The organism is Chitinophaga caseinilytica, assembly GCF_038396765.1.
GTDB classification, from domain to species: domain Bacteria; phylum Bacteroidota; class Bacteroidia; order Chitinophagales; family Chitinophagaceae; genus Chitinophaga; species Chitinophaga caseinilytica.
Genome location: NZ_CP150096.1, coordinates 2,933,751 through 2,991,421 on the forward strand (window position 1 = coordinate 2,933,751; position 57,671 = coordinate 2,991,421).

Genomic DNA, 57,671 nt, shown 5'->3' on the forward strand with positions numbered 1-57,671 from the left:
ATTTGCCTTCCATGGGAAAAATCTCCCCGGTCAACATCCCTTTGTAGCCATACATCACCCCGTAGACATTCAAATGATGATAGATGCCCGTCCTTACTACGGCCCGGATGGCTGCGTTCATTCCCGGAGCGTCGCCCCCGGAAGTAAGAACTGCGATGTTGTTCACTTTTTTCATGTGTGATCTTCTATGTTGTCCTGGCCACCCGAATTGCTATTCTCGTGCCGCCTGATAAATTTTTTTTACGCCTACTAAATCGTTTTTCCAATCACCCATCCAAATTTTTACACCACTGGCTCATGCGTAATGGTTATTTCATAGTATTTTGCCAGACGTGGGTCCCGATAAAGGGCGCACGAAATTAACATTTTTTAATAGTTTCCTATCAGATATTCGATGAAATAACTAAATTTTTAATTTCCATCAAACAAACACGAAGGAATTTTATAAAAATATACGTATGACAAATTTAAACCATAAGCATGTTGCCATGAGTATGATGATGTTGATGGGAGCAGGGACCGCCCTGGCGCAGCACCAACCGCTCAAATATCCCGAAACCCGCAAAGTAGACACGACCGACAATTACCACGGCACCACCATCGCCGATCCTTATCGCTGGCTGGAAGACGATCATGCAGACGATACCAAGGCCTGGGTAGACGCGGAAAATACCGTAACCCAGGATTACCTCGCCTCCATCCCCTTCCGCGGCCAGATCAAACAGCGCCTCGAAGCCCTCTGGAATTACCCCCGCTTCGGCGCCCCCTTCCATGAAGGCAAATATTATTATTTCTATAAGAACGACGGCCTCCAGAACCAGGCCGTGCTCTACCGCCAGGAAGGGCTGAACGGTACGCCCGAAGTGTTCATCGACCCCAATAAACTGTCTGACAAAGGCACCGCCGCCCTCGGCGCCCTCACTTTCTCGAAAGACGGCAAATACGCCGCCTACCTCATCGCCAAAGCAGGGTCCGACTGGCAGGAAGCTTTCGTGATGGACGTGGCCAGCAAACAACTGCTGTCCGACAAGCTCGACTGGATCAAGTTTTCCGGCCTGTCCTGGAAAGGCGACGGCTTCTATTACAGCCGTTACGACGCGCCCGACGAGCAAAGCAAACTTTCCAAGAAGAACGAATTCCATAAGGTGTACTATCATAAGGTAGGCACCACGCAAGACCAGGACCAACTGGTTTACGTCGATAAAGCACACCCGCTGCGCAACGCAGGCGTGGGCCTCACGGAAGACGAGCGTTTTCTCATCCTCAGCACCTCCGAAGGCACGAGCGGCAACGAAGTTTGGTACCGCGATCTGCAAGACGCTTCGCAGACCGATTTCAAGCTCCTGGTACAAGGGTTCGAATATGAGCCCAGCGTGATCGAGAACGTGGGCGACAAACTGCTGCTGCTCACCAACCACGATGCGCCTAATTACAAACTGGTGCTCGTAGACCCGAAGAACCCCGCTAAAGAAAACTGGAAACTGATCATCCCCGAGCAGCCCGAAGTGCTCCAGGGCGTTGGGACCGCCGGCGGCAAACTGTTCGCCAGTTACCTGAAAGACGCGTCTACCCGCATCGTGCAATACGACCCCTCCGGCAAAAAAGACCGTGAGATCAAACTGCCGGGCATCGGTACGGCCAGCGGATTCGGTGGGAAAAAGGAAGACGGCCAGTTCTTCTACTCCTTCTCCTCTTTCGTAGCGCCGCCGACCATATATAAATATGATATCAAATCCGGCAAATCCGACCTGTTCCGCAAGTCGGAAGTGAAGTTCAACCAGGACGAATACGAAACCAAACAGGTGTTTTTCACCAGTAAAGATGGCACCAAAGTGCCCGTGTTCCTCTCTTACCGCAAAGGCCTGAAAATGAACGGGCAAAATCCTGTGCTGCTCTACGGGTACGGCGGGTTCAACATCCCGATGACGCCCGCGTTCTCCGTGTCCAACCTCTTCTTCATGGAGCAGGGCGGCATTTACGCAGTGGTGAACCTCCGCGGCGGCAGCGAATACGGCGAAGCCTGGCACAAAGCCGGTATGATGGAAAAGAAACAGAACGTGTTCGACGATTTCATCGGCGCGGCAGAATTCCTCGTAAGGGAAAAGTATACCAATCCGTCGAAAATCGCTATCCGTGGCGGTTCTAACGGCGGTCTGCTCGTAGGTGCGGCCATGACGCAGCGCCCAGACCTGTTCAAGGTGGCGCTTCCCGCCGTGGGCGTGATGGACATGCTCCGGTTCCAGAAATTTACCATCGGCTGGGCATGGGTAACGGAATATGGTACCAGCGAAAAAGCGGACCAGTTCCCCTACCTCCTGAAATATTCTCCGCTCCACAACCTGAAAGCGGGCACGGCGTACCCGGCTACGATGGTAACCACGGCCGATCATGACGACCGTGTGGTACCGGCGCACTCTTTCAAGTTTGCGGCCGCGCTGCAGGCAGCCCACAACGGGCCCAACCCGGTGCTGATCCGTATCGAGAAGCAGGCGGGCCACGGCGCAGGGAAACCCACGTCCAAACTTATCGACGAGGCTACCGACATCTGGTCGTTCACCATGTACAACCTGGGGATGAATTTCTCCAACGTGAACACCGGGAAGAAAATGTAACCGATTCACATTCATCAATAAACGCCGCGTAATACTGCATTACGCGGTGTTTTTGTATATTGGAATTATGAAAGTGCTCATAACTGGGAGCAACGGGCTCCTCGGACAATACCTGGTCCAGCGGCTGGCCGGCCATCCGGATTACGAAGTGATCGCCACCGGCCGCGGGGCCAACCGCCTCCGCATGCAAACGGGATACACCTATGAATCGGTGAACCTGGCCAACGAATCGGCGGTAAAAGGCCTGGTAGAACGGCATCGGCCCGACGTGATCGTGCACGCCGGTGCCATGACGCAGGCAGACGATTGTGAGCGCAACAAAGACGCCTGCTGGATGGTGAACGTCACCGCCACGCGCTACCTGTTGCAGGGCGCGGAAAAGGCAGGATCGTATTTCCTGTTCGTATCCACCGACTTCGTGTTCGACGGGCTCAGCGGGCCTTACAGCGAAGATGACCCCGTCAATCCCATCAACTATTACGGCGCCAGCAAAGTAGCGGCGGAAAGGATCGTGAAACAATCCAAAACTCCCTGGGGCATCGCGCGGACGGTGCTGGTGTACGGGCTGGCAGACGATCCCCGGCGCAGCAATATCATCACCTGGGTGAAATCCAACCTCGAGCAGCAGAAAAAACTGAAAGTGGTGAACGACCAGTGGCGCACGCCCACGCTCGTGCAAGACCTGGCGGAAGGCATCCGGCTTATGCTCGATAAGAAGGCGGAAGGCGTTTTCCACCTGTCCGGCAAAGACATGCTCACGCCATTCGATATGGCCACGCAGGTAGCTGGCTACCTGGAACTGGACACACGCCTACTCGAAAAAGTGGACGCATCCACCTTTAAACAACCCGCACCGCGACCGGCCAAAACAGGATTCCTCATCAACAAAGCGGTGCAGGAACTGGGGTACGATCCGCATAGTTTCGAAGAAGGATTGAAAGTGGTGGTGGAACAGATCAGATCGAAATAGAAAATCGCAGATAGAAAAAGGGATGGCAATGCGCCATCCCTTCGTTTTTTTGATCCCGATCCCGCATGCTTCCCGTTGAAGTATCGACATGCTGTGATGGAACATGATGGGGAGGATCCGGAAGATGGACATCGCCCGGCTGTAAATCATCTCTTCGATGTTTTGGAATTATCATCTTCTGAATTGAGCGATGGAAGCGTTACTGCCGCCATCGCATATATACCCCATCATTCAGCGAGATTGGTATGGTGAAAACACAACGAATTTTGAGCTATTGCATGTTTTTGGTCCGGAAGTACAGCTCGAAATGTTGCGCTGCGCCGGGGCCGCACATGATCTGAGGATAGAATGTTCCGGTTAATTTACCCGTGATGTATTCTATGCCGCCTATATTTTCGACCTCCTCGATATAGAGGTCGCCGCTCGATTTCATGTATTCCTCCACTGTTCCATTTTCATCGCATTTGCTGTAAAAAGTTTTACCGATAACATTCACAGGTGCTTTGAAAGTGCAGTAGACAGCGGTTGCCGTGCCACCCTTGTCTGGCGTGAACCATTCATAATGCTTTTTCACGACAGGCTTGGTCACATGATCGACCACGATCGAGAAGCCGAGGTTTTCGCGGATGGTGCCGGAAATATTCATGCCGCCGCCGGGAATGTATTTATGATGCTGATCGATGCAGAATATTTCCGTGCCATTCACGGTTCCGGAGAAGTAAACTTCGTCTACCACTTTGATTTTGCTGAACTGGATAAGCTTTCCGGTGGCGCCGCGGCCAGGAATGACGCCGGGGGGGATGAAGTTATAGATGTCGACGGAAACCGTGACCGTATTCGGAGTCGGCACTTTGGCCGGAGCGCGGTACCAGGCAAACCGGGTATCGGGCGTGAGCGTACCGGCGCCAGATAGTTTCCAGTTGCGGATGTTGCCGGAATTTTGCAGTACCTGCTCCCGGCGGATGGCGATTGGTCTGCTGTCGGCGTGGGCTTTGTATTTGTCGATCGCAGTATAGATCCAGACGGTCGAGGTTTTGGTAACCAGCACGCTGGCCGGGTCTGCACGCAGCCAATAGAGTGCGTAGGGCGCCCAGTCTGAAAAGTGGGTGGTTTCTACGGACAGCGTGCGGGCGGTGGTGTTGAGGTTCGTATTGGGCATGAACTGCCAAACGCCGTCGGCCGACTGGAAAGCCAAATACAAGGCGTCGGCGCTGGTGCTATCGAGATGGCGGTCTGTATACTGGAACGTGAGTTTTACGGGTTTTGTGAATTTGATGTTTTCGGGGAGGAGCCGGTAGGAGGGGCCGGGGCTCCCTGGCAGGGTGTTCGTCACGGCCTGCACGCTGATCTCGGTATTGGCGGCGAGGGCGCCTGCCGGAACTTCTATTTTCAGCGTATTGTCTTTCGAGAAAAGTGTGCCACCTGCGGCGCCGATCGTTTTTTTGACAAGGTCGCCGGCAGGCGTTCCATGGGCATAAACGACCGGTGGCTCGCCGTTATCGGGCTCTTCCTCCTTGGTACCGCTTTTGGTACAGCCGGTCGCCAGGATGGCGAAGCAAAGTAGAATTGATGGTAGAAGCTTCATACATGGGGGTGTTAATGGCTATTGGTAGTTATTTACGTAACTGCTTACGTACTTGCAAAAGTACCTTTCCTCGTCATTTTCCTATAGGCAGGCGGGCCGTAATGGGGATTGCGGGTCCTGAAATGCAGGAATGGAGGAGTGGAATGGGTAGTAGTGTATAGTGGGTAGTGCTCATTTGTAGGGAAATGAAGAGGATGGGATGGTTTGTGGCAGGTATGGAGTGACGATGGCGGTCTGGCAAATGTTACCGTAAAATGAACCCGCAGGCAATGGTGGGAAAATTGAACGGAAGGGAAGGCGACCGGTTGGGCGGAGGGAAACGTGGAGGGGAATCTACTTGAAAAAAGAAGCGCCCCCATCCGGAGGCGCTTCCATATTTCGCAAAAATTCTTTTTTAATAAACGATATGCACTTCTTTCGACTGGAACCGCCTGGCCACGGAGTCCATCGCCGCGGTGGTATCTGCCTTTAATGAGCGGTAGGGAACGGCCAGTTTATAGAGGGTAGAGTCTTCGGAAGAGAAAAGTACCACGTCGCTGTAACCCCAGCTATGCCGCCGTTTAAGGTTGGACTCGGCGTTTGCCTTGACTTTGTAAGTCTGGAACACCACATAATACGAGATGCTGTCGTTCACCAGTACCACAGGTTCTTCCGGCACCGCGGCCACCGAATCCTGCACTGGGGCCGGGGCCACAGCGGCTTTGGGCGCTTCGGGCTGGGGAGCCGGGGCCATGAACTGGTCTTTCAACAGCCAGGCGGCCACGCCGGCGCCGATGAGCACCAGTGGCAATACCACCCACCACCACCGGAAGCGTCCCTGGCTTTCAGGTTCTTCGTACACGGCAGACACATGTTCCACCACCTGGTTGTTCTCCACTTCGGTAGTGCCCTGCAGCACGCGGGGCGCCGATTCCGACCGGATCACCTGTTCCAGCCCGATGGGCTGCCAGGCGTCGGGCATTTCCTGCGGGGTAAACCGGATCTGGCCCAGCGGATCGATCCGGAGGTTGCCGATGCCGGGAAGGTCGAGCGGGTCGCCGGCCTGCAACGATTCGCGGAACTGCTGCAGGTATTTGTCCAGCTTCAGCGCTGCTACCGGCTCCAGCAGGTTTTCCTTACGCGAGATCCAGCGGAGCAGCGAGCCGTCGTCTTCCCAACGGGTGTCGAACTGCACCTGCTGCCGGGGCGGCGTCAGGGTCTGGTCCACCATGCTGAACTGCGCGGGGATGTGCTGGATGGTAAAGGTGCCCACCTGCGGAACGGTGCAGGTTTGCTGCCTGAAAAGGACTTCCGTGATATATTGCTTGAGCATTGCGGCCGGTAACTTTTGAGTGCAAGTTTACGCAATTAAAACTTAACGGTCACGCCGCCGAGCACGTTCAGCCCGTAGGAGGGGTAACCATGCCAGCGTTCGTACTTGGAACTGAACATGTTATTCACGTTGAACCAGAGGTTGAAGTTCTTCGTCACGTTATATTCCGCTCCGGCGTTCAAATCCTGCACCGCCTTGGTTTTGCCCATGGCGTCCAACCCTTCCTTGCGCATCACGTAATAGGTGCTGCTCAGGGTGTAGAGATTGGCGTTCAGGTGGAATTTCTTCCCGAAGGTGTACTGCGCGAACAGGCTGGCGCGGAAAGGCTGCACGTGCCAGGGCTTCAGCTCGGTCTTCTGTTTGTTGAAATCGTACCAGTCGATGCTCACCCGTGCCTGGAACTTCTCTTCCTGGATATAGCCCACTTCCGCATGCAGCTGGAAGGCGCGGAGCTCTTCCTCGTTGCGGGTGTAGAAGCTCTTGCCGTCGGTACTGTCGTTCACTGAACAACTGGCGGTTATACCAGGAGATGGCGCCGAACTTGGTGTTGTAGTTGAAATGGTTGCCCAGCGTGCCTTTGATACCGGTATATTTCTCTTCGATGCGGGTATTGAGCATGTCTGGACCGTAGGAATTGAACCAGGGGTTCTCCGACGCGAGGTTCCGGAAGTTGTTCTTCTGGAAGTAGGAAATCCAGCCGCTGCTGAGAATGAGTTTCTCGCGGATGAGGTGCGATTCGTTCACGATGTCGGGCAGGAGGTGGAACTTGCCGTTCGTCCAGGTAGGGTTGGCGCCGGCATGCAGCACGAACCCGGGCTTGGTGATCTCCACAGCGGGGTGGATGGCGGCGATGTTGTTATTGATCTGTTCGTTGTTATCTTCCTTGAACACGCTCAAATCCACCAATCCTTCGGCTTTCAGCCAGATATCCTCGAATATCTGCTTGCGGATAGGCGCCTTCAGCACAAAGGTGTTCTCCATCCGCTTGTACTTGTCGCCGAACACGGTGAATTCGGCCTGCGGCTGGAACTGGAAGCCCCAATCGTTCTGCGGCCTGTTCTTCAGGCCCACTTTGGCCACCACTTCGTTGAACGCCTGTTTCACGTCGCTTTTGTCGTACTGGTGAACGGCATGGTCGTACCCGTAATAATATACCTGGTTGCGGTTGTACCCCAGGCTGGCGTTCACTTCGAACAGTGGCGTGAAATACGTACCGGAACCGAGGATGTTCATCTGCGACACGTCCTGGTACTGGATATCGCCCTTCGACGAAGTATAATTGAACAGCACGCCGAAGTTGTACTTGTCTTTCCGGCCGCTCCCGAACCCGGCCTGGATGAGCGGGGTGTTGTAGTTGCCGTACCCGAGCTTCACGTAATTGTTCTGGAGCTGGAGCGACGAAGTATCTTTCCCCAGCGCCAGCGGCCGGATGGGCACGGGCTGGTACATGAAATAGAGGTTCAGCGCCGGTACCTGGTATCCGAGGCGCGGGCGGCTCGTGTCCACATTGGGCAGCGAGGCCGTCAGGTTCAGCTTGGCCGCGTTGGGCAGCTTGGGCTGGTATTTCGAGATGATGTCGATCGTTTCCTGCTTCAGCGTGTCTTTCTGTGCAACGGCGCTGAGCGGGAAGGCGAGTGCGAGTGCGATATATATGCGCTTCATGTGATTCCTCATTTAATTTTAGAGCCTGCTTTTTCTTCCGCTTCCGATTTCGCCAGCTTTTCCTTGGCTTCGGCCTTCAGTTCCGGGATGGGACAGTTTTCGGCGATGCTCTGGTAAGTGGCTTTGGCGTTGAAATAATCTTTCTGGCGATGGTATATGTCACCGAGGAGGAGGTAGGCTTTTGCTACCCAAACCTCGTAGGAGGAGGTGATCTTGATGACGTCGAACCCGGCTTTCTCCGCGGCTGCCAGGTCGTTTTTGTCGAAATGGCATTTGGCGATGTTATACCGCGCTTCGGCGCCCACTTCGGATTTGGTAAGCCCCGTCACGATCTTGTACTCGCTGATGGCTTCGTCGAACTGGCCGCGCTGCTGCATCGATTTGCCGAGGTAGAAATGGCCGATGATCTGATCGTCTGTCGAAATGTTCTGTGCGCTCAGCAGCTCTTCCGCCAGCGGTGCCACTTCTTCCCAGGCCCCCAGTTGGTAATTGCTGCGGAGCAATCCGCGGGTAGCGGCCAGGGTATTGTCTTTGGTGGTAGACAGGCTCTTCAGTTGCGCGTAGTATTGCTTCGCCTTGTTGTAATCCTTCACCTGGTAATAATTCAGGTAGGCAGATTGCAGGGCGGAGCGTTCGGCGAACGGACTGTTCCCGCGGCCCAACACAAACTCGTATGCGGGCAATGCGTTGGTGTAATCTTTCGCGTTGTAGAGGCATTCTGCTTTATAGAAGCTGGCCTGCAGGGCGAACTGGCCGTTCGGGTATTTCAGGAGGTAATTGCTGAAGGCGGAAACTGCGCCCGTGTAATCGCCGTTGCTGAAGCGGGTTTCGGCGGCAGCGTAGCTCAGGGAATCTTCCGCGGAGGCGCTGACCGATTTGCCGGCGGCTTTCAAGAGCGCGAGGTAATCATCCGTTTTCCCCTGGCCCACATAAATGGTGCGCAGGTTCTGCAAAGCGGCATTCGCTTCGCTGGAGGCGGGGAATTTCTCCACCACGTCCCGGAAATACTGCATGGCGGTTTTGTCCTGGTCGGTGTTGAAATAGGCAAGCCCCAGTTTCAGCAAGGCTTTCGGGGCATTGGGCCCGTCTGGGTGCTGCTGGAGGATGTTTTTGAGGTGGGGGATGGCGTCGGTGAAACGCTCGTCGCTCAGGTACGTATCCGCGATCTCCATTTCCGCATCGTTATTGAAGCTGGAGCCGGGATATTTGGATGAAAGCTGGCGAAGGGTGTTCAGTTTCTCCGCGTGTTTGCCCTGGATGCCGAGGATGATGCTCTTCTGGTAAGTGGCGTAATCCGCACCAGGCTGGTTCTGGCTGATGGCCTGTTCGTACAGCGCGGTGGCTTTGGGGAAGTCGCGCAGCATGTAGTGGCAGTCGGCCGCGCGGAGCAGCGCGTCGTTGGTGATGCGCCCTGCGTTGGGGCCGCTGGTCCGCTGCGCCGCTTCGAAATAGGGAAGGGCATTGGCGTATTGTTCCTTTTTCAGGAGGCTGTAACCCATGTTGTAGCTGGCGGTTTGCACGTTGGCCTCACCGGAAACGGGCGCGCCGCTGCTGCCGAGGTAAGCCTGGAGCGCGGGGATGGCCTTATCGGTCTGCCCCTGCCGGAGCGCGATTTCCGCTTTCCAGAACTGCGCCAGCCGCGTGATCTGCGGATCGTAATTATGCTGGAGCGAAATGCCGAGGAGACGGTCGGCTTCCGCGAGCTGGCCGTCGTTCACGAGTTGCGTGGCGCGGCCGTACGATACTTTCTGGTAAGCTTTCAGCACGGCCGGGCTTTTTTCCGGGAGTGCATCGAGCAGGGTGATGGCGTCTTTGTAATTATTGGTGTTGGCGAAGAGCTGCACGAGGATCTCGCGGGATTCGCGGGTGTATTCGCCGTTCGGGTATTTGTTGATGTAGTTGGTGAGCTCGGTGATGGCGGCGTCCTGGTATCCCAGCTCGAACGACAGCTTGCCGTAATTGAAGCGGGAGATTTCCTGCTGCTTGGGGTTGGAGCTGTTGCGCGCGCTGAATGCGAAAGCGTTGCGGGCGTTGGGCTTGTCGCCGGTCCGCAGGTAGCAATCGCCCAGCAGGTACATGGAGTTCTGGCCGAGGGAGTCTTTGGAGCTGCTCAGTTGTTTGAAGCCTTTGATGGCTTTTTCGAGATTGGCGGTTTGATAGTAGGCGTAGGAAAGCTGGTATACATCTTCTTTCCGTACTTCTTCCGCGTTCTCGTGATATTCTTCGAGGTAAGGGAGGGCTTTGGCGTATTCTTTCTTTTCAAAATAAGCATGTCCAACGAGCTGTTTCAATTCCGCGTCGTAATACATGTCGCCTTTGCGGATGAGCGGTTCGGCGTATTTGATGAGCTGGTCGCGCTTGCCCTGGAAATAATAGATTTCCGCGATGTAATACGGTACAACGGAGGCGTATTTCGGTTCCTGCTGCACGCGCTGGAAGCTGGTGAGGGCGTCTCCATACTGTTTGTTATAGTAGGAGATGAAGCCGTAATAGTAATTGGCGGGGATGTAGTACTTGCCCTGGATTTCCTTGATGGAAGCGAAGAGGGGCTGGGCTTTCGCGAAATCTTTCAGGTTGAAGTAGCAATAGGCCAGTTCGAATTTGGCGTCGGCTATTTCTTCGTTGGAAAGGTTATCGATGGAAGCTTTTTCGTAGTAGGGGATGGCTTCCTGGAGTTTGTTGCGGTGGAAATAATACCGCGCCAGCTGGAAGCTGATCATTTGTTCGCGGGGCGAGTTGTTGAAGCGGTCGATGAAATCGAGGGCTTTCTTTTCCGCGTCTTCGTTCTGCAGTTTCAGGGCGCACATGGCGTAATAGAAATGTGCGTCCGTATTCACCAGGGAGCGGTTGGTTTCGGAGAAATAGCCGATCCCGTCGATGGTTTTACGGAACAGCTGAAGAGAGAGGGCATATTTACCGTCCCGATAGAGTTGCTGCGCTTCCCGGAAAGTTTTATCCGGTTCCGTATGAATGCGGGTTTGCTGCGCTCCGGCCGGGATGGCGCCGGTAAGCCCTGCGGCCAGCAGGAATACGCGGAGGCCCGGAAAAGCGCAGTTTTGTCTGGTGAATAGCTTCATGCTTTTGATATTATTGTCGACAATTTTTAGAAAAAACGGCACCGGCCGCGAAATATTACAGGAGTGGCAAAATGCACTGCGCTGGAAGGTTCGGGAGGCCGGCTGATGTTGGCAACGTCATGAGGGAAACAAACGGGACAAATATACCGGATCGCGCTTACTTTCCCCCTTGCAGGTTATCTACCGCATGTGGATAAGCTGCTGGATGTGGATAACTATTCCGGATGCGAGTTGCCCGACAGGAGCGAGACTGCTAAATTTGACATTTATTGTTATATACATTAAGATTATCTAAATTTGAGCGAATTCTCTTCGAGGGGAACTCTTATCAAGAATCAAACCAAAAACTATGGCAAAACTGCTATCCACCAAGTACAGCAACGCCGGCATCAGTTTGACGCTGTTGTTGCTCCGTTTGCTCTTCGGCGGGCTGATCATGACGCACGGCTGGCCCAAGCTGGTCAACTTTTCGACGTACGCGCAGAAATTCGCGGACCCTTTCGGCATCGGTAAAACCGCTTCGCTGGGGCTCACCATCTTCGCGGAATTTTTCTGCGGCGCCCTCGTGCTGGTAGGCCTCCTCACCCGATTCGCCACCGTGCCCCTCATCATCTGCTTCGTCGTGATCGTTTTCATGATCCACGGCGGAGACCCCATCGGCAAAAGAGAGCTGGCCATCATGTTCCTCACCGGTTTCACCGCCCTGCTCATCGCCGGGCCCGGAAAATATTCGCTGGACGGCGCGCTGGGCAATTGATCCCGCAAAGCCGGACAAATTTTTATCCGCAAGAGTTCCTGCGCCCCGGCGCATGGAACTCTTTTTTTACCACCGTAAATCCCCTACATTTACAGGGATTTTTAACAACGGAACATGTACAGCACAACGATAGACATACGCGTGAGATACGGAGAAACCGACCAGATGGGCTACCTCTATTACGGCAACTACGCCCTCTATTACGAAGTAGGCCGTACAGACGCCATCCGCCAGCTGGGTTTCACCTACCGCGAGCTCGAAGAACAGGGCGTCATCATGCCCGTAGCCGAGCTCCAGGTCAAATACCTCCGGCCCGCGTATTACGACGATGTCATAACGGTCAAGACTATACTGAAAGAGCTCCCGCCCAACCATAAGATCCAGTTCCATTCCGAGCTTTACAACCAGGCCGGGGAACTGCTGAACGTAGGCACCGTTACACTGGCGTTCATCGACGCGAAGTCGAAAAAACGCATGAACATGCCCGACATCCTCCGGGAAAAACTCGCACCCTATTTCGAAAACAACGCAAACGAACCCCGCTCATGAACAGGATCAGGGCCAGTATCATCACCATCGGCGACGAACTGCTGATCGGGCAAACCGTTGACACCAACTCCGCCTGGATGGGCACGCATCTCAACGATGCCGGCATCTGGGTACAGCGGCGCGTAGCGGTGGGAGACGATCGCCAGGCCATACTTTCCGCGCTGGAAGAGGAATCCGCCAAATCCAAAATCGTACTTATCACAGGTGGATTGGGGCCCACGGCCGACGATATCACCAAACCCGTACTGCTGGAATATTTCGGCGGAAAGATGGTGCAGGATGAAGGAACGTTGCGGCATGTGATGGCTATATTCGAAAGGAACGGACTGCCCGTGCTGGAACGCAACGTAGCGCAGGCCCTCGTGCCCGACAGCTGTACCGTACTGCCCAATGCGCGGGGCACCGCGCCCGGCATGTGGTTCGAGAAAAACGATTGCATTTTCGTGTCCATGCCCGGCGTGCCGCACGAAATGAAAGGGATCATGGAAGACGAAGTGATCCCGCGGTTGCAGGAACGCTTCGAAACACCGGCGCTGCTGCATCATACGCTCATCACTTCCGGCATGGGCGAATCGTTCGTGGCAGAAAGGATCCGCGATTTCGAATCCGCCCTTCCCCCGCATATCAAACTCGCATATTTACCAAGCTACGGTTTGCTCAAACTACGCCTCACCACCGAAGCGCCCGATAAAATAACCGCCGCTGCGGAAATGAAAGACGCCTTCCAGGCACTGAAGAAAGGGGTGGCGGATATTCTCGTAGCCGATCAGGACCTTCCCATGGGCGTGATCCTCGGCAACATCCTCCTCGAAAAAGGCCTCACGGCCGGCACGGCGGAAAGCTGCACCGGTGGTCGCATCGCCAGCCAGATCACCGCCGTTCCCGGCAGCTCGCGGTACTTCAAGGGCAGCGTGGTGAGCTACGCCAACGAAACCAAAATCAACCTGTTACATGTAAACCCCGAAACCCTCCGGCAACACGGCGCCGTCAGCGAACAAACCGTCCGCGAAATGGCGGAAGGCGCGCTCGACGTACTCAAAGTGGATTGCGTGATGGCCGTATCCGGCATCATGGGGCCCGATGGCGGGACAGACGAAAAGCCCGTGGGCAGCGTCTGGATCGCAGTGGGAGGGAAGGGGAACATCCGCACCATGCTGTATAAATTCCGGTACGACAGGCCGCGCAATACGGAGATGACCACCGTGGCGGCTATGAACGAACTGCGAAAATGGCTGGTAGGTTAAATTCCCTTATTTTTGTCATCTACTAAAACAATCACTTATATGGCAATTGTCGAACTGGTGATGCCCAAGATGGGAGAAAGCATCATGGAAGCCACCATTCTTCGCTGGCACAAGAAGCCGGGCGACGCGGTGAAAGTGGACGATACGGTGCTGGAGATCGCTACGGACAAAGTGGACAGTGAAGTGCCCTCCATCGCGGACGGCGTGATCACGGAGATCCTTTATAATGAAAACGATGTGGTGCCCGTAGGCACGGTGATCGCCAGGGTAGAAACCGCTGCAGGTGCAACGGTTGCGCCTTCTCCTGCCGCCGCTGCGCCCGCGCCGGAAGCGCCCCGCCCCGCAGAGCCCCAGTACCAGACGGCTCCGCCCCGCCCGCAGGCCGCTCCCGCCGCTGTTCCCGCATCCGGCGAAGCCCGCTTCTATTCCCCGCTCGTGCTCAACATCGCACAACAGGAAGGCGTTTCGTTCGCTGAACTGGAAAAAATCCCCGGCTCCGGCACGGAAGGCCGCGTTACCAAGAAAGACATCCTCGATTATATCGCCAACCGCGGCAACCACGTTCAGGAACCCGAAGTGATCCGTGAAGCACCCGCCGCTCCGGCACCAGCTTCCCGCGAAATCACCACCGTGGCCGCCACCAATAGCTACGGCGGAAACGTGGAAATCATCGAAATGGACCGCATGCGCAAACTCATCGCGGACCATATGGTACGGAGCAAACACACCAGTCCGCACGTTACCAGCTTCGCAGAATGCGACGTCACGAATATGGTTCGCTGGCGCGACGCGGTGAAGAAAGACTTCGAAAAGCGTGAAGGGGAAAAAATCACTTTCATGCCGCTCTTCGTGGAAGCCGTGGTGAAATGCATCAAGAGATTCCCGCTGGTGAACTGCTCGCTCGATGGCGACAAGATCATCCTGAAGAAAGATATCAACATCGGCATGGCCACTGCATTGCCTTCCGGTAACCTCATCGTTCCCGTGATCCGCGATGCCGACACGCTGAACCTGGTAGGCCTCACCAAACAGGTGAACAGCCTCGCCAATGCCGCGCGCCAGAACCGGCTGAAGCCGGAAAACACGCAAGACGGCACCTTTACCATTACCAACGTGGGCACGTTCGGCAGCCTTACCGGCACGCCGATCATCAACCAGCCCCAGGTGGCCATCCTGGCCGTTGGCGCGATCAAGAAACGCCCGGTGGTGGTGGAAACGGAGCAGGGCGATTCTATCGCCATCCGGCATATGATGTACCTGTCACTGTCTTATGATCACCGGATCGTAGACGGCTCGCTGGGCTCAACTTTCCTCAGCGCCGTTGCTACGGAACTCGAAAACTTCGACCCCTCCAGGGGATTCTGATAAGGAAAAAGATAGCGAAAGCGCGGTGGAACGTTGGTTCTGCCGCGCTTTTTTGTTTTTAGCTTGCCCGGACTTCTTCAAGTATTATGATGATTTGTGCGTGGGCGATAAACAGTCTCCATGTAATCAATATGAAGGTTTATGCCGCGATTTTTCTCGCTTTATTATTGATAGCCAGTTCAAACAATGGACATCCTTTCTGAAATTTTTATGATGATGATTTGTGGTCAATTGAGCAGAGAACAGCTTTTGTAGCGGCAATTTATTTGTAGTCAGCGTAAACGGTTGAAGGATTTTGCTGCGCTTTTTATCGTGATTTTATGATTGAGTTTGCGGGCGAACGCGTGAATGGTTCGACAACGTTTTGACCGCACATTTGCTGTACGATTTGCAGTTTTAATTAAGCCAGGGAGGGGGAGCCGGGTTGTTGCCCGCGCGCTGAAAGCCTTGTTCAGCCAATGTTCTGCCGGGTGGGAGCAGGTGCGTTGCAATAAATTCGTACCGATATTTCCGGCCTGAAAAAGGGACGCAAAAGAAAAGGCTTCCCGTCCGGGAAGCCTTGTATAGGATCGATAAGAAACTAATCAGCCTATTAATAACGACGATCGCGTCCGCCACCGCCGTATCCACCACCGCCACCAGGACGGTTGTTGCGGAAACCACCACCACCATTGGAGGGTTGTTTCGGGCGTGCTTCGTTGACCATCAGTTGTTTGCCTTCTACTTCACTACCGTTCAGACGCTCCATTGCCTGAGTGCCTTCCTCTTGATTCGGCATCTCGACAAAACCAAAACCACGTGAACGACCGGTTTCGTGATCCTTAATGATTTTAGCAGAGGTCACTTGCCCGAATTCGCTAAAGATTTGGTGAAGGTCCTCATCGTTCAACCTGTAGTGGAGGTTGGCTACGTAGATGTTCATGATAAAAAAATTAAAAAATGAAAAATAATACTGAATGAAGATAAGTAATTAACTCAATATTCTGAGCGACGAACCCGGAATTAATTTTCAGGAAAAGGCTTAATGGAGGAGGTGGAAAAAGCAATACTTATATTAGTAAGAAATTGAATTATATACATATTAGTTAAAAAATAGTTATTCTGGAGGGGCCTGGCCGGCCGACCAAAAAAATCCGTAAATTCAGGTAGGACGGATCTAATCGTCAAGGCTATGAAAGTATTGAGCGAAACTTGGTTTGCCGACGGATACATCGATTTCGAGCTGAAAAAATATACCTTGCTGGCTTATTTACAGGAAATCAACCGTTGTTTCGACCAGAACAGATTATACCCCCAATTGGGCGACGTCATCTTCCACTATAACAACCTCGTCGCCTTCAGAGACACCAAACAGTTCCTTCAGCAGCACTTCCCCAAACGCATCACCGCGGTAGACATGCAGCGCCTCCAGATCCTTTACGAACAACTGGTGGCAGACGATGAACTGATGGAAGAACTGGAAAATATCATCCAATTCGCCGTTCCCGAAATCAACACCGTGATCCAGGGCGGAACGGAAATCTACGAATTCGTGGAAGAACAGCTGAACATCGCGCCGGTAGGCATCGTTCCGCTCGACAGCCACGAAGGGTATATGCTGCTGCTGGACGGAGGCGCCGGCCACACCAACGTGTACCAGTACCGGTTAACGATCTTCGAGCGGGCCGATGAAAAATATCGCGGCATCCACACCCAGTTTATCAGCACCTATGCCCGCAGCCTCGCCAACTCGCAGCAAAGCATCAAATCCGACCTCATCCGCCACCGCCGCGAGCTGCCTAACCCTGCCGTATACACGGTGGAAACGGGGATGACGTTCCCGCTGGAAGAAACGTTGCTGCCCGTGGCCAAACGCTTGCTGGTAAAGTATATCACGCAGCACGCTGCATAGCCCGGTCACTTCAGCCCGGGCGTATCCAGGTTGGTAATGCTGTTCGTGAAATTGACTTTCAATTCGTACCCAAGCGGCGTATAATAGTTGCGAAGGATGGCGATGATCTTGTTCATACTTTGCTTCTGGTACATGACGTTTTCTTCGAGCTGCGAACGGTTGGTATCGTACAGTTTTTTCTGGACTTCCGTGTAGGTTTCATCATTCGAAAACGTGAACCAGCCTTTGCGGGACGAGGTTTCCATCTGGTTCATCCGCAGCTCGAAACTCAGCAGTTTGGGCGGCGGCAACTGGATGGTGACGGTTTTCCCGGAAACGGTAAGGCTGAAGTTGGTACTGTCCGTATCCACGCCGTACTTGGCGGTATACGGAACGGACACCCAGGCCGTGTTTTCGGAGAACACCCGTTTGAGGTTATCGCTCCATTCCCCGCTGTTCTCGACATTGCTTTGCTTGAAGGAAGCGTTCCCCTGTACCTCGAGGCTGGCCAGTTCCGCGATCTCCCGGATCAACAGCACGTTGTTGACCGCTTTCTCGTTCACGGTACTGCCTGAACCGGAGCAACGCCCGAGCAGGAAGATGCCGATGATGAAAAGGATGATGACCGCCCAGGTCAGGATTTTTTTCATGCCGTTTTATTTTTCAATTCAGTGTATGGAACGCCGACTCTTTTGCTCATGGCGTTTCCCGGATGTTCCAGCGGCGCATAGCCGTATTGTTCGTACAACCCGTGCGCGTCCTGGGTCATGAGCATCATGCGGCGGAGCTGTTGCAGGCCGGGGTGGGAGCCGATCACTTCCATCAACCATTTCGAAAGCCCCTGTCCGCGGTGGCCGGGCAACACGAACACGTCTGCCAGGTAACCGAAGGTAGCGTAATCGGTGATCACCCTCGCAAAACCTACCTGTTCATTTTGATGGTAAATGCCGAAGCAGAGCGAGTTTTCGATGGAAGCCGCCACCAGGTTTTCGGGAATGTCTTTCGCCCAGTAACTGTCTTCGCTGAGGTAGCGGTGGATAACGGGCAATTGCAGCTGCGCTTTGTCTGTACTGATACGGTAATTTCCTTTCGTGGCTTCCAAGGGTCGTGGCATGGGTTATAATGTTTTTGGTGCACAAAAATAAAACAAAAACGCCGGATGCATCCGCTCCGGCGATTTGTATATTCCGTACAAGTCAAAAACGTTACGCAAACCGTTGTCTGCGCAGAATGCGGTTGTACAATTGAGGTGTGAGCCCGGTCACTTCCATGAACTGGCGCTCGAGCGTATGCCGGCTGGTCTTGAAACGAAGGGCGAGGTCGATCATGGCGACTTTCCCCTTTTGTTCGATTAGGTAATCCACCATTTCATCCACCTGTTTCAAGGAAGACTGCTGGTGTGGGATCAGGCCTTCCAACGCCTGGTCCAGGATATGATGAATTGTATGGATGTCTGTTGCCTGGCGGATGTTCTCCGTTACCTGTGCCCAATTGCCGGGGATGCGCGTCAAATCACGGAAATAGTTCGTCACCGATTCCATGCTGATGCCCATCAAACGATGGCTGGCGTAGGCATTGAGCTGTACGATCACCGCGCTCAGCGGCCCCGTCACCCGCGCGTTCACCACACAGGTAAAAGGCCCCGTCACGGCCGCTGCCGGCAAGTCAAAAGCGGCATGGTCGTTCGGTTTGAAAGCAAGCCCGCCCTGGCGGATAAACACCAGGTACTGTTTGCCGGCCGAAAAAAGTTTGGCTTTCGCGATCTCCGCAGCGGAGCTGATGTTCTCCAGCACAATGTAGCGCTGAACGAAAGGATGGAGGCTGTCTTTAGGACTAAGGATATAGGTGTTCATAGGACTAATTGCGATTTTTCAATCATCCGTAGGTACTTCAACCGATGTAAATATAGATAAATAACAACATGTAAATGTGTTTTAATTCGATATTTTTCTATTATTTATCGAAAAGATTGAAAATCTTCGAGTTAACGAGGCGATAACAAATGAAGGGACTTCTGTAAATGGAGAAAGGGTGACCCCGGCTCGCGGCCCGGGTCACCCTTTCCTTATGAAAACAGGTTTTATTCTACATCAAAACCCCAATCACGGCCCTTATCGGTAGCCGGAACGCCTTTGCTCAGCCATTTGGGAGCGGGCGCGCCTTTGAGATAATGGTCGAAGAACTGCTGCTGCCGCACCTGGATGTCTTTCCGGTTCTGGCGCTGCATGAGGTTATGCGCGTCTCCATTATAATTGAGCATCCACACGGGTTTCCCCAGGCGGCGGAGCCCCGTGAACATCTCGATCCCCTGGTACCAGGGCACGGCCCCGTCTGCATCGTTGTGCATGATCACCAGCGGCGTGGTCACTTTCGGGAGGTGAAACAGGGGCGAATTCTCGATGTACAGCTCGGGCTTGTCCCACAACGTAGCACCGATGCGGCTTTGCGTGTGCTCGTACTGGAATTGCCGGTTCATCCCGCTTTCCCAGCGGATGCCGCCGTAGGCGCTCGTCATATTCGCCACAGGAGCACCGGCCCAGGCCGCCTTGAACAGGGGCGTGGCCGTTACGAGATAGCAAACCTGGTACCCGCCCCAGCTCTGGCCCTGGATGGCCATGTTGGAACGGTCGATCCAGGGATTTTTCGCCAGCGCTTCCGCACCGCTGACGATATAATCATAGGCGCTCTTCCCGGGATGGCCGTTCTCGTAACGGATATCCGGCGCCAGCACCACATAACCGCGGCTCACGAAGAACGTGATGTTCAGGCGCGAAGGCGTGGGCGCCGGCGGCTGGTATCCATACAATCCGTCGGTGAGCTTTTCGTAGAAATAGATCAGCACCGGGTATTTTTTGGAAGGATCGAAGTCTTCGGGTTTGTACACGATGCCTTCGGTTTCCTGTCCGTTGAAAGTCTTCCATTTGAACAGCTCCGCCGTGCCCCAGTTATATTGCTGCTGCTGGGGATTGAGCTGGCTGATGCGTTTGGCGGTCGACAGTTCCTCGCCCGCAAAAACATCGGGGGATTCCTGGTAGGTGGAACGCTGGTACAGCACCATGCTGGCGTTTTTCGCCTTGATCGGGGCTGTAAATGCGTAAGGGCCGCTCACAGCGGGTTTGGGCGCTGCCTTGTCGAGCAGGCGGACCGTCCAGTAGCCACCGTGCTTCGTGGAATCGGCCTGGCTTTCCAGGAGGAGGGTTTGTTTCGGGATGAAGAAACGCTCGTCCATATTGAGTTTCACGTTGCGCAGCACCGTTTTCTTCGCGCGGCCGATGCCTTGCGTTACCATGACAGGGGCTTCCTTGCCGGAGGGGTCTACCTGCCAGATGTCGTACCGGTCATTGATATACACGTATTTATCATTCTCCATCCAGCCGGAAGTGCCGTAGGGCGACGGGAAGTCGGGCACGTCGTTTTCCTCGTCGGTCAGTTTCTCGGGGATCGCCGCGGTGATGATGCGGGTGGATCCGGTGAGGAAATCGTAGGTGGAATATTGACTGTTCATGTTATCGAACCAGATGATGTATTTCCCGGAGGGGGAAATGGCGATCTGTCCGTTCAGGTCTTGTTTGATCGACATCCGGCGGCCGCTGGGGATGTGTACCATCCAGGCGTTTTTGTTCGTTTTGCCCGTCCATTGCATGGCCACGCGGGAGTGGCTGTCGCTGGTGCCGAGCCCGTATTCTGCGTTTCCTTCGTCCCCATATCTGAAATCCTCCATGCTATCGTCTCCCAGCTGCACCATGCGGTTTTCTGCGGGGAAGTAAACGGCCGTGTAATTGCGTTTCAGCTCGCGGTCGAGGTTTTTGAGCTGCATGGGCTGCAGGTAATCGTCGAGGTAATGCCACACGTCCACTTTCGCCACTTCGAAATCCACGATGGTCGTGTCTTTCGGCTTGGGAATGGGGGCGGTGCCGAAGAAGATGCGCTGGCCGTTTCGGGAAAACGCGATGTTGCCGTTCTCGGAAACGCTCCATTTATCGCGCATGCCGCTGCTGGTGCGGGAAATGGCGAGGCGGGCCGTGTCCATTCCCGGGCCGTAGAAAGCCAGTGCATACACGGTCACGGGGGCTTTGGCGCTGTCGCGGCTCACCGTCCAGGCGAGCTGTTCGCCTTTTTCGTCGAATGCGAACTGCGCGAACTGTCCATGCCCTTTGGAGATGAATTTCCTTTCCCGTTTGGCGGGGTTCCAGAGCAGGACGCCGGGTTGGGCAAGACTGTCCTTTTTCCCCGGGTTTACCACGGCCGTTAAAGCATTGCCGGGTTTGGAAACGGTGTAGGAAGAAACATTTTTGATGGTATCGAAAAGGAGGGATTTGCCGGTTTGGACGATGATGAGATCGCCGGTGGATGCGCCGCCGGATTTACCCGGGCCGTCGTCGTCCGCATCCGCGAAATCTGCTGCCGGGGCAGGTTTGGCGGGTGTTTTCTTCGAAGTCGTGTCTTTGGCGGGCTCTACGAGGTAAGCGAGGAGGCCGCTGCCTTTTTCGGGTGTTTTGAAGGATTTGACTTTCGCGGCCTGGAGGATGGTTTTGCCGGTCTCGAGGTCGAACAGTGCGAGGGAATCCTTCGGCATATCGTCGGGTTTCGCTTTTTTGATGCGTGCCTGCCGGGTTTCCTGGAAGCGCGGTTTGATGGAGAACGCTACGTACCGGGAGTCTTCGGTGATGACCGGTGCCGCGCCCCGTTCGATGGCGAATTGCCGGTTGGTTTGCAGGTTGCGGATGTAAAGGGTGGCGTCGCCTTCCTGGGGCGTAACGGTGTAAACGGCCCAGCGCCCGTCGGGGCTCACCATTTTCACGCCGATATTTTGCCAGCTGTCGTACACGCTGTGGTCCAGCGGTTTTTTAGATTGCGCCATCGCGCCGGTGCACCATAGGCCGAGGGATACGAGCCACATTGCAGATCGGGTCATAAGCCAGTTCAGTATTTTTTAGTTCGTAAAGTTGGTTAGGATAACTGCAAAATAAGCCTTTCAGGGAAAGTTTTCCCGTCTTTGAGGATAAGCGGTCAATGCGCGGCCGGCGCCCGCTTTGCCTGGCGCGCCACGCGGAGCATCTGGAGCATCACAGACAGGAGGATCAATCCCAGGCCATAGTAAAACCCGCCGTGGAGCAGCTTGTTTTCGTGGAACAGGATGAAAGCCAGGATGATACTGTACAGCGGCTCCAGGTTGAAGCAGAGGTTCACGGTGAAAGGAGAGATCTTTTTCAGCGCGTTCATAGACAGCGTGTACATCCAGACCGTGCAGAACCACGACAGGGCCAGGAGGTACACGGTATCGGTGAGGCCGGGCACGAAACTTTCCACGGGGAAGGCGTGCAGGTAGAACGGCATAACGGCCGTGAGCGCGAGGAAGCCCACGCCCAGTTCGTAAAACGTGATGTTGGCGGTGTCGTATTTCACGACCAGCTTTTTGTTCAGCACGGTGAACAGTGCCGCGAACATGCTGGAAATGATGCCGAGGACGATGCCCGTCCGGTATTGCGTATCGAAATGGAAGATGAGGAGGATGCCCGCGAGGGTGAGCATGCTGAGGAACATCTCCATCTTGTCGAACCGCCGCCGGCTGATCAGCGGGTCGAAAACAGCGGTGAAAAGACTGGTGAGGGAGAAGCAGACCACGCCGATAGAGACGTTGGCATATTTAATGCTTCCGTAGAAGAAGATCCAGTGAAGGGCCACGATGCAGCCGACCCCACCGATCCGCATCACGTCGCGGAGCGGCAGTTTTTTCAGTTTCCCCTGCCAGCGGAAGAGGACGTACATGGTCACGGCGGTGATCAGCAGCCGGTACCAGACCAGCATTCCCTCGTTGAGGGTGATCAGTTTGCCGAGGATGCCCGTAAACCCTGCGAGGAATACGGAGAGATGTAGCTCTAAAAACGCTTTCTTCACTGCACAAAATTAGCGGCGCTTTCCGAAGAGGCTGTGCCACTGTATCTTCAGCACTCCGAAAATACCTTCTTTCACTATGCCCTTGCTCATCTTGGAGTAGCCTTCTTTCCGGTCGATAAAGGTGATGGGAACTTCGGCGATCCGGAAACCGAGCTTCCATGCGGTAAATTTCATTTCGATCTGGAATGCGTAGCCGACGAACCGGATATCTCCCAGGTCCATGGTTTCCAGCACTTTACGGGTGTAGCACACAAACCCTGCGGTCGCGTCTTTCACGGGCATCCAGGTGATGAGGCGAACGTACACCGAAGCGCCGTACGACAGCACCGCCCGGTTCCAGGGCCAGTTCTCCGTTTTGCCGCCCGGCACGTACCGCGAGCCTACAGACAAGTCTGCCCCGCCTTTGGCGCAGGCCTCGTAGAGCCGGATGAGGTCTTTCGGGTTATGCGAAAAATCGGCGTCCATCTCGAAAATGAACTGGTAACTGCGCTGCAGCGCCCATCTGAAGCCGTGGATATAAGCCGTGCCGAGGCCCTGCTTTCCGCTCCGCTCTTCGATGAACAACTGACCCGGATACTGCTGTTGCAAACCTTTGACGATCGCACCCGTGCCATCCGGCGAGCCGTCGTCAACAATAAGGATATGGAACCCTTGCTGCAACGAAAAGACCGTCTCGATCATGCGCGCGATGTTGTCTTTTTCGTTGTATGTGGGTATGATAACTAATTTTTCCAATTAGCTGAAATGATTTAAGGATGGCGAAAATAGATAATATCCGCCGGTTTTTTACCGGACGAACTAAACTTTTATGGTTTTTTTAGCATCATGTCGTGATAGATCTCGGTCAGCTTCTCCTTCGTGTTGAGGGGGAATTCGGCTTTCATCATCCAGTCGTAGTACTGGGGCTCGGATTTCAGCACATCGCGCACGGCCCGGCCTTTATACTTCCCGAAATTGAATATTTCCGTACCATTTTGCCGCACGATCCTGCGGGCGAAATCCACGTACTCGTCTTCTTTGGTGAATTGCGCCAGGGCGTCCACGTCGGCTTTCAGCTGGGTGGCGTACCGTTCCAGCTGGGCTTCCAGGATCTCGAAGGTGGCTACGGCGTCGGCCTCGGCGCTGTGTGCGTTGGTCAGGTCTTTATCGCAGTAGAATTTGTACGCGGCGCTGAGGGTCCGTTTTTCCATCAGGTGGAAAATCTTCTGAACATCTACGAAACGGCGGTCTTTCACATCGAAAGTAAGCCCCACGCGCAGGAATTCCTCCACCAGCATCGGGATATCGAACCTGTTTGAGTTGTACCCGGCGATATCGCACTGTTCCAGGAACTGGCGGAATTCGTTGGCGGCCTGCTTCCAGGTGGGCGCGTCGGCCACGTCTTCGTCCCTGATCCCGTGAATGGCCGTGCTGGCCGCGGGGATGGGCATTTGGGGGTTGATCCGCTTTACCTTGCGCTGCACGGAGCGGTCCGGCATCACCTTGATGACAGCGATTTCAATGATTCGGTCGGTGGCAACGTTGGTGCCGGTAGTCTCCAGGTCGATCACGGCGAGGGGACGGGTAAGTTGTAAAGCAGACATTATTATGATTGAGGTTTCTGAACCGGTAAATATTTTTTCAGTCCTGCGAGGTCGAGCCCTTCGTAATCTCCGGAGCTCATCATCAGCAGGTTAGCGTTGGGATACTGCCTTCCATCGAGCCATTGCTCGAGGTCGGCGCGGTTGGTGAAGACCTGGAGGTCTTTCCTTCCGAACCCTTCGCGGATCACATCGGGCGCAAGATACGGCATGCGTTTGATCTCGAGGGCATGGCCGCTGTAGAAAACGGCGGCTTCGTCTGCCGGGTCGAGGGCGCCGGCGTATTCTTTCATGAAGCCCGCGCTGAGGCTGCTGTAGGTATGCAGTTCCAGTACGGCGATGAGCTTGCGTTCCGGGTATTGGGCCTTCACGGCCTGGATGGTGGCTTTTACCTTGGAGGGGGCGTGCGCGAAATCGCGGTAAATGGCGGTTTCCTCGCTTTTCCCGACGAGCTCCAGCCGTTTTGCCGCGCCCTTGAACGTGGCGATGGCGGCCAGGAAGTCGATATCCCCGATGCCGAGGGCCCGGCAAACGAGCAGGGCGGCGTGGATGTTGAGGAGGTTATGGCCGCCGAACACCATGAGATCGGTGGAAGCGTTGCCGAACCGTACGCGGGTAATGCCGTTGCGGATCACGTGTTCCGGCATGCCGTAGGGCTCCAGCACGAGGTGCTGGCCCTCTTTTTCCACCAGTTGGCGGAGGGTTTCGTCGGTTTCGTTATAGATCAGCCGTCCGCCGGGCTCCATCGTCCGGATGAAAATGGCGAACTGCTCGAGGTAATTTTCGAAAGTAGGGAAAACGTTGATATGGTCCCAGGCGATGCCGCTCAACACCGCTATCTGCGGGTGGAGGAAATGGAATTTCGGCCGTTTTTCGATGACGGAAGCCGGGTATTCGTCTGCCTCGCAAACGATCAGGGGTGCATCGGTGATATTGACCGACTGTTCGAACCCTTCCAGCCGGGCGCCCACCAGGTAATCGAATTGCAGGCGGCATTGCTGCAGCACGTGCATGACCATGGAGGTGATGGTGGTTTTGCCGTGGCTGCCGCCGATGGCGACGCGGGTTTTGTTGCGGCTTTCCTGGTAAATGTACTCGGGAAAGGAGTAAATCGGGATTTTCAGCTCCTGGGCGCGCAGCAGTTCGGGGTTATCGGCCCGGGCGTGCATGCCGAGGATCACGGCGTTGAGGTCGGCCGTGACGCGGGCGGGATCCCATCCCAACGGATCGGGCAGGATGCCGGCCAGCCGGAGATTGGTGCGGGAGGGCTCGAAAATCTCGTCGTCGCTCCCCGTAACCCTGTACCCTTTGGTCTTCAGCGCAATCGCCAGCTGATGCATCACGCTGCCTCCTATTGCTATAAAATGTACATTTGCCATAATTTCAGGTGCATGTGCCGGGCCGTTCGTCATCCTTTCCATGCCGCCGGCAACACATAGGATTGTTTTTTTTAATATAATGTATATATTTGCAAAATAACGTTACAAAATACACATCACAAAGTTCTACAATCCAGGCCTATGAAATTTCGTTTAATTACTAAAACGCAGACTATGAGTTCAGCACGCCGTATGTTCGGTATATTTTGTGTGATGGCAGTGGTGGCTGCCCTGTTTTCTTCCTGTGCCTCCCAGAAGCTGGGTTGCCCCATGAAAATCACGAAAGTGCAGCAAGAGCAAAGCAAGCATTGCTAGTAAGCCTTATCTTTGTGGGCTATGTGGACAACGTTGGAAAGTGAAGAACAGCTGGCAGCTATCCGGCAACGGTCTTTCGACCACCCCGTGGTAATTTTCAAGCACAGCACGCGCTGCCCTACCAGTGGTATGGTAAAATCGCGGCTGGAAAGGTCCGTATCGCCCGAAGGGTGGGAGTTTTATTACCTGGACCTCATCCGTTACCGCCCCGTCAGCAACCGCATCGCCGAGCTGTTTGGCGTGGAGCACGAATCGCCCCAGGTATTGCTGATCCGCAATGGTGAATGTGTGTACGACGAAAGCCATATGGCCATCCGCATGGAAGAACTGGCTGAGTTGAGCTGAAGAAGATATTTTTTACCTCCATGGTCCTGTTGGAAAGCGTAATTGCTTTTTAACAGGACCTTGTTTTTTGTAGATTTGCTGCATGAAGCATCGTATAGTTGTGGCGGTTACCGGGGCCAGCGGGTCTATTTACGCACGGCAGCTCCTCCAGAAGCTGGCCGTGATGAAAGACCAGGTAGACCAGGTGGCCATCGTGATGACCGACAACGCGAAAACGGTTTGGGAAACCGAGCTGGACGAAAAAGGCTACGAGCAGTTGCCTTTCCCGTTTTACGCGCAGAAAGATTTTTACGCACCGTTCGCCAGCGGCAGCGGGCGTTTCAATACCATGATCATCTGTCCCTGTTCGATGGGTACCCTGGGCCGGATAGCCGGCGGCATCTCCAACGACCTCATCACCCGCGCGGCAGACGTGGTGCTGAAAGAACGCAGAAAACTCATCTGCGTGCTGAGGGATACGCCCTACAACCTGGTGCACATCCGCAACATGCAGACCGTAACCGAAGCCGGCGGGATCATTTGCCCCGCCACGCCTTCGTTCTATTCCAAACCACAGTCCATCGAAGACGTGGCCGCCACCGTGGTAGACCGGGTGATAGACCTGGCCGGCCTGGAGCAAGACACGTTCCGCTGGGGAGAATAACGCATCAAACCATCACATGAAAATAGCCATCATCAACGGCCCCAACCTCAACCTGTTGGGCAAGCGCGAACCGGAGATTTACGGAAAGCTTTCGTTCGACGAATATTTCGAAACCCTGAAAGCCCAATTCCCGAAGGTGGAGCTTTCCTACTTCCAGAGCAATGTGGAAGGGGAAATCGTCAACCAGCTGCAGGCGATCGGGTTCGAATATGACGGGATCATACTCAATGGCGCGGCATACACCCATTATTCCTACGCCATCCGCGACGCCATCGCTGCCATCAGTACGCCGGTGGTGGAGGTGCATATCAGTAACATTTATGCCCGGGAAGAGTTCCGCCACAAGTCGGTGACAGGCGGCCAGGCCGTTGGCGTGATCACCGGTTTGGGCATGAAAGGATATGAACTGGCCCTTCGGTTTTTGCTGGAACGTTAAGTGGGATCCGGCCTGGCGTGATGGCGGGAAGTTGTTGGGAAAGAAAGCCAGGTTTTTGGCGGATGTTGCATCCAAAAGGCCTTCCCCAGGCAGCTAAATGTTGAAAAAAATAGTTGATTTACTGTATTCTAAAGGCTCGCCTGTCAAAAGGGGAGCCTTTTCTTTTGCATTCCAGCGATCCCCTTTTTATCTTTAACGGCATTGAGCAATGGTATTGAACATATGATCGGGGCAGGCGGTATTTACGCCGGGTTGCCAGACCGGGACCTGTGGAATAAAGTGAAGGAGGGCGACCGTGCTGCGCTGGATTACATTTACCGGCAGCATTTCCGCCCGCTTTTCGGGTACGGGATGAAGGTGCATGCGGACGAAACCCTCGTGCAAGACGCCATCCACGACGTATTCGTGAGCATCTGGCAGGGAAGGGGCGGGCTTTCCGCCACGGACTCCATCCGGTTCTACCTGCTTTCCAGCCTCAAACGGCGCATCCTCCGCCACCTCGGCAAACAACTGGTGCTGCCCGACGACGACGGTGCTTTCTACGATGCGCCGTCCGCATCTCCTGAAGACGAACTTATCGGCAAACAGAGCGACCAGCAGCGCCGCGCGCGCCTGGCGGGCGTGATGGCGGAACTGCCCCCGCGCCAGCAGGAAGTTTTGTACCTGCGGTATTACCATGGCCTCGACACCCGCGAAACGGCCGATATCATGTCGCTTTCCGTGAATTCCGCCTACGTATTGCTGTCAAAAGCACTGAAATATTTAAAAGATAACAGTGACAAAATCGTTTTTGCATTGGCCTTTTTCGGGAACGGCGGAATGGGATGGGATAAAATTTTTTGAAAAATAATGGGAAACGGCGCTAAGAATCCGTTCGATCCCTGCTTTACCTGTTAAGTAATTATCATGGCCGACCAGACTTTCACGTTGGAATACTTCTTATCGCAGCCCGGCTTCCGGGAGTGGGTGTTGGAAAAAGACCCCCGCGCCACGGAGCATTGGGAAGACTGGGCACGCCGGCATCCGGAACACGCGGCAACCATTCAGGCCGCGGCAGACTGGCTGCTCATCACGGCCGCACAACAGGCCGCGCCGCCCGCACAACTGCAGGAAGCAACCTGGGAAAGGATCGTGGCGTCGATAGAAGAAGCGCCCCGCCGCCGCCCCATGATGCGCTGGATGCCCTGGGCCGCCGCTGCCGTGGTGATCGGCATCCTGGCCATGATATTGCTGCCGAAGAAGGAAAGCGAAGCGTTCAACACCGTTTCTACGGCGTTCGGCGAAGTGAAAACGATTTCCCTGCCCGACGGGTCGGAGATCCGCCTCAATGTAAATTCCACGGTAAAATATGCCGTTTCCTGGGAAGGCGATTCGGCCCGCGAGGTTTGGCTGGGCGGAGAGGCTTTTTTCGAAGTGAAACATGAATCCGGCAACCGGAAATTCATCGTGCATACAAATGATGTAGACATCCAGGTAGTGGGAACGGCGTTCAACGTCAACACCCGCCGCGTGCAAACACAGGTAGTGCTGCAAAACGGAAAGGTAAACCTGAAGCTCAACCGGAAAGACACTTCCCTCATCGCCATGCGGCCGGGAGATATGGTCACCTGGTCTGCCGAACGGAAGGAACTTTCCAACAACCGGGTAGACCCCGGCCATTACGCCGCCTGGCAGCAGCAGCGCCTCATCTTCCAGGACGCAACCCTGGCCGATGTTTTGCTCGCACTGGAAGAAAATACCGGGATCAAGGTACAGCTGGAAGATAGCGCCATGCTGAAAGAAACATTCACCGGAACCATCCCGACCGATCATATCGACGTGTTTTTCAAAACGCTGTCGCGGTCGTTCGACATTACCATCACGGAAAACGGTAAAAACAGGTACGTGATCCGGAAAGGGGGACAGTAAAAGAAAATTATCAGCAGAACATATAAAACGCCGGGCAACCGGACTACGCCCGCGGCATGCAGCGGCGCGCAGCAGGGATTTTTTTGCCTGATGAGTTATGGACCGAAATCGACATTGGACAAACAACCAACCTAAATCTACATTGCTATGGGACAATTCAACGCCGGCCGATGCCTGACGCTGGCGATGTGCCTGACGGCAGTAGCCGCACAGGCCGCCACCCGACATGCCTTGCCGCAAAGGGAGCCAGCTCCCGCGTACCAGGAGCCCCCGCAGGGAACGGGGAGCCGCAAACAGCCGCTGAAGCGCGTGTTGGCCAACCTGGAGAAACAGCTCCATGTACGCCTTAATTACATGGGCAACACCGTTGGCAGTCAACTCGCCGACCCGCCGCCGCCCCAAAATAACGGCGAACCTGTGAGCGCATACATCAACCGCTACCTCGCCGCTTTCGGCCTCGAAGCGGAACAGGCGCAGGGCAACGATTTCATTATTTACCGGAAAGACAAGCCCGCGCCCGCCGCCACGCCGGCCACCTCCGCACCGCAGCCCACGGCTGCCAGCAGGGCCACCGCGCTGCAGGACCTCAACGCCATCCCGCAGCAACAGGCGTCCGTTCACGGCCTGGTGACCGACGAACAGGGGCTCGCCTTGCCCGGGGTGACCGTGCTCGTCAAAGGCACCACCAACGGCACCAAAACCAATGACGACGGCCGTTACGAGATCCGCAACGTGCCGCCCAACGCCACGCTCGTGTACAGCTTCATCGGCTACAAAGCCCAGGAAGTGAAAGTGGGCAAGCGCACACAGATAGACATGAAACTGCTGACAGACGTGCAGTCCATGAAAGACGTCGTGATCACCGGGTACCAGCGCATCAAGCGCGACAACTACACCGGTTCCGCCGTTACGATCACGGGCGAAGAACTGAAACGTTTCAATCCGCAGAATATCCTGTCCAGCATACAGGCGTACGACCCGTCGTTCCGCATCGCGGAAAATAACCTGGCGGGCTCCAATCCGAACGCGCTGCCGAACATTTCCATCCGCGGCACCACCGCGCTGCCGGCCAATACAGACAATGTGCTCAGCCGCAACCAGCTGGCCAGCGTCACCAATCTGCCGCTCTTCATCCTCGACGGGTATCCGACCAACATACAGGCCATTTTTGACCTCGACATGAATCGTGTGGAAACGATCACGCTCCTCAAAGACGCCGCCGCCACGGCCATTTACGGTTCCCGCGCATCCAACGGCGTAGTGGTGATCTACACCAAAGCGCCGAAGGAAGGGAAGCTCGAGCTCCACTACAATTATGAGCTCAACATCCAGGCGCCCGATCTCACGGCCTATAACGTGCTCGACGCCAAAGACAAACTGGAATACGAACGCCTCGCCGGACTGTACACCAACAACGACGTGGATTCCCCCGACGAACTGGAGAAACAGTACTACCGGAAAAGGAACAACGTGCTGGCAGGCGTAAATACCTACTGGCTGTCGCAACCCATTCAGACGGAGCTGGGCCAGCGCCATTCCGTATCCGTTCAGGGCGGCACTAAAACCGTGAAATACGGGGTGGACGCGCGTTACCAGAACAATGGCGGTGTGATGAAAGGTTCCGGGCGCGACCGGTACAGCCTGTCCAACACGCTGAGCTATAACCTGGGCGACAATAAATTCATGGCCCGCAACATGTTTACCATTACACAGGTGAACCAGCGGAACAGTCCGTACGGCAGCTTCTCGAACTACGTGCGCATGAACCCTTACTACCCGAAAACCGACAGTCTGGGCCGCCTCATCCGCGAGATCGACCTGTGGAACTCGCGCGGGGGAGAAACCAACAGCGTCATCAGTTCCACCGTCCTCAACCCGATGTACGAATCCACCATCGGCAATTTCGACAAGAGCGAATACCTTGAGTTCACGGACATCCTCGCGCTGGAATACAACTTCAATCCCAACTGGCGCGTGCGCTCGGAAATCAGCTTTATCCGCCGCGGATCCTCCATCGATCAGTTCATTTCTCCCTTCAGCAACGAATATTACGACTACAAAGGCGACGACCTGAAGAACAGGGGGCAATACACTTACGCGGCCGACAAGGAATCGCAGTGGGACGGCAACGTGACCCTCAATTACAACAAGCAGATCGGCGGCAATTATTTCACCGCAACGGGCGGTTTCAATATGCAGACGGTCGATTATTGGAGGAAGGAAGCCGTGGGCGAAGGGTTCGTGAACGACCGCTTCAACGATATCAATTTCGCGCGGCGGTACAAAGCGAACGCGCATCCTGAAGGGGAATCGCGCCAGCAAAGGCTTGCGGGCGGATTCGCTACGGTCAACTACGCGTACAAAAACCGCTATCTGCTCGATGCAACGTTCCGTGTGGACGGCTCCAGCAAATTCGGCGCAGATTCGCGCATGGCGCCGTTCTGGTCGATGGGCGTGGGCTGGAACCTCCACCAGGAGGCGTTCCTGCAGGGCCATTCGTTCATCAACCAACTGAAACTGCGTGCCACTACCGGTCTTACGGGTGATGTATCTTTCCCGTCTTACCTGTCCAACACCACTTACCAATATTACGGCGGCGACTGGTATTCTACCGGCGTGGGCGCCACTTTCAAGGAGTACGGCAACAGCGGCCTGAAGTGGCAGCGGACGCAGAATTACGACCTGGGGATGGAAGCCTCGCTGTGGAACGACCGGATTTATTTTGCGCCGCGTTATTACTTCAAACATACCCGCGACCTGCTCGCCGACGTGAACGTCCCCCTCAGCACCGGTTTCCCGAAATACAAGGAGAACCTCGGCGAGATGGTGAACAAGGGTTATGAAGTGTTCCTCCGCATGAACGCTTTCCGCAGCCGCAAATGGTCTGTCAACTTCAACTTCAACCTCGTTCACAACACCAACGAGATTACGAAGATTTCCAACGCGCTGAAGAGCTTCAACGACGAGATCGACAAGCAGCAGCAGGAAAAACCAGAACTGCGCTCCGTGCCGCTGCTTCGGTTCAAGGAAGGGCAGTCGATGAGCACGATCTACGCAGTCCGCTCCCTCGGCATCGATCCGGAAACGGGCAAGGAAATTTACCTCCGCGCCGACGGCACCCGTACCTACGACTACAACGTGAAAGACATCATGCCCGTGGGCGACGAAACGCCCCTGCTCGAAGGCAACTTCGGTACCAGCATCGTGTACGGCGGGTTCATGGTGGAAGTGCGCTTCTGGACCAGGCTCGGCGGGGATATCTACAACCAGACGCTGGTAGACCGCGTGGAGAATGCAGACCCGCGTTACAACGTAGACAGCCGCGTGCTGTCTGAACGCTGGATCAAGCCCGGAGATATCGCGTTTTTCAAAAATATCGCCGACCAGGGCAGCACGCAGACTTCGTCGAGATTCGTGCAGGAAGAGAACCGCCTCGAGCTGAAATCCATATTCCTGTCGTACGATTTCCCGGCAGGTTTTTACAAGAAACTGCGGATGCATTACCTGCGCCTGTCGGCCAACATGAACGACCTGGCGTACTGGTCTACCGTGAAGGCCGAACGCGGGATCGACTACCCGTTTGCCCGGAGCATCACTTTCACCCTTTCTACCAGATTCTAAAAAATGCGCCCAATGAGATATAACATCATACTGATTTGTAGCATGCTGGCGCTCGCATCCTGCAGCAAATGGCTGGACGTGTCGCCCAAGTCGGAAGTGTCGATGGACCTGCTGTTTACCACCCGCGAGGGGTACCAGGACGCGTTGAACGGATTGTACAGCCGCAGCGTGAAGGAAGAACTGTACGGCAGGGAACTGACGGCCGGAACGCTCGACGTGCTGGCGCAGAACTACCTCGTAGACGTGGTAGACCGGATCGGTTTCCGCCAGACGATGCTTTTCAATTACAAGGACAATAACTTCATCAACCGCCAGAAAAGCGTGTGGGCGGGATTGTATAACGTGATCGCCAATGCCAACCTCATCCTGGAGCATATCGATGGCTCCGGCGGTTTGCTGGACGCAGGTGAGCGCGATCTTATCAAAGGGGAAGCGCTGGCGATGCGCGCCTGGTGCCACTTCGACGTGCTGCGCCAGTTCGCGGCCGCGCCCGTGGCGGCTCCTACGGCGCCGGGCATTCCATACGTTACGTCGTTCTCCAAAGGCACGACGCCCGTGTATACGCTCCGCCAGGTGCTGGACTCCGTGATCCGCGACCTGTCGCAGGCGCGGGAGCTCCTCAAAACCGTGGACCCTATCATGAAGCCCGGTTACAAAGTCGGCTATACCACGCCCGATTCCTCCACGGAAGTGTCCGGCCCCATGTTCCTGCAGCATCGCCGCCACCGGTTGAATTATTTTGCCGTGACGGGGACGCTCGCACGGGTGCAGCTCTACGCCGGCAATCATGCCGCGGCGCTGGCGCTGGCGAAGGAAGTGATCGAATCGAATAAATTCCCCTGGACGCGGCAGACCGATTTCCTCAACCCGGACGATCAGCAGAAAGACCGGATTTTGTATAAGGAATTACTCTTCGGGCTTTATGCGCCGAATATGACCAACCCGCTGTTCGACCGCCTGCGCAACGGCGAAACCACGCTCAACACGCCTCCCGGCGAGTTGCGGACGATCTTTGAAGTGGGAGGCCCCGGCGCGGAGGATTTCCGTTACAAACAATGGTTCAGCCAGCAAAGCAGCTCCACGGGCGGATACATGCGCCTGGAGAAATACAGCCGCAATTCCGACAAGAACCTCCACGAGCTCATGATCCCCATGTTACGCCTCAGCGAAATGTATTACATCGCCGCGGAAAGCATTTACGACACCAATCCCGCCAAGGCATGGGATTACCTCAATACCGTGCGGAAGCAGCGCGGGATGGGCGTTCCGCTGAACGATCCGGCGAAGAGCGTTTTCCTCGGCGAGCTCGTGAAAGACGCAAGGAAAGAGTTCTTCGGCGAAGGACAGATCTTCTACATGTACAAACGGCTGAACCGCGCCTGGCCCGGCATGGGCGGCAATACGATACAGCCGTCTCCACAGATTTTCGTCTTCCCCTGGCCAGACGATGAGCTCGCATACGGTAACCGTTAAACCTGCACAAACATGAAAAAAATAACCAAAATCACGATATGGCTGCTGGCTGCAGGATGGCTGGCAGGATGCGATAAAAAAGAAGAACTGGTGTACCAGTCGGCCGACGGCGTTTACTTCGATTTCGCGGAAAGCGACCTCACGCATCAGCGCATCGACAGCGTCATTTATTCCTTCGCGCTGTTCCCTGAATTAGCGACAGACACGATCCTTTTGCCCGTGCGCGTTTCCGGTAACCGTACCGGTGCGGCCCGCAAGGTGAAAGTGGTGCTGATCGCCGATAAAACCACCGCCCAGGCGGGCCTCCACTACAAGGCGCTGGCCGCGGAATACGTACTGCCGGCGGATTCTGGCCGGCTCGACATTCCTGTAGTGCTGTACAATACCGATCCGCTGCTGGCCGAAAAAGCGGTGAAGCTCATGCTACAGCTGAAGCCTTCCGCCGATTTCGGGACCACCATCCCGAAGCTGGACACGGCCAAGATCATTTTCTCCAACCGGCTGGAAAAACCGCTGTGGTGGGAAATCTGGCAGGGCGAACTGGGCGAATATTCCCGCGTCAAACATGAACTGTTCATCCGCGTGTCGGGCACCAACAAGCTCACGGAAGACCGGGCAGACTGGCAGGCTACGCCGAAAGTGCTCTATCATACCCGCCGTTTCCGCTCCTTCCTCACCAACCCGCAAACCTGGGTGGCGGACAACCCGGCGGAAGGGTACGTGATCACGCCTGGGGCCAATGGTACGCTGGAATTCTACCACAGCGGCAACACCGCCAAAAAATTCGTGCTCACCCTCAATCCGGCCGACGGACGTTATTATTTCACCGATGAAGACGGAGATCCGGTCATCTAACCCTGCAATGCCATGAAAAAGATATACCTGTTCATACTCAGCGTGGCAGCCGTTTTTGCAGGCTGTTACAAGGATAAAGGCAATTACGATTATGTGGAAGTGCCGGCTCCCCACATGTCGGGGCTGGATTCGGTGTACCACGTGATGTCGGGCGACAGCCTCATCGTGGCGCCGAAGATCACGCTGAAAAGTGGTGCCAACGATTATTCCTGCGAATGGAAGATCAACATTCCGGAACGCGCCATGACCGACGATTATTTTACAAAAGAACTCCGGATCGTGTACGGCCTTGGCGCCGCGCGGTATACCGTGTTGCTGAAAGTGACCGATAACAATACCGGCCAGAAATACTTCTACGACTTCGTGATCAGCGGGCAGACGGCCTTTACGCGCGGCGCGCTCGTGCTCAGCGGCGATGCGAATTCCACTTCGCTGTCGTTCATCAAGCCCGACAATTCCCTGCAGGCAGACGTGTACGAAGCCATCAACAAGAAAGCCCTGCCTGGCGGGCCGCAGCAGCTCGTGTACGTTCGCAACCAGTTCTATATGAACCAGATCACGCAGTACTGGCTCACGTTCTCCGGCAGCAATGACGGTGGCGTACTGCTCGATGCGAACACCCTGCAACAGGTGCGCACGCTCAAGGAGAATTTCTACGATCCTATGGCTGCCGCCAAATCGAACTACTTCCTCCGCAACCTCAACGGTACCACCACGGCCATTATCAATGACCAGCTGTTCATGGGCACCTTCGAAACCGCGCCATTCGGGACTTATTATGGCTACTTCGGCGTACCGGTGACGGGCGAGTACAAACTCGCACCGCAAATGCTCCAGGAGCTGGCGGAAAGCGGGCAGGCGGTGTCGCACTTCCTGGCGTTCGATAAGGAAAAGAAACGTTTCCTGCGGTTCATGCCCGGCATTTACCTCGATACTACCTACACCGTGTTCGACTCCGCCTTCGCGCCCAAAAACCTCAAGATGGATTTGATCTACATGGAGAAATTCAGTGACAACGACATCTTCGCCTTCTGCGACTCCCTCGGCAAAACGATGCAATTGCGTTTCGGGATCGACTGGCGCGACGGCAGGCAGCGCTTCAACGCCCGCGAAATGAAGAAATTCAAGGGAGACAGCCTGGTGACGGCCACCACGAAATGGGCCGTGTCGCCCGTGGGTGTGTTCTTCTTCAGCGGGAACGGGAAGATTTACCGCTACAATCCGCTCAATGAAGAAATCCGCGAGCTGAACGCGACGTTCGGCGGCAAGGAGATCACGATGCTGAAAGTGGAGCAAAACGGAAACCTGCTCGTAGCGGGGACCGAAGGGGAGGTGCATTTCCTCAACACCGCCGTGGGGCAGTTCGGGGAGCTGATCAAAAAAGTGACCGGTGTGCCCGGCGCTCCGCGAGACATCCTCATCCGCGAATAAAACCAATTACCGACACAGTAAACCGACAATATGGACCTGATTACCGTAAGATCAAAAACCTGGGCCATCCTCGCTGCGGCGCTGATTCCCGCCGCTGTACAGGCGCAGGATGGCAAATTTGTGCTGAAAGGCAGGATCGGCAAGCTGAATGCCCCCGCCATCGTGTATTTCGACCGCACAGAAGGGGATGAGCGCATCCTCGACTCGGCGGTGCTGAAGAACGGGGAATTCTCCTTCAAAGGCATCACGATGGAACCCTCGCTGATGATGCTCGCGCTGAGCAAAGACGGCAAACGGCTCGAAAACATGGGCCAGGGCATGGACCGCAAGATCATGTACCTGGAATCCGCTACCATCACCGTTACGTCCGAATCCGATATGGCTTCCGCCACGGTGAAGGGCTCGAAAATGAACGATGCGGACCTGGCGTACAAAAAGCACCTCCAGCCCTACGAAGACCAGATGACGGAGATCAACAAAATCTGGGGCGGCGCTACCGACGAACAACGGCGAGACACCACACTGACGAATTCCCTGAACGTGAAGTTCCGCAAGGCGATCGGCGACAAAACCAACCTGATCCGGGATTTCATCAAAAAGAACCCGAATTCCCCCGTCACCATGTTCGCCATGCAGGAGCTTTCCGTCCACAACAACATGGATCTGGCCGAACTGGAGCCCCTGTTCGCCAGTCTCCCCGAAACCCAGCGCAATTCCCCCGCCGGGAAGCGCATGGCGGGCAACATGCTCAAGAAAAAGACCATCGTGATTGGCGCGCTGGCACCCGATTTCACGCAGAACGACCTGAACGGCAAACCTGTCAGCCTTTCGGATTTCCGCGGTAAATACGTGTTCCTGGACTTCTGGGCCAGTTGGTGCGGCCCCTGCCGGGCAGAAAACCCGCACGTGGTGGCGGCTTACAGGAAGTTCAAGGACCATAACTTCGTGGTGCTCAGCGTTTCCCTCGACCAGCCGGGCCGTAAAGACCTCTGGGAGGAAGCCATCAAAAAGGACGGTTTGCAGGATTTCGTGCATGTGTCTGACCTGAAATACTGGAACAACGCTGCCGTGAAGCTCTACGGCATCCGGGGCGTTCCGGCCAACTTCCTCATCGACCCGCAGGGGAAGATCGTAGCCAAAGACCTTCGGGGCGCGGCGCTGGAGGAAGTCCTCACCAAACAGCTACCTTGAGTCATACAGCTGATTGAAACCCTATGATGTCCATTCAGTTTCCCGTTCCGGTGTTTCCGGAACGGGATTTTTGTTTTCCGGGCATAAAAAAAGCCGCCCGGTGCGGGCGGCTCTTCTCCAAAATTTAGTAGCTATGCTTAGTGGGCATGTGCGTGTTCGTGTTTGTGGTCGTGATCGCAGCAACCGGCGGCTTTTTCCTCTTTGAAGGCTTCGCGGGGTTTGAGGCCCAGCAGCTCGAACATCAGGTTGTCTTCCTCGAAGGAAGGGTTCTTGGTGGTGAGGAGCTTTTCGCCGGTGAAGATGGAGTTGGCGCCTGCCATGAAGCACATCGCCTGCTCGGAAATGCTCATTTCGGCGCGGCCGGCGCTGAGGCGGACCATCGATTTGGGCATGAGGATGCGGGCGGTGGCGATCATGCGCACCATATCCCAGAATTCCACTTTGGGCATGTGCGCCAGCGGGGTACCGGCCACGCGGGTGAGGGCGTTGATGGGCACGGAATCCGGGTGCTCGGGCATGGAAGACAGGGTGTAGAGCATGTTGATACGGTCGTCGTGGCTTTCGCCCAGGCCGATGATACCGCCGCAGCATACGGTTACGCCGGCTTTACGCACGTTGTTGAGCGTATTGAGGCGGTCGTCGTACGTACGGGTGGTGATGATCTCTCCGTAATACTCGCTGGAGGTGTCCAGGTTGTGGTTGTAGGAGTAGAGGCCGGCGTCTGCCAGCTTCTGGGCCTGCGATTCGGTGAGCATGCCGAGGGTGCAGCATACTTCCATGCCGATCTCGTTCACGCCTTTTACCATATCGAGCACGCGGTCGAAATCGCGGTTGTCGCGCACTTCGCGCCAGGCGGCGCCCATGCAGAAGCGGGTAGAACCTGCGTCTTTGGCTTTCTGGGCGTATTCCAGTACTTTATCTTTCTGCATCAGGGCCTGAACGTCTACACCAGTGTTATAGCGGGCTGCCTGGGGGCAGTAAGAGCAGTCTTCGGAACATCCGCCGGTCTTGATGGAAAGCAGGGTGCAAACCTGTACTTCCGCGGTATCCTGGTGTTCGCGGTGAAGGGAGGCAGCGCGGAACATGAGCTCCAGGAGCGGCGTATTATAGATATCCTTTATTTCTTCGATTGTCCAATCGTGACGGATCATACTAGTCGGATTTAGCGGCAAACCTATGAAACAATTATGAAATATCCAGCACCAATTTCTTACAGGTACTGGAAGTTGGTTTTCGGCGTGATGTTCAGCAGGGTGTGGTAAATGAGGCGGATAGTGCTCTCCACGTCGTCCTTTTTGATCATTTCCACGGTGGTGTGCATGTAGCGCAGGGGAATGCTGATGAGGGCCGAAGGGGTACCGTCGTTCGAATAGGCGAAAGCGTCGGTATCGGTGCCCGTGCTGCGGCTAACGGCGTGCAGCTGGTGGGGGATGTCTTCCTTTTTGGCCGTTTTGATGATCAGGTCGCGGAGGATGTTGTGCACTGCGGGCCCGTAAGTGATGCTGGGGCCGGCGCCGCATTTGATCTCGCCTTCGATGTTCTTGTTGATCATCGGGGTGGTGGTATCGTGCGTTACGTCGGTGATGATGGCTACGTTGGGCTTGATGCGCTTGGCGATCATTTCCGCCCCGCGCAGGCCCACTTCTTCCTGCACCGCGTTCACGATGTAGAGGCCGAACGGCAGGCGCTGCTTGTTTTCCTTCAGCAGGCGGGCCACTTCCGCGATCATGAACCCGCCGATGCGGTTGTCGAGCGCGCGGCAGATGAAGTAATCGTAGTTCAGTTCCTCGAACATATCATCAAAAGTTACCACGCAACCTACATGGATGCCCAGTTCGTCCACTTCCTTCCGGGAGCGGGCGCCGCAATCGAGGAAAATATTGTCGACCTTGGGCTGGGGCTCTTTACCGTCGCCGCTGCGCAAGCGCGTGTGGATGGCCGGCCAGCCGAACACCGCTTTCACGATGCCTTTCTCGGTATGGATGTTCACGCGTTTGCTGGGCGCAATGGCCTGGTCCGACCCGCCGTTGCGGATCACATAAATCAGCCCTTCGGGCGAGATGTAATTCACGAACCAGGAAATCTCGTCGGCATGCGCCTCGATCACCACCTTGAAAGCCGCTTCGGGATTGATCACCCCCACGGCGGAGCCGTAAGCGTCTACGATGGTATCATCTATATAAGGTTTCAGATATTCCAGCCAGAGTTTCTGCCCTTCCTTCTCGAACCCGGTGGGAGAGGGGTTGTTGAGGTAAGTGCGCAGAAAAGTCATAGACTCCTTCGTAAGTATCGATTTCGTTTTTTTAGCCATTGTTGTTCAGGTTAAATATCCTTCAAATGTAAGCAATCCGCGTCAAATGCCGCCTGCCAGCAGCCATAGCGCGTGGATGAGGGCGGAAAGCGCCATGAGCCCGTCGAGCTGGAAGTAATAGACGTAATCGGAATGGTGCGTCTGCGCGTAGTTTTTCACGCTCCAGACCACCGCCACGGCCGCCAGGAGACTGAACAGCACGAACAGCGGCAGCGCCGGCGCCAGCACCACGGCGCAAACGGCCGAAACGATGAGCGAAGCGTAATACAACTTATCGAGATGGGGCTCTTCGAGACTGGTGATGAGGCTGCGGATCCCCTCGGCTCGGTCTTCCTCCCTGTCGCGATGGTCGAACAGGATGCAGATGGCGTAAATGATGAAAAACCGGTAGACGCAGAGCAGGGCCACCTGCCAGAAGTCCAGCTTCGCGGCGTCGGCGATGAGGTAGGGCAGCAGGGTGGTGACGTACATCCACACGAATGCGAGGAAAATGGTTTTGCCGATGGCGATCTTCTTCAGCCATCTGAAGGTGGCGTGGGGCACTTTAGGCGCGGAATAAAGGAACGTGAGCAATACCGCGCCGCTGAGGGGCAGCCAGTGATGCAGGAGTGGCAGGCCGTACCAGGTGGCGCCCAGCAGGCCGATCATGCAGCCCATGAGTTGGAGCCGCCTCCGCCGCTGGCCCCAAAGGATCCGTTCCGAGTACTTTTCGGACCCGGGCGTGAGGTACCAGTGGAAATTGTAGCTGCAAATGGTGGAGAAGAAAACGAAGCCGAAGTAGTTGGCGCGGTCGAGGGAAAGGCCTGCAATTTCCTCCGTTTCCCAAACCATCAGCAGCGCCACGCAGGCGATATAGATCGAGCTGAACAACAGGAAATTGAAGAAACCGCGAAACATAGCCGCTAAAATAGGGAATCGGGACTAGAATTCCGATGTGCATCATCGCAGCTATTCGTGCAACTAGCTGTTCAATATCATAATGCAAACTTTCAAAGCAGGCACTGCCGCAACGCCAAGCGCCGTCAGCAGTGGCAGCCGCCACAACGGATCTTTCCGCAGATCGAGGTACCACCATACCCATTGCAGTAAAAGGGTATATGATCCGGTGATGAGGAACGGTATCAGCACGAGCCCCTGGAACAATTGCCAAAGCGTGGTTTCCCGGTTGCCCATCATCCCTACGAAGGGGATCATCAGGAACAGGGCTATCGGTACATTCACCACCGCCCAAAGCCCCCAGAACAGATATTTCATAGATATCATTAAAAAGGGGAAGCGTTCATCCCGCTTCCCCCGCTAAATTAACTGATTTTTTCCATCCGCATCTCGATCGTCCTTTCCTTCCGGTTATCCTCGATGATGAGGAGGAATCCCGGTTTGGCGGGCAATACCGAGGTGGATACTTCTTTTGTGCGAAGCGGCACCTCGTACTGGCGGAACTTCTGCCCGTTGTAGCGCAGATAGGTGAAATATCCCTTTTCCTCGCCCGACTTGCGCCCGTTGTAATAGCAGACCGAAAAATGACCGGGATCGCCGGCCGGGTGGATGAACCGGTATCCGAAAAGCCCATAGGCACGGGCGTTACGGGCCACCATATGGCGGTTCAGGAAATCCATCCGGGCCATCATGGTAGAAGGGGCCTTATCGTACGTGATCGCTTTCACAAGCTTGTCGGTAGGGTTGAATTCCAGCACCACCATGTCCGAATTCTGCACCCGGGTAAACGACGGCGTAAGGTGGAACGGCAGGAAAACGGTGGAATGCACGAACCCGTAGGCGTACATCCTCCGGTAATAACCTTCCGCAGCTACGAACAGCTTCCCGTCGGGCCCCAGCGTGGCGTTGTGGAGGTAGAGGTACCCGTTTTCGGCGTTCTGGCCTTTTTTGTCGCAGGAATATTGCCGGCTGATCTCCGTTTCCCAGCTATTGTAGGTGCGCGTGAGAATGGCGCCGGTATTGCGGCTCACCCGGTAAATGGCGATGCCTTTCCCGTTGCTTTTCACGTGCTTCACGTCTTTCTCGAAATATTTCCCCACCATCACGATCGTGTCTTGCCCCGGCACCGGCAGCACTGCCGCAGGCTCGAACTGCCATTTTTCCTTGTTGGCATTCACTTCGAAAGCTTTCTTCCGCGTGTGGATGTTGAATGCCATGATGGTAGACGAAGAACGGGAAGCCCGGCGGTTCGAGACTTCCACGAACAGCAAACTGTCTGTCTTGGCCAGGAAATCTGCCCGGAGGAAATCCCTGCCGGCCACGCCCGGACTGAATTTCGACGTTTTCCGGTTCCGGGATTCGTAGAAATTGATGTCGTACGTGCAGGTGCCTTTGGCCTGCCATCTTACGAACACGGCCATGTAGCCCTGGTCGCCCACTTCGAAAAGGGTACGGTTGCCTTCGGATTCGTTGTGCAGGCTCATGTTTTGCAGGTGCAGCCGGCGTTTATGGGAATCGAACGCCCGGGTGTAGGACTGCAGAAGCTTTCCATCGTTATCGTATATACGCAGTTCGTATTTTTTATCGGCGGGATAGTAGAACAGGAAGGCCATGCTGCTATCGCTGGCGGCGGCTTCCTGGAGGCTGATGCTGGTGGAGGCGTCGAATTTGATCTTGCGGACGCGGTTCAGGTTCTCGTCGAGCACATGCAGCAGGTACGCGTTGGTCGTTTTGTCGACACGGTCGCTTTGCATGAGGAAGTAATATCCGCCGATCTGGTTATTGCGCTGGATGGTGCCGCTGCTGTAAAGGATGGAAGGCGTAGCCGCGTCGTTGAGACTGAGCGTTTTTTGCGCGGAAGCGGCCTGGATGCAGCAAATATTGATGAGGAACAGGAAAAGTATATTCCGGAACATGGATTACATTTTTATGAAACTCTCGCTTTTCGCGAATTCGGTTTGGTATTCGGGATAATCCTGCAGTTTGCTTTGGTAGCGTTGCAGGTAATGGAACGCGATCTGCGCGTATTCTTCCATATACAGGTTCTGGATGAACTGCGACAGTACGTTGAACGAAGCGGCGTTTTCCGGTGCGGGGTAGCGCAGTTTCTTGCCGAGGCGGTGCTGGCGCTGGAGGTAGAAGCAGTTGTTGAGGATGCGCGCCACGTGCATGATGAGGTACGGATCTTCCGGATGTTCTTCCAGCATGCTGATCGTGTAGTACAAGCTTTCGGTGTAGTTGTCTTCCGCAAACGAGAACTCGATGATCTCGAAGCGGAACGCCTGTTTCAGGGAATCGAACCGCTGGGGATGGATGCTCGCGGCGGGGATGGCGGGTTTGCCGGCCAGGAGGCTGTCGGCCGACTGGTTGAAGGCGATCAGTTTACCCGCGCGGACCTGGCAATCCGGGTGCGTTTTGAGGGAATCGGTGAGGGTGCTGTCGCGCAGCAATCTGGCGTGGCCGCCCAGGGGGCCGTTGTCGCGGTGGAGCCACCGGTCCTGGAAGCGCAGCTGGGGCGCGTCGAACAGGGTGCGGAGGCGGGCGGTCATGTCGATATTGTCCAGGTCGATATCGTCGAGCAGCAGCATGGCGGACACGGCGGCGGCGGGGTCGAACCCGCTGTTGCGGAAGTACACCAGGGCGAGGGAGTCTGCGTCGGATTCGTTGTTGCGGCTGTGCCGGCGGCTGTCGAATGCGAGGCCTTTGCTGAGGTCTTCCAGTTTGGAAAGACGGTTGTACTGTACTTTTTTCAGTGCCTTCAATTGGGCCTGCAAATCGCTGGAGTGCATGTTTTTTACATACTTCTCGATGGATTTGTCGCTGTGTTTAAGCGTGGCGTGGGCGATCTCGTGGCAGAGCACGAAAGCGGCCTGGTGCTCGTTTTGGAGGCGGCTGAAGAGCCCGATATTGAAGAAAATGATGCCCTGGCCTACGTAAGTGGCGTTGGGCGTGCCGGAGCGGGAGAAGAAGGCGTGGAGTTTTTCGCGCTGGAGCTCCGGGTTGGCGGCAACGATGCGGCGCAGCATGCTATCGATATAGGCCTGGGCCACGGGGGGCGTGTAGATCTCCTTTTTCTGGAATCGGGATTTGATGTACTTCCATCGTTGTGCATAGATGGCGGAGTAATCTTTCCGGTATTCGGATGGGAGGTTGCGCTGGAGTGTGTCGTGCTGCCGCTCGAACATGCGCATAACGGCGTGGGTACGGGTGCCGTCCACGATGGAGGGCTTGTACATTGGGTCCTGCGTCTTTTGCTGGGCTATAACGGGCGACGCCAGGAGCAGGAGGGGCAGTAGCCGTGTATGCCGGCATGCCCTCAGTAGTGCATTCATGGGTATAAGGGTTGAAAACTTGGTGCAAAGAAATGATTTTCAACCGGTATTCTTATTGCATGAACGTGTTATGGGAAGTTTGGGGAAGCGGCTGAAAAATTTTCGTATCCCTAAAAATGCTATTATTAACAAAACAACTACAATGATTCCAGAAGCAAACTTGAAAATATCGTTAGAGGAAAGATCATTGAGGGGGAAAAGGATCATTGCAAAGCAGCCAGAAATTTCATATGCCGAAGCTTTGGAACAGGTGAAAAGGCTGAAAGAGTTCTCTAAAGTAGCGCAATCGAATAAAAAGAGCAGACCAGAACCTGGGGGAGCATTTGTCTACATGATATAGGCCGCTTCAGTTTTCATACACTTTCCTCAATCTCAAAAATCAACGGACTATCAAATTCCATTTGATGATTCCCGGACTTCGCTGAATAGAAAACCAGTTGCCAGCCGACATGTACGCTGAAATAATCCCGGATCTGCCCCATTCTTACTTTCATGCATCTGATGTTAAAATCGCTTACTTCCCACTCGCTGGCAAAAATCAGGTAAAGCTTTTTGTATAAATCGCTTTCAGACCGCAGCCGGTCGAGGAAATCGAGAAAAATAGGATGGGTGCCATGTATGCCGAATGTCTGAAGCGAAAAAGTTAGTCCTGCGGATGTCGGTTTTTCATGGGCATGCGTAGGTTTGTCTGTGAACTGTATTAGAAAATCGGTTTTCCGATGGAAGCAGAAATCCTTCAATCCGGGCGCTACTTCCGGATCATATTCCGGGTCGTTTTGTACTACGGGGATGTCAAACAATCCGGCCAGTTCCAGGATCCGGGACACGTTCGTATTGCTGCGGTGACCGGTTATAGCTATATATTCCATAGTAAGGGATTTTGATCGGGTAGGGTAGAAAGCACATCGCTCCCGGGTTTGGGAGCGATGGTATTATCGTTTGTCCGGTTCCGTTACAACGGAATGTTCCCATGCTTCTTCCGCGGCATGTCTACCACTTTATTCTCCAGCATGGCGTAACCTTTGATGAGTTTTTCGCGGGTGGTTTCGGGTATCACCACTTCGTCGATGTACCCTTTCTCGGCGGCGAGGTACGGATTGGCGAAGCGTTCCGTGTATTCGGCCACCAGTTCGTTCATGCGCGCTTCCGGATCGGCCGCGGCGTCGATTTCCCTTTTGTAAATGATCTCCACGGCGCCTTTCGGGCCCATCACAGCGATCTCGGCCTGCGGGAACGCGAAGTTGAGGTCTGCGCCGATGTGTTTGGAGTTCATCACGCAATACGCGCCGCCATAAGCTTTGCGGGTGGTAACGGTGATCTTGGGAACGGTGGCTTCGCTCAGTGCAAAGAGCAGTTTGGCGCCATTGGTGATAATGCCGTTCCATTCCTGGTCGGTACCGGGCAGGAAGCCGGGAACGTCTACCAGTACGAGCAACGGAATATTGAAAGCGTCGCAGAAGCGGGTGAAGCGCGCGCCTTTCACGGATGCGTGAATGTCGAGCACACCGGCCAGCACGGCGGGCTGGTTGGCCACGATGCCGATGCTGCGGCCTGCGATGCGGGCAAAGCCTACGATGATGTTGTCCGCGAAATCCTTGTGCACTTCCAGGAAAGAATCGGCGTCCGTGAGCTCGGCGATGACGTCTTTCATGTCGTATGGCTGGTTCGGATTTTCGGGGATGATATTATTGAGGGCGGGGCGCGATTCGTTGCCGGGCTCGTATGGCAGCGATGGCGCGGTTTCTTCGCAGTTCTGGGGGATGTAAGACAGCATCTCGCGGATCGTCTGGATGCATTCCACTTCGTTGGCGCAAGCGAAATGCGTAACGCCGCTTTTGGTGGCGTGCGTTTGGGCACCGCCGAGCGCTTCGCTGGTCACTTCTTCATGCGTCACGGTCTTCACCACGTTGGGGCCCGTTACGAACATGTAGGAAGTGTTTTCCACCATGAGGATGAAGTCAGTAATAGCGGGGGAATATACGGCTCCGCCGGCGCAGGGGCCCATGATCGCGGAGATCTGCGGGATGACGCCCGACGCGCGGGTGTTGCGGTAAAAAATATCGGCATATCCCGCCAGGCTTACCACACCTTCCTGGATGCGCGCGCCGCCGCTGTCGTTGAGGCCGATGAGGGGAGCGCCGTTTTCCATCGCAAGGTCCATCACGCGGCAGATCTTGCGGGCATGCGGCTCGGAGAGGCTGCCGCCATATACGGTAAAGTCCTGGGAGAAAACGTACACGAGCCGGCCGTTGACGGTACCATAGCCGGTTACGACGCCATCGCCGGGAAACTGTTCCTGGTCGGTGGTCATGCCGCGGTTGCGGTTATGGACGAACATGCCGATCTCTTCGAAGGAGCCTTCGTCGAGCAGGAGCCTGAGCCTTTCGCGGGCGGTCAGCTTGCCTTTCTTGTGTTGGGAATCGATTCGTACCTGTCCTCCGCCGAGTTGTGCTTCGGCGATCTTGGATTGCAGTTCCTGGATCTTGCTCATAAATGTAAATGTACGGAAAGCCGGTCATTCACGAGCAACGATTTAGCGGCGCAGAACGATCTTGGGAGTGGTAATGGTATCGCTGGAATTGCCGGCGTTATCGGTCACGAAAACCTTGTATTGAACGGTGTCTGGGTTGTACACCGGATTTTCCCAGTGCAGCGGGAGGAAGTTGCCCTGGCGGACATCGCTGAGGATGATGATCATCTCCGCATCAAGCTTCGTGCCCTTGTGGGATTCCAGTTTGGGAAGCGGCATGGCGTCAAATTTTGTCGTATCAGCGTAATGGAACAGTTCCACCACATGCCAGTGGTCTTCCAGGTCGCCGTCGCCATCTTTCACATTGAAATAAAGCAACACCTCCTCCATCTCCTTCGGAACGTCGAGAGTGGAGGCGGATTTAAAGGTAAGGATGGGCTTGGTGCCGCCGTCCTTATCCTTTTTACATCCCAGGAATGCCACGAGCGATAACGCGGAGAGAATGAGGATTTTCTTCATATGACAAACGTACATTAAATTAGGCAAAAGGCAAAGTACCGCTTATTTAACGCCGCCTTTGCATGGTTTGTTACATAAACGTCCGGGATTCGTAAATTTGCCGTCGCTATGAAGGACGAACTTGCCGCCAGGATATTTACGGAAAAGGACCCGATGGCCCTCGTGCCCGCCATTTTCAGGCACCAGTACGCCGGTAACGCGCTGTACAGGGCTTATGTGGACATACTGAAGGTAGACCCCTCCACCGTCTGCACCCCCGAACAGGTGCCGTATCTCCCCATTTCGTTCTTCAAAACCCACCGCATCGTGACCGGCGAATTCCAACCGGCCGTCACCTTCGAAAGCAGCGGCACCACACAAACCGTCAACAGCCGCCACGAAGTAAAGGATACGGAACTCTATACACGCAGTTTCCTCGACGCTTTCCGCAGGTTTTACGGGCCCGTGGAAGACTTCGTGGTACTGGGCCTCCTGCCGTCTTACCTCGAAAGGAAAAATTCGTCGCTGGTATATATGGTGGAAGACATGATCCGCCGCAGCCGCCGCCCCGAAAGCGGGTTCTACCTCTATGAGCACGAAAAGCTCGCCGACACCCTGCTGGCCCTCGAAGCCCGCCGTCAACCCACCCTGCTCATCGGCGTCACGTTCGGACTGCTCGATTTCGCGGAAAACCACCGGATGGACCTGCGCCATACCATCGTCATGGAAACCGGCGGCATGAAAGGCCGCCGCGAAGAATGGACCCGCCAGGAGCTCCACGCCTTTCTGCAGGAACGCCTCGGTACCCCGGCCATCCACGCGGAATATGGTATGACGGAGCTCCTGTCCCAGGCCTATTCCAAAGGCAACGGTGTGTTTAATTGTCCGCCGTGGATGAAAGTGCTCGTGCGCGACGAAAACGATCCCTTCCAGCTCAGTTCCGCATCCGCCGCAGGCGTCATCAACGTCATCGACCTCGCCAATATCCATTCCTGCTCCTTCATCGCCACCGACGATATCGGCAAAATCCATTCAGACGGGAGTTTCGAAGTGCTCGGCCGGTTAGACCGGTCTGCACTGCGCGGTTGCAGCCTCATGGTGAGTTAGTATTGCGAATTAAAATAATATGAGTATTTTTCCGGCACCTTACGCCTATGAAAATACCTATTATAACGGCGGCGCTCGTTTCGCTGCTCGCGTTTTCCGCGCACGCACAGCTTTTGCAGAAGATCACGGGGAAGAAGAAAGCCGCGGAAGAAGTGCCCGCAACGCCTGACCCCAAACTGATCATCGGGGGCGACGAAGCCGTCCGCATTGATTCCGCTTACGAATACGACTGGGCCGTGTACCAGGAAAGCGAGGCTTTCCAGGGCAACCAGCGTGTGATCGACGGGGGTGAAGACATCGTTATTTATTACAGCAGCACCCAGGCGGCGTTCAACATCCAGCTCAAGAGCCGCAGTACGGGAACGAAGTATTATTTTTTCGGGGATTTTGAAAAGGAATCGCAGCTGAAACTGGCCGGTGTGGCGGGTGTGGCGAGTGGAGATAAGTCGAAGCTGGAGTTGGAGGGGATGGAGCCCGTTTACCCCGGGGAAATCGGCTACCTGAGCGAGCTCCGGCGCACGGGGTCCAAGAAAGTGATCGCGGGTGTGGCTTGCGAGGAATATGTAGCCCAGAACCTGCGCCACGATCCGCGGGTAGTGAACACCTCGCATACGAAAGTAACGGCCTACGTCTGGATCCCGCTCGATCCGCACTCCGTTTTCCCCGGTTATTCCCTCATGCCCGAGCATTTCAAATTACAGATCGAACGGATGCGGCGCGAAGGATCGTACCCGCCGGTGGTGATGCCCCTGGAAATGTTCCTGGAATACGGGAACGGCGACAAGGTATTCACCCATACCACGCACATCATTATCAAGGAAAGGCGGAAAGTGGACCTGGGCGATATCAACCGGCCATAAAAAAACCGGTTCCCGGGGAGAGGGAACCGGCTCGTACGCCACGGTTCAAATATCTTTTGCACTGGGTCAGGCGTTGCAATGGGTTTTACAGGACCGTTCGTTCAGGGGCTTTTTTGGGCGGATGAAAGACCGGCAATTTGCCAGGCCTTAGAATGGCGGAGGAGACCTGCGAACGATCACGGCACTAAAGTACCCGTCAGAATGTAAAACTTATGTGAAATGTTTGTAAAACAAATGTGAAAGTTATCGATACTGCTGTATATTGGATGATACAAATCAAACTATCACATGCGTAAACTTGCTACCATCCTCTTCATCAGCGGCGCGGCCGTGCTGATGTCGTTCAACGCTCCCGTGTCCAACGCACCTTCTTTCAAAAACGAAGCCGCTCCCGTTGCCTTCAAGGTAGACGGTGCCAAGAGTAAAGTTGCCTGGCTCGCCAAAAAAGTGACCGGCTCCCATAACGGTTCCATCTCCATCTCCGGCGGCGATCTGCAGGTAGACGGCTCCACCCTGAAAGGCGGCTCCTTCACCATCGATACCCGCAGCATGACCGTGGAAGATATCAAAGACGCCAACGGCAACGCCCGCCTGCTCAACCACCTGAAAAGCGATGATTTCTTCTCCGTGGAAAAACACCCGAACGCCACGTTCACCATCACTTCCGCCAAAAAGAAATCCGGCAACGAGTACGATATCACCGGTAACCTCACCATCAAAGGCATCACGCAGCCCATCACTTTCCCCGCGAGCGTGGTCGTGAACGGCAACCAGCTGAACGCGAAAGCCGCCATCACCATCGACCGTACCAAGTTCGACATCAAGTACCGCTCCAAGAGCTTCTTTGAGAACCTGGGCGACAAAACGATTTACGACGATTTCACCATCGACGTGGAGCTGGTAGCCAATAAATAATTCCAGGGAAACATTCCCATACGGCAAAGGCCCGGACCGATTGGTCCGGGCCTTTGCTTTGCGGCGCCCGCGCGTTTTATCGCTTGATGGAAACCTGTTTTTTATGCAGCTGCTGCCCCTGCAGGATGTGCAGGTAGTACGTGCCCTGCGGCAGGTTGCCGGTCGGGATGTTGATGCGCCCTTCGCCGCCGGCGCTGTTCATGGAGCGCAGGAGCGTTCCCTTTTCGTTGAACAGCTGGATGGTGAAGGCCTGCTTCAAATTAGCGGACTTGCTTTCCCGGTTAGGCTCTACAAGCAGGTACGATATGGCCGGGTTGGGATAGGCGATGAACGCGTCGCTTTTGAAGAGCACCTGTTCCGGCGGACAATAATACGCGAAATGCATATCCACGTCCGTTTGTCCGCAACCGTTCTTCAACGTGGCGGTGAAAGTGACGGAAGATTCCGGTTCCAGCCAGTCGAAGTAAAAGGAATTGCCCCAACTGCCCCAGGTTACACCCGGAGGCGGGCCGGAACTGGTGATATTGTAAAACGACGTGACGCCGACCAGATCTACCGTTACCTGCGTGTATTGCATGATGCCGCATACCAGGTTCGTGGAGCCGCCCAGCAGGAGGGGCCCTCCGCCCGCGGGGTTGACCGTGTAATGCGTGCCGCCGGTGGCGTAAGGCATAATGTCGAGCGTTACATTTTTCCGGACGGTGGAGCTGCCGCAATTGGAACTGGCTGTCACTTCCACCCAGGCCGCGCCCGATTGTCCTGCAACGGGCAATACGTTCACGCTGGCGCCGGAACCGGACAGCGTGAGGTTGCTGCTCTTCGTCCAGGTGTAGGCGACGCCGGGAGCACAGGCCCAGAAACTGCTGGCGGTAAATGTGACGGGCGTGGTAGTGCTGGCGCACATCCCTTCAGGGCCGTTCAGGGTGATTGCGGGCGGCGTACCGTTGTAGCTGGTAGTGGCGTTGTAGGTTTTGTAAAGGCTGGCGCCTTTGTAACCCCCTACCGAAATATTGCCGGGATTGGCGCTGAGGCAATTTGTCGTCAGCGTCAGCGACGGCGTGGTGGTGGTGATGGGATTCGACGGCGTTGCGCCGTTATGCAACCATCCGCTGCCAACCGTCCATTGGTAAGCGGTGATGCCGGGCACATTATTCGGATTGGAAAGGGTGAATGTTTGCGACATGCTTTGGCCACAGGTGCCGGCCACGCTCGTCGGCGAAAGCGACAGGTCTGCGCTCACCTGCGTTTCCGTGATCGTTACGCTGCGGATGCAAAGTGTCTGGAAAACCGTGCCTAAAGGCTGAACGGCCGCGATCACCAGGTAACTCTGGGGAGCGGAGAATACGCCATAATTGAATGTGTAATCCGCAAAATTCGTATTCACAGCGGCCGCCTGGATGAGGTTTCCGCTCGTGGTGGGAGTAATGCTCGCAGCACCGTTGCACACCGTGCTGCTCCCGGTAGACGATGTAATGTTGACCCTTACCATTACATCGGCCGGCGTGCCGATCCCTGCAGCATTTACTTTGATACTGTACGAAAATCCGGTTTTGAATGGATAGGCGATCCGGTACTCCGTGCCCTTCGGCGATGATCCACTGGAATTGGACGCATCCATCGTCAGGTATTTATTACTGCCGGAACTGTTAAACCCCGGCTGGCCGATCACCGTAGCATGTTCATAGCCATTGATATTCACCGCCGGATAAAATTTGTTGCAATTGGAATTGCCCGCCCAGGTGGTGTAGTCGAACGTAACCGTTTGTGCGTTTACGGAAAATGAAAAGAATAGTAACGGGATCAAAAGGAGAAATGGGTTGAATTTCTGTTGCATAGGCTAATTGTTGGGGATGATGAATAGGGTTTGACGTAGGCTTTTCGCTTATCTAATATAATAAAAATATTTAATTAATCAAGCGCGGCCGGCCCGGGCAAGCAGAAAAAGGCCCGAACCGCCAAAGAAAGCGTTCGGGCCAAGGTGTAACAGTGGTAGGTTGGGTGTATTATAGTTTCATTCCTCCGTTTTTGAAAAGGTAGTAGGCCGTCTGGTAATTGGCGATGGCTTCCTTCACCAGCGGCTGATCTGCCGGTACGGGAACCTGTTCGTTAGCTGCCTTGTTGTACCGGAAAGTTTCCACTACCTGCTGCGGGCTCAGGATCACCAGGCGGTCGTTTTTCATATACGCCAGCTTCTGGTAAGTGCCGAGCATGATCCGTTCCGAGTAATTCGGGCTGAGGACGTTCTCCCCATATAAATTGCTGGAATAATCCCAGTTCAGGAAGCAGAACAGGGTCGGGAACAGGTCGATCTGGGAGCACATTTTCCCGATTTCCATGGTGCCTGCGCCGGGAAGGTTGCAAACGATGGCGGGGATGTGGTATTTCGAGATGTCGATCTCGTTTTTGCCTGCGCTGCTGGCGCAATGGTCGGCCACGAAAACGATGACGGTATTGTTGAACCAGGGTTTGGTGCGGGCGGTTTTGAGGAATTGCCCGATCGCGTAGTCGGTATATTTCACCGCGCCATCGCGCCCCGATCCCGAAGGGATATCGATTTTCCCTTCCGGGTAAGTGAAAGGCCGGTGGTTGGAGGTGGTCATCACGAAATCGAAGAACGGTTTGCCGGCGGCGTGCTTGGCGTCTGCATCGCGGATGACGGTGTGATAGAGGTCTTCGTCGCAGATGCCCCAGGCGTTGCGGAAGTTGATGAGGGAATCGGGGATGGTAGTGCGGGCGGAATCGATATCGTCGTCTACCAGCATGTTCCGTCCTTTATCCGTAATGGCGTATCCGTTGCTGCCGAAGAATTTGTTCATGTTGTCGAAGAACCCGTCCCCGCCGTAAAAGAACCCGGTGGCGTAGCCCTGCTGGCGGAAAATGGCGCCCACGGTGCTGAGGTTGTCGTTCCCGGGCCTCCGCACGATGCTGCTGCCGGGTGTGGGCGGCACCGCGAGCGTGAGGGCTTCCATCCCGCGGACGGTCCGCGTGCCGGTGGCGTACATGTTCGTGAAAACGACGCTTTCTTTGGCGAGGGAATCGAGCACGGGCGTCAGGCCGTTGGTATTGCCGAACCTGCCGAGGAAATCGGCGCTGAGGCTTTCGATGGTCACGAGGATGACGTTCGGGCGAACGGCGTCCCCGCTATCGTTGATGCTCCGGCGGATGGAGAAATCCTTCCCGTCGAAGGAGGAAAGGCTGTCGCCCAGCTGGTGGCGCATCATGGCGAAGGCTTCCTTATTATCGATCAGCCGGTAAAAATGTTCGTAATTGAGTTCATTGTTCTTGAACGCCGAGAAGAAGGAATATACACCCGCTTTGGCGAGCTCGTCCTGGTACCGGTTCCTGCCATTTTCGGCGAGCGCGTTGGGTACCCACAATGCATAGACCGCCGCAATGACCACGAGGGTCACCAGCACGGAGATCCGCTGCAGGAACGCCGATTGGCCCTTGAATGCCATCCGGAACCAGCCCCTCCGCACAAAGATCCACATCAGCACCGCCGTGATCGCCAGCATGGAACCGATCAGGATCGGCAGCGGGTACGATTCGTTGATGTTGTTGATCACCTCATACGTGTAGATCAGGTAATCCACCGCAATGAAATTGAAACGGCTCCCGAACTCCTCCCAGAACGTGAATTCCGCGAAAAACGAGAACATGAGGATGAGCGTGGTCAGAAAGAACCCCGCATACGTAATGGCCCGGTTCACGAACGTATCGTTCCATTTCGCCGGTACCAGCACGAGGTACAACGCGTACGGCAGGCTGAAAAAGACCGCCACGCCAATGTCGAACAGCAGCCCGTAACCCAGCACGCGAAAAAACGATGCAAACCCGATGGCCGCATCTTGCCACGACCAGATCAGCAGCGCCATCCGGACGATAAAGGAAAGTAATAGCATCATGCCGCCAAAGCGCAGCAATAAACCAAATGTGTTTTTACCTGGTGACTTCATGGTGGAATAAGGATCGGTTTGGTTGAAAGTACAGCATATGCGCTCCTGTGGCGCGTTTTAGACGTCAGTTGTAGGTTGATTGTGAATGTAAACAGTTGTTCCCCGCACGCCCGGAAATGCCTTCGCCTTCGCCGGCCGCGCTTATGGTGGGCGAATGTAATATTTTTATCATGCGGGACGTCGGATTTTTTTTCCGAAATGTAGTTTGGGGTAGCTAAAGTGTTGGAATTCAATATTGTAATACCTTCGATTTCAAGGGCAGGAATTGTGTTTTTCACGGATGGATGCCGATTTGAGCAGGAATCGGCGTAATTTTGCCGGCTATGACATTCGAGGATTTAAATCTGAACAAGCCTTTGCTGAACGCCCTGGAAGACCTGGGTGTTTCCACGCCCACCACCATCCAGGAAAAAGCATTCTCCGTGGTGATGTCCGGGCAGGACGTGTGCGGCATCGCGCAAACGGGCACGGGTAAGACTTTCGCCTATCTGCTGCCCTGCCTGCGCCTGTGGTCGTTCGCCAAAGAACGTTATCCCCAGGTGCTGATCCTCGTTCCCACCCGCGAGCTCGTGGAACAGGTGACCACGGCCGTGCAACAACTCACCAAATACATGTCTGTCGAAACCGCCGGTTTTTACGGCGGCGTGAACATGAAAGGCCAGATGGCTGCGGCCGACGGTAAGATCGATATCGTGGTGGCCACGCCGGGAAGGCTGGTAGACCTGATCCTCAGCGGCGCACTCAAGATGAAAAACATCAAGCGGCTGGTGATCGATGAGGTCGACGAAATGCTGAACCTCGGTTTCCGCCCCCAGCTCACCCGTGTGCTCGACATGCTGCCCGTTCGCCGGCAGAACCTCATGTTTTCCGCGACGATGACACCCGAGGTAGACGCCATCATCCACGATTTCTTCCATAACCCTACCGTGATCGAAGCGGCGCCGGCAGGAACGCCGCTGGCCAACATCCGGCAAACCGTGTATCACGTCCCCAATTTCAATACGAAAGTCAATTTGCTGGAATACCTGTTGCTGAACAGGCCGGATATGAGCAAGGTGCTCGTTTTTGCGTCCACCAAAGCCCTGGCCGACGAGCTGTACGAAAAAATGGCGGAGCACATGCCCGGTGCGGTAGGTGTGATCCACTCCAATAAAGACCAGAATTTCCGGTTCAACAGCGTCCGCCAGTTCCGCGAAGGCGTGTTCCGGGTGCTGATCGCGACGGATATCATGGCCCGCGGGCTCGACATCGCCGAGGTGTCTCATGTCATCAACTTCGACATGCCCGAATCCCCCGAAAACTACATCCACCGCATCGGCCGTACGGGCCGTAAAGACGCGGAAGGCAATGCCCTTACCTTCGTGACGGAAAAAGAAATGCCCCTGCTCCGGCAAGCCGAAGCGCTCATGAAGTTCGAAGTTCCCGAAGAGGCGATCCCCGCCGAAGTGGAAATTTCGACGGTGCTCATCAAATCCGAAATCCCGGAAGTCATCGTTCCCAACATCAAGCTGAAACTGCGCAGCACCACGGAAGGCGGCGGCGCGTTCCACGAAAAGCTGGAAAAGAACAAAAAGGTGAACGTGAAAATCAGCCACAAGGAGAAAATGCAGCTGAAATACGGCAAACCGAAAAAACGGCCGAAAAAACGCTGATCCTACAGCTGTAACAATCCCGCTTTATGGAGCGTGTTCACGGGCTTATTGTCCCAGAACAGCTCGAAATCCTCCAAACCTGCAGCGCTATAGCTCGCTTCCACGTCTTTGAGCGTGAGGGGCGTGGCGGCCTGTACCGATAACTTTTCCAGCATATCGGCCAGCCAGATCCCCTGTTCCTTGCCCACGCTGATGCTCAGCGGTTCCTTGCGCGTCTGGAACGTGAGGGAAGTCACTTCCCAGGTACTGCCTTTTTTCGATTTGGTCAGCGTCTGCACCTGCGGTTTTTTGCCCAGCCAAACCACTTTGGCCGTGGGTTTGCGGGCGCCGAGCGCGTCTTCCTGCAGGGCTTTTTCGATGTAATCGGGCGGGATCTTGGTGCGGGGGATTTTCATTTCGAACCAATGCTGCAAAGGATCGTCGAGGCAAATGCCGTGCATGAAATTGAAGAGCGATTTCTTCAGCCCGAACGCGAACTGTTCGTGATCGGCGCCGGAATCGTCGATATGCTCGAGGTCGTTGTTCGCAAAAGCGCCAACGGTTTCGGATACACGTTTGACCTGGTATTTTTCGGGATTCAGCCCCACCGGGCTATGCGCCGTCATGGTAAACAGGTGCCAGAAAGCGGATTGGAGGATGCCCGTTTTGAAAAGCTGGCGCACCATTTCCAGGGAGTCGATGGTTTCCTGGGCGGTTTGCGTGGGGAAGCCGTACATGAGATAGGCATGCACCATGATGCCCGCTTCGGTGAAATTGCGGTTCACCTGCGCCACCTGCGCCACGGTAATGCCTTTCTGGATGAGCTCCAAAAGCCGGTCAGACGCCACTTCCAGCCCGCCAGACACGGCAATGCAGCCGCTGGCTTTCAACAGCAGGCACAGGTCTCGGGTGAAGCTTTTCTCGAAGCGGATGTTGGTCCACCAGCTCACAGTGAGTTTCCGCTTGATGATCTCGAGCGCCAGCGCGCGCATGAGCGCGGGCGGCGCGGCTTCGTCCACGAAATGGAATCCCGTTTCGCCCGTTTGCGCGATGAGCTCCTCCATCCGGTCTACCAGCATGGCCGCGGCCACGGGCTCGTACAGGCGGATGTAATCGAGCGAAATGTCGCAGAAAGTGCATTTGCCCCAGTAGCAGCCATGGGCCATGGTGAGCTTGTTCCACCGGCCGTCGCTCCACATGCGGTGCATGGGGTTAACGACTTCGATGGCGGAAATGTATTTGCCGAGATGGAAATCGCTGTAGTCGGGCGTTCCTACCTGTCCTTGTTTATAATCCTTGCAGGATGCGTTGTTGATGTAAGTGACCTGCCCGTCTTTCAGCAGGAAAGTCCTTTTCAGGTCGCTTTCCGGCAGTTCGCCGGTGATGTGGCGGTAGAGGTTTTCGATGGGCGCTTCGCCGTCGTCGAGCGTGATGTAATCGTAGAATTCGAACACGCGCGGGTCGGAAACGGAGCGCAGTTCGGTGTTCGCGAATCCGCCGCCCATGCACACTTTCACCTGCGGGTAATGTTGTTTAATATATTGCGCGCAGCGGAGGGATGCGTAGAGGTTGCCGGG

Annotated in this window: 50 protein-coding genes (2 of these 50 cut by a window edge); 23 read left to right on the top strand and 27 right to left on the bottom strand. The window is 55.2% G+C overall.

Annotated elements, in window-relative coordinates; translation table 11 throughout:
- On the bottom strand, positions 1-175 hold the 5' portion of the coding sequence (gene pfkA / locus WJU22_RS12265) for a 6-phosphofructokinase (protein ID WP_341843519.1). The gene continues 806 nt to the left of window position 1, outside the view; only the first 175 of its 981 coding nucleotides appear in the window; its start codon is at positions 173-175; its stop codon lies off the left edge, out of view.
- Between the two features lie 313 nt (positions 176-488).
- On the opposite strand from pfkA, the gene WJU22_RS12270 reads away from it, so the two are divergent.
- Together WJU22_RS12270 and WJU22_RS12275 are read left to right on the top strand one after the other, a co-directional pair.
- A complete protein-coding gene (locus WJU22_RS12270; protein WP_341843520.1) occupies positions 489-2,612 on the top strand; it encodes a prolyl oligopeptidase family serine peptidase in 2,124 nt (707 codons plus the stop codon).
- 67 nt (positions 2,613-2,679) lie between these two features.
- On the top strand, positions 2,680-3,582 hold the full coding sequence (locus WJU22_RS12275; protein ID WP_341843521.1) for an NAD(P)-dependent oxidoreductase: 903 nt from the start codon (positions 2,680-2,682) through the stop codon (positions 3,580-3,582).
- A gap of 271 nt (positions 3,583-3,853) precedes the next feature.
- Here WJU22_RS12275 and WJU22_RS12280 read toward each other — a convergent pair whose 3' ends face one another.
- The 5 genes from WJU22_RS12280 to WJU22_RS12300 form a co-directional block, all read right to left on the bottom strand.
- Positions 3,854-5,167: a hypothetical protein gene (locus tag WJU22_RS12280; protein WP_341843522.1), complete on the bottom strand. Its 1,314-nt coding sequence runs from the start codon at positions 5,165-5,167 to the stop codon at positions 3,854-3,856.
- Positions 5,168-5,561: 394 nt separating this feature from the next.
- Complete coding sequence (locus WJU22_RS12285) at positions 5,562-6,479, bottom strand: hypothetical protein (RefSeq protein ID WP_341843523.1); 918 nt, start codon at positions 6,477-6,479, stop codon at positions 5,562-5,564.
- A gap of 35 nt (positions 6,480-6,514) precedes the next feature.
- A complete protein-coding gene (locus WJU22_RS12290; protein ID WP_341843524.1) occupies positions 6,515-6,670 on the bottom strand; it encodes a hypothetical protein in 156 nt (51 codons plus the stop codon).
- Positions 6,639-8,141, bottom strand: coding sequence for a hypothetical protein (locus WJU22_RS12295; protein ID WP_341843525.1), 1,503 nt, complete (start codon positions 8,139-8,141; stop codon positions 6,639-6,641). The genes WJU22_RS12290 and WJU22_RS12295 overlap by 32 nt, the downstream gene beginning before the upstream one ends.
- An 8-nt stretch (positions 8,142-8,149) precedes the next feature.
- Positions 8,150-11,218 (bottom strand): tetratricopeptide repeat protein, encoded by a 3,069-nt coding sequence (locus tag WJU22_RS12300; protein ID WP_341843526.1) that lies wholly within the window; start codon positions 11,216-11,218, stop codon positions 8,150-8,152.
- Between the two features lie 349 nt (positions 11,219-11,567).
- Here WJU22_RS12300 and WJU22_RS12305 point away from each other — a divergent pair, with 349 nt between their 5' ends.
- The 4 genes from WJU22_RS12305 (at position 11,568) to WJU22_RS12320 (ending at position 15,133) form a co-directional block, all read left to right on the top strand.
- On the top strand, positions 11,568-11,975 hold the full coding sequence (locus WJU22_RS12305; RefSeq protein ID WP_341843527.1) for a DoxX family protein: 408 nt from the start codon (positions 11,568-11,570) through the stop codon (positions 11,973-11,975).
- 114 nt (positions 11,976-12,089) lie between these two features.
- Entirely contained in the window at positions 12,090-12,524 is a 435-nt protein-coding gene (locus WJU22_RS12310) for a thioesterase family protein (RefSeq protein ID WP_341843528.1), read from the top strand.
- Positions 12,521-13,768, top strand: a complete 1,248-nt coding sequence (locus tag WJU22_RS12315; protein WP_341843529.1) for a CinA family nicotinamide mononucleotide deamidase-related protein — start codon at positions 12,521-12,523, stop codon at positions 13,766-13,768. The genes WJU22_RS12310 and WJU22_RS12315 overlap by 4 nt, the downstream gene beginning before the upstream one ends.
- 39 nt (positions 13,769-13,807) lie before the next feature.
- On the top strand, positions 13,808-15,133 hold the full coding sequence (locus tag WJU22_RS12320) for a dihydrolipoamide acetyltransferase family protein (protein ID WP_341843530.1): 1,326 nt from the start codon (positions 13,808-13,810) through the stop codon (positions 15,131-15,133).
- A gap of 592 nt (positions 15,134-15,725) precedes the next feature.
- Here WJU22_RS12320 and WJU22_RS12325 read toward each other — a convergent pair.
- Positions 15,726-16,055, bottom strand: coding sequence for an RNA recognition motif domain-containing protein (locus WJU22_RS12325; RefSeq protein ID WP_126247101.1), 330 nt, complete (start codon positions 16,053-16,055; stop codon positions 15,726-15,728).
- Positions 16,056-16,304: 249 nt separating this feature from the next.
- Here WJU22_RS12325 and WJU22_RS12330 point away from each other — a divergent pair, with 249 nt between their 5' ends.
- Positions 16,305-17,024, top strand: coding sequence for a hypothetical protein (locus WJU22_RS12330; protein WP_341843531.1), 720 nt, complete (start codon positions 16,305-16,307; stop codon positions 17,022-17,024).
- 5 nt (positions 17,025-17,029) lie between these two features.
- On the opposite strand, the gene WJU22_RS12335 is transcribed toward WJU22_RS12330, so the two are convergent.
- The 8 genes from WJU22_RS12335 to WJU22_RS12370 all read right to left on the bottom strand — a co-directional run bounded on the left by WJU22_RS12335 (position 17,030) and on the right by WJU22_RS12370 (position 25,821).
- Complete coding sequence (locus WJU22_RS12335; RefSeq protein WP_341843532.1) at positions 17,030-17,653, bottom strand: DUF4230 domain-containing protein; 624 nt, start codon at positions 17,651-17,653, stop codon at positions 17,030-17,032.
- Positions 17,650-18,117, bottom strand: a complete 468-nt coding sequence (locus WJU22_RS12340) for a GNAT family N-acetyltransferase (RefSeq protein ID WP_341843533.1) — start codon at positions 18,115-18,117, stop codon at positions 17,650-17,652. The genes WJU22_RS12335 and WJU22_RS12340 overlap by 4 nt, the downstream gene beginning before the upstream one ends.
- A gap of 91 nt (positions 18,118-18,208) precedes the next feature.
- A complete protein-coding gene (locus WJU22_RS12345) occupies positions 18,209-18,856 on the bottom strand; it encodes a DUF6597 domain-containing transcriptional factor (RefSeq protein ID WP_341843534.1) in 648 nt (215 codons plus the stop codon).
- A 227-nt stretch (positions 18,857-19,083) separates the two neighbouring features.
- Positions 19,084-21,918: a S9 family peptidase gene (locus WJU22_RS12350; RefSeq protein WP_341843535.1), complete on the bottom strand. Its 2,835-nt coding sequence runs from the start codon at positions 21,916-21,918 to the stop codon at positions 19,084-19,086.
- 95 nt (positions 21,919-22,013) lie between these two features.
- Positions 22,014-22,901 carry a DMT family transporter gene (locus WJU22_RS12355; protein ID WP_341843536.1) on the bottom strand — a complete coding sequence of 296 codons (888 nt, stop codon included), beginning with the start codon at positions 22,899-22,901 and terminating at the stop codon, positions 22,014-22,016.
- A 9-nt stretch (positions 22,902-22,910) separates the two neighbouring features.
- Positions 22,911-23,636 carry a polyprenol monophosphomannose synthase gene (locus WJU22_RS12360; RefSeq protein WP_341843537.1) on the bottom strand — a complete coding sequence of 242 codons (726 nt, stop codon included), beginning with the start codon at positions 23,634-23,636 and terminating at the stop codon, positions 22,911-22,913.
- 71 nt (positions 23,637-23,707) lie between these two features.
- Complete coding sequence (locus WJU22_RS12365) at positions 23,708-24,484, bottom strand: 3'-5' exonuclease (RefSeq protein WP_341843538.1); 777 nt, start codon at positions 24,482-24,484, stop codon at positions 23,708-23,710.
- A 2-nt stretch (positions 24,485-24,486) separates the two neighbouring features.
- Positions 24,487-25,821 carry a UDP-N-acetylmuramate--L-alanine ligase gene (locus tag WJU22_RS12370; protein WP_341843773.1) on the bottom strand — a complete coding sequence of 445 codons (1,335 nt, stop codon included), beginning with the start codon at positions 25,819-25,821 and terminating at the stop codon, positions 24,487-24,489.
- A gap of 213 nt (positions 25,822-26,034) precedes the next feature.
- Between WJU22_RS12370 and WJU22_RS12375 the strand changes: the two genes are divergently transcribed.
- The 11 genes from WJU22_RS12375 to WJU22_RS12425 all read left to right on the top strand — a co-directional run bounded on the left by WJU22_RS12375 (position 26,035) and on the right by WJU22_RS12425 (position 38,078).
- Complete coding sequence (locus WJU22_RS12375; RefSeq protein WP_341843539.1) at positions 26,035-26,175, top strand: hypothetical protein; 141 nt, start codon at positions 26,035-26,037, stop codon at positions 26,173-26,175.
- A 21-nt stretch (positions 26,176-26,196) separates the two neighbouring features.
- Positions 26,197-26,520, top strand: a complete 324-nt coding sequence (ytxJ, locus tag WJU22_RS12380; RefSeq protein WP_341843540.1) for a bacillithiol system redox-active protein YtxJ — start codon at positions 26,197-26,199, stop codon at positions 26,518-26,520.
- A gap of 82 nt (positions 26,521-26,602) precedes the next feature.
- Positions 26,603-27,163 carry a UbiX family flavin prenyltransferase gene (locus WJU22_RS12385; RefSeq protein WP_341843541.1) on the top strand — a complete coding sequence of 187 codons (561 nt, stop codon included), beginning with the start codon at positions 26,603-26,605 and terminating at the stop codon, positions 27,161-27,163.
- 16 nt (positions 27,164-27,179) lie between these two features.
- Positions 27,180-27,599: a type II 3-dehydroquinate dehydratase gene (aroQ, locus tag WJU22_RS12390; RefSeq protein ID WP_341843542.1), complete on the top strand. Its 420-nt coding sequence runs from the start codon at positions 27,180-27,182 to the stop codon at positions 27,597-27,599.
- 201 nt (positions 27,600-27,800) lie between these two features.
- Positions 27,801-28,442 carry a sigma-70 family RNA polymerase sigma factor gene (locus WJU22_RS12395; RefSeq protein ID WP_341843543.1) on the top strand — a complete coding sequence of 214 codons (642 nt, stop codon included), beginning with the start codon at positions 27,801-27,803 and terminating at the stop codon, positions 28,440-28,442.
- A gap of 63 nt (positions 28,443-28,505) precedes the next feature.
- On the top strand, positions 28,506-29,507 hold the full coding sequence (locus tag WJU22_RS12400) for a FecR family protein (protein WP_341843544.1): 1,002 nt from the start codon (positions 28,506-28,508) through the stop codon (positions 29,505-29,507).
- Between the two features lie 147 nt (positions 29,508-29,654).
- Complete coding sequence (locus tag WJU22_RS12405; protein ID WP_341843545.1) at positions 29,655-33,128, top strand: SusC/RagA family TonB-linked outer membrane protein; 3,474 nt, start codon at positions 29,655-29,657, stop codon at positions 33,126-33,128.
- Positions 33,129-33,140: 12 nt separating this feature from the next.
- Positions 33,141-34,601 carry a RagB/SusD family nutrient uptake outer membrane protein gene (locus WJU22_RS12410; protein ID WP_341843546.1) on the top strand — a complete coding sequence of 487 codons (1,461 nt, stop codon included), beginning with the start codon at positions 33,141-33,143 and terminating at the stop codon, positions 34,599-34,601.
- Between the two features lie 12 nt (positions 34,602-34,613).
- On the top strand, positions 34,614-35,456 hold the full coding sequence (locus tag WJU22_RS12415; RefSeq protein ID WP_341843547.1) for a DUF4843 domain-containing protein: 843 nt from the start codon (positions 34,614-34,616) through the stop codon (positions 35,454-35,456).
- A gap of 12 nt (positions 35,457-35,468) precedes the next feature.
- Positions 35,469-36,887 (top strand): PKD-like family lipoprotein, encoded by a 1,419-nt coding sequence (locus WJU22_RS12420; protein WP_341843548.1) that lies wholly within the window; start codon positions 35,469-35,471, stop codon positions 36,885-36,887.
- 30 nt (positions 36,888-36,917) lie between these two features.
- Positions 36,918-38,078 carry a TlpA disulfide reductase family protein gene (locus WJU22_RS12425; RefSeq protein ID WP_341843549.1) on the top strand — a complete coding sequence of 387 codons (1,161 nt, stop codon included), beginning with the start codon at positions 36,918-36,920 and terminating at the stop codon, positions 38,076-38,078.
- A 137-nt stretch (positions 38,079-38,215) separates the two neighbouring features.
- On the opposite strand, the gene bioB is transcribed toward WJU22_RS12425, so the two are convergent.
- From bioB to WJU22_RS12455, 6 genes are all read right to left on the bottom strand, one after another.
- On the bottom strand, positions 38,216-39,229 hold the full coding sequence (gene bioB / locus WJU22_RS12430) for a biotin synthase BioB (protein ID WP_341843550.1): 1,014 nt from the start codon (positions 39,227-39,229) through the stop codon (positions 38,216-38,218).
- Positions 39,230-39,288: 59 nt separating this feature from the next.
- Positions 39,289-40,389: a M42 family metallopeptidase gene (locus WJU22_RS12435; RefSeq protein WP_341843551.1), complete on the bottom strand. Its 1,101-nt coding sequence runs from the start codon at positions 40,387-40,389 to the stop codon at positions 39,289-39,291.
- Between the two features lie 42 nt (positions 40,390-40,431).
- Positions 40,432-41,286: a UbiA family prenyltransferase gene (locus tag WJU22_RS12440; protein ID WP_341843552.1), complete on the bottom strand. Its 855-nt coding sequence runs from the start codon at positions 41,284-41,286 to the stop codon at positions 40,432-40,434.
- A 63-nt stretch (positions 41,287-41,349) separates the two neighbouring features.
- Positions 41,350-41,643, bottom strand: coding sequence for a hypothetical protein (locus tag WJU22_RS12445; RefSeq protein WP_341843553.1), 294 nt, complete (start codon positions 41,641-41,643; stop codon positions 41,350-41,352).
- 47 nt (positions 41,644-41,690) lie between these two features.
- Positions 41,691-43,241 carry a DUF6770 family protein gene (locus WJU22_RS12450; RefSeq protein ID WP_341843554.1) on the bottom strand — a complete coding sequence of 517 codons (1,551 nt, stop codon included), beginning with the start codon at positions 43,239-43,241 and terminating at the stop codon, positions 41,691-41,693.
- A gap of 3 nt (positions 43,242-43,244) precedes the next feature.
- The gene (locus tag WJU22_RS12455) at positions 43,245-44,657 is read right to left on the bottom strand and encodes a M48 family metallopeptidase (RefSeq protein ID WP_341843555.1); all 1,413 of its coding nucleotides are present in this window, start codon (positions 44,655-44,657) and stop codon (positions 43,245-43,247) included.
- 19 nt (positions 44,658-44,676) lie between these two features.
- Here WJU22_RS12455 and WJU22_RS12460 point away from each other — a divergent pair, with 19 nt between their 5' ends.
- Positions 44,677-44,997, top strand: a complete 321-nt coding sequence (locus WJU22_RS12460) for a hypothetical protein (protein ID WP_341843556.1) — start codon at positions 44,677-44,679, stop codon at positions 44,995-44,997.
- 13 nt (positions 44,998-45,010) lie between these two features.
- Here the strand turns inward: WJU22_RS12460 and WJU22_RS12465 are convergent, their stop codons facing one another.
- From WJU22_RS12465 to WJU22_RS12475, 3 genes are all read right to left on the bottom strand, one after another.
- A complete protein-coding gene (locus WJU22_RS12465) occupies positions 45,011-45,484 on the bottom strand; it encodes a hypothetical protein (protein ID WP_341843557.1) in 474 nt (157 codons plus the stop codon).
- A gap of 125 nt (positions 45,485-45,609) precedes the next feature.
- The gene (locus tag WJU22_RS12470; RefSeq protein ID WP_341843558.1) at positions 45,610-47,148 is read right to left on the bottom strand and encodes an acyl-CoA carboxylase subunit beta; all 1,539 of its coding nucleotides are present in this window, start codon (positions 47,146-47,148) and stop codon (positions 45,610-45,612) included.
- 42 nt (positions 47,149-47,190) lie between these two features.
- The gene (locus tag WJU22_RS12475; protein ID WP_341843559.1) at positions 47,191-47,646 is read right to left on the bottom strand and encodes a hypothetical protein; all 456 of its coding nucleotides are present in this window, start codon (positions 47,644-47,646) and stop codon (positions 47,191-47,193) included.
- Between the two features lie 108 nt (positions 47,647-47,754).
- On the opposite strand from WJU22_RS12475, the gene WJU22_RS12480 reads away from it, so the two are divergent.
- The 3 genes from WJU22_RS12480 to WJU22_RS12490 all read left to right on the top strand — a co-directional run bounded on the left by WJU22_RS12480 (position 47,755) and on the right by WJU22_RS12490 (position 50,507).
- Positions 47,755-48,732: an acyl transferase gene (locus WJU22_RS12480; protein ID WP_341843560.1), complete on the top strand. Its 978-nt coding sequence runs from the start codon at positions 47,755-47,757 to the stop codon at positions 48,730-48,732.
- 47 nt (positions 48,733-48,779) lie between these two features.
- A complete protein-coding gene (locus tag WJU22_RS12485; RefSeq protein ID WP_341843561.1) occupies positions 48,780-49,592 on the top strand; it encodes a hypothetical protein in 813 nt (270 codons plus the stop codon).
- Between the two features lie 288 nt (positions 49,593-49,880).
- Complete coding sequence (locus WJU22_RS12490; protein WP_341843562.1) at positions 49,881-50,507, top strand: YceI family protein; 627 nt, start codon at positions 49,881-49,883, stop codon at positions 50,505-50,507.
- Positions 50,508-50,583: 76 nt separating this feature from the next.
- On the opposite strand, the gene WJU22_RS12495 is transcribed toward WJU22_RS12490, so the two are convergent.
- Together WJU22_RS12495 and WJU22_RS12500 are read right to left on the bottom strand one after the other, a co-directional pair.
- The gene (locus WJU22_RS12495; protein ID WP_341843563.1) at positions 50,584-52,341 is read right to left on the bottom strand and encodes a T9SS type A sorting domain-containing protein; all 1,758 of its coding nucleotides are present in this window, start codon (positions 52,339-52,341) and stop codon (positions 50,584-50,586) included.
- Positions 52,342-52,510: 169 nt separating this feature from the next.
- The gene (locus WJU22_RS12500; RefSeq protein ID WP_341843564.1) at positions 52,511-54,412 is read right to left on the bottom strand and encodes an LTA synthase family protein; all 1,902 of its coding nucleotides are present in this window, start codon (positions 54,410-54,412) and stop codon (positions 52,511-52,513) included.
- Positions 54,413-54,786: 374 nt separating this feature from the next.
- On the opposite strand from WJU22_RS12500, the gene WJU22_RS12505 reads away from it, so the two are divergent.
- Positions 54,787-56,115 (top strand): DEAD/DEAH box helicase, encoded by a 1,329-nt coding sequence (locus tag WJU22_RS12505; protein WP_341843565.1) that lies wholly within the window; start codon positions 54,787-54,789, stop codon positions 56,113-56,115.
- Positions 56,116-56,117: 2 nt separating this feature from the next.
- On the opposite strand, the gene WJU22_RS12510 is transcribed toward WJU22_RS12505, so the two are convergent.
- Positions 56,118-57,671, bottom strand: partial view of a B12-binding domain-containing radical SAM protein gene (locus tag WJU22_RS12510; protein ID WP_341843566.1) — the 3' portion only. The gene runs 642 nt beyond the window's last position; the window shows 1,554 of its 2,196 coding nt (coding positions 643-2,196); its start codon lies beyond the right edge, outside the window; it ends in the stop codon at positions 56,118-56,120.

Excerpts from the sequence above, each read along its gene's own strand:
- WJU22_RS12315 (WP_341843529.1), top strand. The coding sequence starts at position 12,521 with ATGAACAGGATCAGGGCCAGTATCATCACCATCGGCGACGAACTGCTG.
- WJU22_RS12325 (WP_126247101.1), bottom strand. The coding sequence starts at position 16,055 with ATGAACATCTACGTAGCCAACCTCCACTACAGGTTGAACGATGAGGAC.
- WJU22_RS12330 (WP_341843531.1), top strand. The coding sequence starts at position 16,305 with ATGAAAGTATTGAGCGAAACTTGGTTTGCCGACGGATACATCGATTTC.
- WJU22_RS12385 (WP_341843541.1), top strand. The coding sequence starts at position 26,603 with ATGAAGCATCGTATAGTTGTGGCGGTTACCGGGGCCAGCGGGTCTATT.
- WJU22_RS12345 (WP_341843534.1), bottom strand. The coding sequence starts at position 18,856 with ATGAACACCTATATCCTTAGTCCTAAAGACAGCCTCCATCCTTTCGTT.
- WJU22_RS12475 (WP_341843559.1), bottom strand. The coding sequence starts at position 47,646 with ATGAAGAAAATCCTCATTCTCTCCGCGTTATCGCTCGTGGCATTCCTG.
- WJU22_RS12420 (WP_341843548.1), top strand. The coding sequence starts at position 35,469 with ATGAAAAAGATATACCTGTTCATACTCAGCGTGGCAGCCGTTTTTGCA.
- WJU22_RS12505 (WP_341843565.1), top strand. The coding sequence starts at position 54,787 with ATGACATTCGAGGATTTAAATCTGAACAAGCCTTTGCTGAACGCCCTG.
- WJU22_RS12425 (WP_341843549.1), top strand. The coding sequence starts at position 36,918 with ATGGACCTGATTACCGTAAGATCAAAAACCTGGGCCATCCTCGCTGCG.
- aroQ (WP_341843542.1), top strand. The coding sequence starts at position 27,180 with ATGAAAATAGCCATCATCAACGGCCCCAACCTCAACCTGTTGGGCAAG.
- WJU22_RS12445 (WP_341843553.1), bottom strand. The coding sequence starts at position 41,643 with ATGAAATATCTGTTCTGGGGGCTTTGGGCGGTGGTGAATGTACCGATA.
- WJU22_RS12435 (WP_341843551.1), bottom strand. The coding sequence starts at position 40,389 with ATGGCTAAAAAAACGAAATCGATACTTACGAAGGAGTCTATGACTTTT.
- WJU22_RS12455 (WP_341843555.1), bottom strand. The coding sequence starts at position 44,657 with ATGAATGCACTACTGAGGGCATGCCGGCATACACGGCTACTGCCCCTC.
- WJU22_RS12365 (WP_341843538.1), bottom strand. The coding sequence starts at position 24,484 with ATGTCTGCTTTACAACTTACCCGTCCCCTCGCCGTGATCGACCTGGAG.
- ytxJ (WP_341843540.1), top strand. The coding sequence starts at position 26,197 with ATGTGGACAACGTTGGAAAGTGAAGAACAGCTGGCAGCTATCCGGCAA.
- WJU22_RS12305 (WP_341843527.1), top strand. The coding sequence starts at position 11,568 with ATGGCAAAACTGCTATCCACCAAGTACAGCAACGCCGGCATCAGTTTG.
- WJU22_RS12415 (WP_341843547.1), top strand. The coding sequence starts at position 34,614 with ATGAAAAAAATAACCAAAATCACGATATGGCTGCTGGCTGCAGGATGG.
- WJU22_RS12485 (WP_341843561.1), top strand. The coding sequence starts at position 48,780 with ATGAAAATACCTATTATAACGGCGGCGCTCGTTTCGCTGCTCGCGTTT.
- WJU22_RS12340 (WP_341843533.1), bottom strand. The coding sequence starts at position 18,117 with ATGCCACGACCCTTGGAAGCCACGAAAGGAAATTACCGTATCAGTACA.
- WJU22_RS12495 (WP_341843563.1), bottom strand. The coding sequence starts at position 52,341 with ATGCAACAGAAATTCAACCCATTTCTCCTTTTGATCCCGTTACTATTC.
- WJU22_RS12490 (WP_341843562.1), top strand. The coding sequence starts at position 49,881 with ATGCGTAAACTTGCTACCATCCTCTTCATCAGCGGCGCGGCCGTGCTG.
- WJU22_RS12450 (WP_341843554.1), bottom strand. The coding sequence starts at position 43,241 with ATGTTCCGGAATATACTTTTCCTGTTCCTCATCAATATTTGCTGCATC.
- WJU22_RS12410 (WP_341843546.1), top strand. The coding sequence starts at position 33,141 with ATGAGATATAACATCATACTGATTTGTAGCATGCTGGCGCTCGCATCC.
- WJU22_RS12295 (WP_341843525.1), bottom strand. The coding sequence starts at position 8,141 with ATGAAGCGCATATATATCGCACTCGCACTCGCCTTCCCGCTCAGCGCC.
- WJU22_RS12275 (WP_341843521.1), top strand. The coding sequence starts at position 2,680 with ATGAAAGTGCTCATAACTGGGAGCAACGGGCTCCTCGGACAATACCTG.
- WJU22_RS12350 (WP_341843535.1), bottom strand. The coding sequence starts at position 21,918 with ATGACCCGATCTGCAATGTGGCTCGTATCCCTCGGCCTATGGTGCACC.
- WJU22_RS12405 (WP_341843545.1), top strand. The coding sequence starts at position 29,655 with ATGGGACAATTCAACGCCGGCCGATGCCTGACGCTGGCGATGTGCCTG.
- WJU22_RS12300 (WP_341843526.1), bottom strand. The coding sequence starts at position 11,218 with ATGAAGCTATTCACCAGACAAAACTGCGCTTTTCCGGGCCTCCGCGTA.
- WJU22_RS12440 (WP_341843552.1), bottom strand. The coding sequence starts at position 41,286 with ATGTTTCGCGGTTTCTTCAATTTCCTGTTGTTCAGCTCGATCTATATC.
- WJU22_RS12375 (WP_341843539.1), top strand. The coding sequence starts at position 26,035 with ATGAGTTCAGCACGCCGTATGTTCGGTATATTTTGTGTGATGGCAGTG.
- WJU22_RS12285 (WP_341843523.1), bottom strand. The coding sequence starts at position 6,479 with ATGCTCAAGCAATATATCACGGAAGTCCTTTTCAGGCAGCAAACCTGC.
- WJU22_RS12335 (WP_341843532.1), bottom strand. The coding sequence starts at position 17,653 with ATGAAAAAAATCCTGACCTGGGCGGTCATCATCCTTTTCATCATCGGC.
- WJU22_RS12280 (WP_341843522.1), bottom strand. The coding sequence starts at position 5,167 with ATGAAGCTTCTACCATCAATTCTACTTTGCTTCGCCATCCTGGCGACC.
- WJU22_RS12310 (WP_341843528.1), top strand. The coding sequence starts at position 12,090 with ATGTACAGCACAACGATAGACATACGCGTGAGATACGGAGAAACCGAC.
- WJU22_RS12270 (WP_341843520.1), top strand. The coding sequence starts at position 489 with ATGAGTATGATGATGTTGATGGGAGCAGGGACCGCCCTGGCGCAGCAC.
- WJU22_RS12470 (WP_341843558.1), bottom strand. The coding sequence starts at position 47,148 with ATGAGCAAGATCCAGGAACTGCAATCCAAGATCGCCGAAGCACAACTC.
- WJU22_RS12370 (WP_341843773.1), bottom strand. The coding sequence starts at position 25,821 with ATGCATCAGCTGGCGATTGCGCTGAAGACCAAAGGGTACAGGGTTACG.
- WJU22_RS12500 (WP_341843564.1), bottom strand. The coding sequence starts at position 54,412 with ATGATGCTATTACTTTCCTTTATCGTCCGGATGGCGCTGCTGATCTGG.
- WJU22_RS12400 (WP_341843544.1), top strand. The coding sequence starts at position 28,506 with ATGGCCGACCAGACTTTCACGTTGGAATACTTCTTATCGCAGCCCGGC.
- bioB (WP_341843550.1), bottom strand. The coding sequence starts at position 39,229 with ATGATCCGTCACGATTGGACAATCGAAGAAATAAAGGATATCTATAAT.
- WJU22_RS12320 (WP_341843530.1), top strand. The coding sequence starts at position 13,808 with ATGGCAATTGTCGAACTGGTGATGCCCAAGATGGGAGAAAGCATCATG.
- WJU22_RS12480 (WP_341843560.1), top strand. The coding sequence starts at position 47,755 with ATGAAGGACGAACTTGCCGCCAGGATATTTACGGAAAAGGACCCGATG.